The following is a 57,671-nucleotide window of genomic DNA, read 5'->3' as shown; positions in this document are numbered from 1 at the left end:
CTTGAGGGCCGACTCGATCGCCTGGTGGCCGGGGTTGTCGATCGGGCCGGGGGGCAGTCCGGCGATGCGGTAGGTGTTGTACGGGTGGTCGAGCTTGGTGTCGGTGACGCTGACGTCCAGAGTGGAGCGGCCGAGCGCGTAGTTGATGGTGGAGTCGAAGTCCAGGCGGCCGTTGGTGGCGCTGTTGCCCGGCTTGATCCGGTTGTAGACCACCCGGGAGACCTTGCCGAACTCGTCGTCGGACTGGGCCTCGGCCTGGATGAGCGAGGCGATCGTGAGCACCTCGTAGGGGGTGTGCCCGACCTTCTTGGCGTTCCCCTCCAGGTCCACCTTCGTGAACTCGGCGTTGGCGCGCTTGACCATCTCCTTGAGCACGGCCACCGGTTCGGTCTTCTTGGAGACGCTGTACTTGGACGGGAAGAGGAAACCCTCCAGCGGATCCCCGCCCCCCTCCGCCCAGGAGGGCAGGTCGAACTCGGTGCTCTTGGCGAGCTTCTCGGTGGTGCCCTCGGGGGATTCCGTGCGCTCGTCGATGAGTTCGTAGATCTTGCTGGCTCGCAGGCCCTCGGGCACGATCAACCCGCTCTGGCTGGCGGGGTCGAGCATCAGCTTGATCGCGGCCTCGGCGGACATCCCCTTGCGCAGCAGATAGGTGCCCGCGTGGATCTTGGCGGCGTCGCCGTTCTTGCCGCTCGCCTCCACGAAGGCGTCGTGGCTCTTGACGACGCCTTCCTTCTTGAGGATGTTCCCCATCTGGGAGAGCGAGGACGCGGCCGGGATCTCGACCTGCACCTCGCCGCTGCCCGCGCCCGAGTAGTCGGGGGCGGAACCGAACCGGCCCTGGAAGAAGTCGTACGCCAGGTAGCCCGCACCGCCGACACCGCCGACCAGGACGACCGCGGCCGTCAGACAGGCCATGCCGTTCTTCTTGCGACCGCCGTCCTTGCGACCGCCGTCCTTGCGACCGCGTCCGCGCCTGCGGCCCGGCTCGCGATCGCCCGGGTCGTCGTCGAGGTCGTCGTCCTCGGCTGCTCCGCCGCGGGCCGACCGCCCCGAACCCTCGCCGCCCTCGCCGCGTCCCGCCGCCCGCTCAGCCCGCGCCTGCGCGCGACCGCCGGAAGCCGCGGGGGCGTGGTCGTCCGAGAAGAAGGCGTGGTTCTCCAGGCGGGAGTCGCTGTCCCACTCCTCGGGTGCCGCCGGCTCGGGCTGCCGCGCCTGCGCAGCCGCATGCCCCTGGGCGCCGGCCGCCCCCGCGTACGGAGCCTCCTGCCCCGGGGAGCCGTCCCGGCCGTAGGAGGCGTCGTGCCCGTACGAAGTGTCCGGCGCGTACGAAGTGTCCGACGCGTGGGAGGCGGCGTGCCCGTACGAGGTGTCCGGCGCGTACGAGGCGTCCCGGCCGTGGGGATCTCCGTGCCCGGCGGTCCCGCCGTACGGGTCCGCCGCACCGTAGCCCTGCTGCTGCGCGTACGGATCGCCTGCCGGATAGCCGTCCTGCTGCTGCCCGGGTGCGACGCCGCGGCCGTAGGACTCGTGCTGCTGCGCGTACGGGTCCTGGCCGTAGGCGGATCCGGCTCCGTAGGCGTCCGGGGAGGTGTAGGGCTGCTGCCCGCCGCCGGTGTCGCCGTAGCCGTAGCCGCCCTGCTGGGCGTGCGGGTCGTAATGCTGCTGGTGTTGCTGTTGCTGCTGGTACTGCTGGGGCGGGTCCTGGTACGGGCCCTGCTGCTGGCGCGTGCCCAACGGGTCGTCCCCGTACGGTGACTGGGGCGCGCCCGGCTGCTGCTGCCAGTCGGCGTAGCCGTAGGGGTCCTGGTCGGGCCGGCCCTGCTGGGGGTGGCCCTGGCCCGGGGGCTGATGCGCCTGCTGAGTACCGTCCCAGCCCTGGTCCCCGTACAACGGGTCCTCGGGGTGCCACGGTTGGGAGCCTTGGCCCCGGCCATACTCAGTCATCGATCCCCTATGCCGCGCTTCGGCTTCCGCCATCGAGAGCTCGACGCTCGGTCGGCCGCCGTGTCGCCCGGAACGCTACCGTATTGCGATCACACAACCACCTGAGCCGGACCCTTGCGGGGCGTGCCTCTCCCCCGGTCGGGCCCGCGGCGACGAGCGGTCGACCGGGCGTCCGCGAACTCGGCACCCGCCCATGCCAACGAGCCCCGGGACGACGACGTTCCCGCGGGGCGAACTCCCCGCAGTCGGAGTACCGGGACGGATTCCGCGCGGGCGCACATCCCGCGGGGCGGCGCTCCGCGGACGAGCACGGCGGGCCCGCTCAGACGCTGTGGCCCGGCGGCTGCCCGGATCCGCGCTCCGCCTCCAGCGCACTCTGCAGGATCACCACCGCCGCGGCCTGGTCGATGCGGGACCGGCCCTTCTTCGCGCTCACCCCGGACGCACGCATCGACTGGGCCGCGGTCACCGTGCTCATGCGCTCGTCGACCAGCCGTACCGGCACCGGGCCGACCAGCGCGGCCAGCCGCTCCGCGAAAGTCCGCACCTTCGCCGCCGCCGGGCCCTCGCCGCCGCTCAGCGAGCGGGGCAGCCCGATCAGCACCTCCAGCGGCTCGTACTCCTCGACGATCTGCGCCAGGCGGCGCTGGGCGGCCGGTACGTCCTTGCCGGGCACGGTCTCGACCGGAGTGGCGAGCACCCCGTCGGGGTCGCAGCTCGCGACCCCGATCCGGGCGTCCCCCACATCCACGGCCAACCGCCGTCCCCTGCGCATCAGTTGACTCCGAGCGGGCTCACGCGACCTCGGCCACCTGACGCTCGACGGCGGCCAGCGCCTCGTCGACCGCGGCCGGGTCCTGCCCGCCGCCCTGGGCGACGTCGGGCTTGCCGCCGCCTCCGCCGCCGAGGGTCTTCGCCGCGATGCGCACCAGGTCGCCGGCCTTCAGCCCACGCTCGCGAGCCGCCTCGTTGGTCGCGACGACCGTCAGCGGGCGGTCCTTGACCACAGTGAAGAGCGCCACCACCGCGGCCCGGTCGCCGGCGATACGGCCGCGCACGTCCAGTACGAGCTTGCGCAGGTCGTCGGCGCTGGTGCCGTCGGGCACCCGCCCGGAGGCCAGCGCGACGCCCTTGAAGTCCTTGGCCTGCTCCACGAACGAACCGGCGGCCTGAAGCACCTTCTCGGCACGCAGCCGGTCGATCTCCTTCTCCGCCTCGCGCAGCCGCGTGATCATCCCCGATACGCGCTCGGGAAGCTCGTCGCTGCGACCCTTGACCAGCTCGGTGAGCTGGGAGACGACGGTGTGCTCCTTGGCGAGGAACTTGTAGGCGTCGGCGCCCACCAGCGCCTCCACCCGGCGCACGCCGGAGCCGATGGAGGATTCGCCCAGCAGCTTGACCAGACCGAGCTGCGAGGTGTTCGAGACATGGGTGCCGGCGCACAGCTCCTTGGAGAAGTCGCCGATGGTCACGACCCGGACCTGCTCGCCGTACTTCTCCCCGAACTCCGCGATGGCGCCCTGCTTCTTGGCCTCGTCCAGCGTCATGACCTCGGCCTGGACGTCCAGATCGCCGCCGAGCACCTCGTTGATCCGCTGCTCGACGTCGAGCAGCACGGAGCCGGGCACGGCGGTCGGCGAACCGAAGTCGAACCGGAAGCGGCCCGGGGAGTTCTCCGAGCCGGCCTGGGCGGCGGTCGGGCCGAGCGCGTCGCGCAGCGCCTGGTGGGTGAGGTGGGTGGCGCTGTGCGCGCGGGCCACCGCCCGGCGGCGGCCGACGTCGATGGCGCAGTGCACCTGCGCACCGACCGTCACCTCGCCGACCTGGACCACGCCCTTGTGCACGCTGACGCCGGGCACCGGACGCTGCACGTCCCGCACCTCCACGACGGCCCCGCCCGCCAGCCTGATCCGCCCGGTGTCGGCGAGCTGGCCGCCGCCCTCGGCGTAGAACGGGGTGCGGTCCAGGACGACTTCGACCTCGTCGCCCTCGTACGCGGCCGGGGAGGACGCCCCGCCGACGAGCAGGCCGACGATGCTGGCCTCGCCCTCGGTGTGGGTGTAGCCGGTGAAGTCGGTGGCGCCGGCCGTGTCGGCGACCTCTCGGTAGGCGGAGAGGTCGGCGTGGCCGGTCTTCTTGGAACGCGCGTCGGCCTTGGCCCGCTCGCGCTGCTCCTTCATCAGCCGACGGAAGCCCTCCTCGTCGACGCTGAGCCCCTGCTCCGCAGCCATCTCCAGGGTGAGGTCGATCGGGAAGCCCCAGGTGTCGTGCAGCAGGAACGCCTGGTCGCCGGCGAGCACCCGTCCGCCGGACGCCTTGGTCTCGGTGACGGCGGTGTCCAGGATGGTGGTGCCGGCCCGCAGCGTCTTCAGGAACGCGACCTCCTCGGCCTGCGCCACCGTGGAGATCCGCTCCCGGTCGGTGGCCAGCTCGGGGTACTGCTCCCCCATCGTGTCGATCACGGTGTCGACCAGGGTGCGCACGACCGGCTCCTGGGAGCCGAGGATGCGCATGTTGCGGATGGCGCGGCGCATGATGCGGCGGAGCACGTAGCCGCGGCCCTCGTTGCCCGGGGTGACGCCGTCCCCGATGAGCATGACCGAGGTGCGCAGGTGGTCGGCGACCACTCGCAGCGAGACGTCGCCGTCGTCGGTGGCGCCGTAGCGGACACCCGTGAGCTCGGTGGCGCGGTCGATGACCACGCGCAGGGTGTCGGTCTCGTACATGTTCCGAACGCCCTGGAGGATCATCGCCAGTCGCTCCAGGCCGAGCCCGGTGTCGATGTTCTGGGCGGGCAGGTCGCCGAGGATCGGGTAGTCCTTGCCGGAGCCGGCGCCGCGCTCGTACTGCATGAAGACCAGGTTCCAGATCTCCACGTAGCGCTCGTCGTTGACGGCGGGGCCGCCCTCCTCGCCGAACTCCGGACCGCGGTCGTAGTTGATCTCCGAGCACGGTCCGCAGGGGCCGGGCACGCCCATGTCCCAGTAGTTGGGGCCCATCCCCAGGCGCTGGATGCGCTCGGAGGGGACGCCGACCACCTCGCGCCAGATGCGCTCGGCCTCGTCGTCCTTCTCGTAGACGGTGATCCAGAGCTTCTCCGGGTCGAGGCCGTAACCACCCTGCGCCACCGGGGAGGTGAGCAGCTCCCAGGCCAGGGTGATGGCTCCTTCCTTGAAGTAGTCGCCGAAGGAGAAGTTGCCGCACATCTGGAAGAACGTGCCGTGCCGGGTGGTCCTGCCGACCTCTTCGATGTCCGGTGTGCGCACGCACTTCTGCACGCTGGTCGCCCGGGCGAACGGCGGCTTCACGTCGCCGAGGAAGTAGGGCTTGAACGGCACCATGCCGGCCGGGATCAGCAGCAGCGTCGGGTCGTCGGCGATCAGCGACGCGGAGGGCACAGCCGTGTGTCCGCGCTCCTCGAAGAAGCTCAGCCAGCGGCGACGGATTTCAGCCGACTCCATCAGAGGTCCTCTTTCCCTGTCCTGCGGTGTCCGTTGGTGCGGTTCGTGTGGGTGCCGGGTGCCGACCCGAGCTGGGCGCGCTTCCCGCCGCCCGGAAGTTGACGGATTGTCACCGGCTCGTTCGGGTCGGCGGTGAGTCCCAGCGCATCGTTGAGCTCTTCCTCGCGGCGCGCCATCTGGTGGCGCACGTCGACGGCGAACTCCCGGACCCGGTGGCCGGTTTCGACTGCCTTGTCCGCGGCACGCGCGGCAAGCGACTCGGGGGTGAGGCTGCGCAGCTTGCGGTTGACCTTGGTGGTGGCGTACACGCCCGCGGCGGCGCCTGCGCTGAACCAGAAAGCTCGGCGGAACATCGCTGTCAGTCCTTTCCACCGCGCCGCCGCCGACCGCCTCTGGCGAACGGCACGGCGGCGCCCGGCACTACGGTCACTCGGCGCCGCTTCTGCGGCTCGGTCCTGCGCGCGCCCAGGGCCCGGCGCACGCCGTAGCCGAAGGCGGCGACCTTCACCAGCGGGCCGCCGAAGGTCGTGGAGACGGTGGAGGAGAGCGCGGAGGCGTTGGAGGTGACCTCTTGGACGTCGGTGGCGATGGCGTCCACCTTCTCCAACTGCGTCTGGGCGCTGCGCACCGTCTGCGACGCCTCTCCCAGCAGCGGAACGGCCTTCTCGGTGACGTCCGCCACCAGCTTGGTCGCCGCTCTGAGCGTCTGCGCGAGCCTCACCAGTGCGACGGCGAGGAACGACACGAGGATCGCCCAGAAGACAGCCACGAGGATGCCGGCCACCTCTCCACCGGACACGCTGCACCGCTTCCTTGGTCGGTATGGGTTCGACCGCCTCCCCGGGCCGGGTACGCGCGGCAGGGCACGACCCTATCGCGCGGCGGGGACAGCGACGGACCGGATGAGCCGCGGCCCGGAAGTCGGGCCGCGCCCGGGGAGTTGGGACCCGACCCGGGCCCCGACCGGGCCCGACCCGGGGAACGCGAACGCCCTCCGCCGCGGCCGGAGCCGACGGGCGGAGGGCGTCACCGATCACGGGGCGGGCGGAACCCGTCCCGGATGATCAGCGGGCGTAGTACTCGACGACGAGCTGCTCGTCGCAGATGACCGGGATCTCCTTGCGGTTGGGGTCCCGGTCCATGCGGAACGCCAGCGCCTGGAGGTTGACCTCCAGGTAGCGCGGGGTCTCGCCCTCGCCCGCGTAGCCACCCTCACGGGCGACCAGGAACGGGTGCTTGGCGCGGCTGCGCTCGCGCACCGACACGACGTCGTCCGGACGGACGCGGAAGGACGGCTTGTCGACCTTGCGGGTGTTCACCGCGATGTGGCCGTGGACCACCATCTGGCGGGCCTGGTAGATCGTGCGGGCCAGGCCGGACCGCAGGACGAGCGCGTCCAGACGGCGCTCAAGCTCGATGATCAGGGCCTCGCCCGTCTTGCCATCGACCTTCCGAGCGCGGTCGTAGGCACGCACCATCTGGCGCTCGCTGATGTCGTACTGCGCGCGCAGACGCTGCTTCTCCAGCAGACGGACCTTGTAGTCACTGTTCTGCTTGCGGCCACGACCGTGCTCGCCCGGCGGGTACGGGCGCTGCTCGAAGTACTTGACGGCCTTCGGGGTCAGCGCGATGCCGAGTGCACGCGACTTCTTGACCTTGGGACGCGACTGGTTCACGTTGAACAGTCCTCCGTGTAAGTTAGGTGAGGCTTACCTTAGTAGAGGAGAACGCATGTTTCGTCCTGGGAACCCCCTGCCCGGAACCGTTCACGATGACCAGGCGTCCCCCCACCTCAAGCAGGGGGAGGGGCAGCCGCGTCCCATGGAAGACCTCCGGCAGCCGTCGGCCGCCGAGCGGGTGCGCACCCTCGTTGAGTCCAGGGTATCCGCAGCACTGAGCATTCCGGGAATCGAGCCCGACGAACTGGGCTCGGGAGTACCGGAATCGCGCGCCGTGAACACCGATGGAGACGTCATCCTACTGGTCCCCGCGGACTCCCCCGCAGCCAGGGCCGTCGCACACGCCCAGGACGACGAGGCCACCGCGGTGATGGAGATCACCGATGTGGCACCCGTCTCCGTACCCCACCGGATCCGCGGTCGGGCCCGGGTCGCCGGCTGGCTCACCGCTGTGCGCGGTCCCGCCCTGGACGAGGCCGCGAAACTGCTCGCCGCACACGATCCCACCGGCCCCTCGGCGCACAGCCGACGCTGGACGGTGCTCAGGCTGGAGGTCGGCGAGGCGTACGTGGACGACCTGTGGGGCGAGAAGCACATCGAGCCCGAGGACTTCCTCGCCGCCGAGGCCGATCCGCTCTGCCGCCACGAGGCCGAGCTGCTCCAGCACCTGGCCACGGCCCACCCGGACCAGGTCGAGCGGCTCCAGCACCTGCTCGGTGAGGACGCCCTGCGCCTGGTCGACCGCAGACGAGCGGTGCCGCTCGCACTCGACCGCTACGGGATGCGGGTGCGCTTCTGCGGGCCGTACGACGGCTTCGACGTGCGTTTCGAGTTCCCCGAGCCGGTGCGCGACGTGAGCGGGCTGCGGCGGGAGATGCACCGGCTCTTCGAAGCCGCGCACTGACCGGGCCGGGGAGGAACGGACGCCCCGGTCGCCACGGAGCCGCGCGGAGTCAGCCGGCGCTCTCGCCGCCCTCGCCCCGCAGTCTGGCTCTGACCCGCTCGGCGACCTCGGCGTAACGCGCCTCGGCGCCGTACCGCGTGGGCTCGTAGTAGCGGCGGCCGTGCACCTCGGTCGGGGCGTACCGCTGGGCGGCGATCCCGCCCGGTACGTCGTGCGGGTACTGATAGCCCTCGCCGTGACCGAGCTTCTGGGCGCCCTTGTAGTGGGAGTCCCGCAGATGGGACGGGACCGCGCCGGCCAGCCCCGCGCGCACATCCGTGAGCGCGGCGTCGATCGCCTTGATCGCGGCGTTGGACTTCGGTGCGAGCGCCAGCGCCAGGGTGGCCTGCGCCAGGATGATGCGTGCCTCCGGGAAGCCGACCATGGCCACCGCCTGGGCCGCGGAGACAGCCGTCTGGAGAGCGGTGGGATCGGCCAGGCCGATGTCCTCGCTGGCGGAGATCATCAGCCGTCTGGCGATGAAGCGCGGATCCTCGCCCGCCTCGACCATGCGGGCCAGATAGTGCATCGCCGCGTCCGCGTCCGAGCCACGGATCGACTTGATCAGGGCGCTGGTGACGTCGTAGTGCTGGTCGCCGTCCCGGTCGTACTTGACCGCCGCCCGGTCGACGGCCTCCTCGAGGGTCGCCAGCGAGATCTCGCTCTCGCCCTTGGCCAGCGCCGATCCGGCCCCGGCCTCCAGCGCGGTCAGCGCGCGGCGGGCGTCGCCCCCGGCGATGCGCAGCAGGTGGTCCTCCGTGTCCTTCGGCAGGCCGACGGCCGCGCCGAGCCCGCGCTCCTCGGACACTGCGCGGCGCAGCAGCGCCCGCAGGTCCTCGTCGGTCAGCGGCTCCAGGGTCAGCAGCAACGAGCGCGAGAGCAGCGGGGAGATGATCGAGAAGTAGGGGTTCTCCGTGGTCGCCGCGATCAGCGTGACCCAGCGGTTCTCCACGGCGGGCAGCAGCGAGTCCTGCTGGGCCTTGCTGAAACGGTGGATCTCGTCGAGGAAGAGGACGGTGTCCTTGCTGTACGCACCCGAGGAGCGGCGGGCGCCCTCGATGACCGCACGGACCTCCTTGACGCCCGCGGTGATCGCCGACAGCTCGACGAAGCGCTTGTCGGTCGCCTTGCTCACGACGTGCGCAAGCGTCGTCTTCCCGGTGCCCGGAGGCCCCCAGAGCAGCACCGACGACGAGCCGGCCGGACCCGCCCCGCCCTCCCCCACCAGGCGGCGCAGCGGTGACCCGGGACGCAGCAGATGCCGCTGACCCACCACCTCGTCCAGCACTCGCGGGCGCATACGGACGGCGAGCGGGCTCGAGGAGGGGTCGCGCTCCTGGCGCTCCTCGGCGGCGGCGGTGAACAGGTCGGGCTCCACGTCCACGACCCTAAGTCACCCCACTGACAGTGCGGGACGCCCCTTGCCCCGCACCGTCCGCGACCGGGACCGCGACCGCGACCGGGGGCTGGGGGCTGGGGTCGGGGTCGGGTCCGGTCAGCTGGTCCAGAAGTCCCACCAGTTGGTGAGGATCAGCAGGCCGATGATCCCGGTGTGCAGTACGGGCAGCATCCACGGGAACTCCAGCACGATGCTGCGCACGCTCTCCGGGGCCGGGATGAACCGGTGCCTGAGGTTGTGGGCGAGGGTGAACCAGAACATGAAGAGGGTCGCGACCCAGGTCAGCGTGCACCACAGGCAGAGCAGGCCGATCTCGTACAGCGACTGGTACATCAGCCAGGTGCAGAAGACGACACCGAAGAGGGTGCCGGCCTGCAGGCCGAGCCAGAACCATCGCCGATACCGGGCACCCGCCAGCACACCGACCCCGATGGCGACGACGACCGCGAACGTCACCATGCCGAGCATCGGGTTGGGGAACCCGAAGGCCTCCGCCTGGTCGCTCTCCATCACGCCCTTGCAGGCGACGATGGGGTTGAGGCTGCAACCGGGGGTGTGGACCTCGCCCACCAACTCGGCCTGCATCAGCCGGAACTTGTCCAGCGTGATCATCCAGGCGGAGAGGAGCCCTGCCGCGGCCGTGATGATCAGGAGCCAGGCGAAGGGCCTGGTCGCCGGAACGGCACCCCCCGAACCGTCGTCCAGGCTGCTGCCCGCAGAGCTCTCGGAGGGTGCCGTGGTGGTCATGGCGTCGTCATCCCGTCAGGTGGTCGTGTGTGGCGCTCATTGTGCCTCAACGACCACGACATCAACGGAGTTTCGTCAGCACCTGACCGACTGCGGAATCGAGGGCGACGGCAGTCTGCTCGCCGCTCTCCAGGTCCTTGAGCTGTACGACGTTCTCGGCGAGGTCGCGCTCACCGAGAACGAGCGCGTAGCGGGCGCCGGAGCGGTTCGCCGACTTCATGGCGTTCTTCATGCCCTTGCCGCCGTACGCGAAGTCGGCCGCCACGCCGGCGCGGCGCAGCTCGGTGACCACCGAGAACAGCGACCGCCTGGCCTCCTCGCCGAGCGGCACCGCGTACACCTCGGTGGTCTCGCCGGCCGGCAGCTCCACGCCCTCGGCACGCAGCGCGAGCACCGTCCGGTCGACCCCCAGCGCCCAGCCGACCGAGGGCAGGGCGGGACCGCCGATCATCTCGGCCAGGCCGTCGTACCGGCCGCCGCCGCCGATGGCGGACTGCGAGCCCAGCCCGCCGTGGACGAACTCGAAGGTCGTACGGGTGTAGTAGTCCAGACCGCGCACCAGCCGCGGGTCGTCCCGGTACTCCACACCGGCCGCCGTCAGCAGCTCGCGCACCTGCTCGTGGTAGCTCTTGCAGCCCTCGCAGAGGTGGTCGCGGATCAACGGCGCGTCGGCCAACTGGAGTTGGACGCTCTCGCGCTTGTCGTCCAGCACCCGCAGCGGGTTGATCTCGATCCGGGCTCGGGTCTCCTCGTCCAGGTCGAGGTTGCGCAGGAAGTCCTGGAGGGCCGCACGGTAGACCGGACGGCACTCGCGGTCGCCCAGGGAGTTCAGCAGCAGCGTGAACTCGCGCAGGCCGAGCGTGCGGTACGCGTCGGCGGCCAGAACGATCAACTCGGCGTCCAGCGCCGGGTCCTCGGCTCCCAGCGCCTCCGCTCCGACCTGTGAGAAGTGCCGGTACCGCCCGGCCTGCGGGCGCTCGTAGCGGTAGTAGGAGCCGGAGTACCACAGCTTCACCGGCAGGGCTCCGCGGTGCAGGCTCCCCTGGAGCGCGGCGCGCAGCACGGAGGCGGTCCCCTCGGGCCGCAGCGCGAGCTCGTCGCCGCCCCTGGTGGTGAGGGTGTACATCTCCTTGGTCACGATGTCGGTGGACTCGCCCACGCCTCGGGCGAACAGCTCCACCTGCTCGAAACCGGGTGTCTCGACGTAGCCGTAACCGGCCCGGCGCAGCGGTGCGGAGATCGCCTCCCGCACCGCGAGGAAATCGGCGGACTGCGGCGGCAGCAGATCGTAGGTGCCCTTGGGGGCGGAGAAGGTGTTCACGGAAGGTCTCGTCACATTCCTCGTCGAGGCGCGGACGGCAGGTCCTCGCCTCCGGCGGCCAACTCCCGAAGGAAGGGGTTGGTGGCGCGCTCACGGCCGATGGTGGTCTGGGGACCGTGCCCGGACAGGACGACCGTCTCGTCGTCCAGGGGGAGACAGACGCGGGAGAGGGACGCCAGCATCTCCTCGTGGTCGCCGCCGGGCAGGTCGGTGCGTCCGATGGAGCCGGCGAACAGGAAGTCGCCCGCGAACATGATCGGCGGGATGTCCGCCTGCTCGGGGAGACCGTAGGTCACCGACCCCTTGGTATGGCCGGGTGCGTGGGTGACGGTCAGCTCCATCCCTGCCAGCTCCAGCACGGCGCCGTCGGTCAACTCGTTGACCTCGTCCGGCTCTCCGACGGTGAGTTCGCCGAGCAGCCGATCGCCGAAGCTGCGGCCCAGCGCCTTCTCGGGCTCGCTCATCATGTAGCGGTCGGCGGGGTGGATCCAGGCCGGGGTGTCGTGGCTTCCGCAGACGGGCACGACGGAGGCGACATGGTCGATGTGGCCGTGGGTGAGGATCACCGCCACCGGCTTCAGCCGGTGCTTGGCGACAGCCTCCTCGACGCCCGCGGCTGCCTGGTGGCCCGGATCGACGATGACGCACTCCTCACCGGCCGCCGGGGCGAGAAGATAACAATTGGTCCCCCAGGAGCCTGCTGGGAACCCGGCAATGAGCACGTTCGTCCTTCAGTCGTCCGGCAGAGATTCGCGGTGACCGCGAGCTTACCGGCGGCGGCGGTGCCGGTGCGAACCAGTTCACTCCCGGCCCGTCCAGGCTGTTCCCGATTTTGCGTGGACGCCCCGCGGGGCGTTCGGAGTTCGAAGGAGTCATCTCGTGGTCAGCGGTGAGCAACGGCGGAAGCAGCTGGCGCGGGAGAAGCGGCAGCGGAGACTGGAGAAGGAGCGGACCGCCCAGCGCCGACGGAAGGTCCGCAACGCCTCGGTCGCGGCGGTCCTGGCGATGGTGCTGGCCGGTTCGGTCGTCTGGGCCGGGGTCTCCGCGTTCACCGGCACCTCCGACCCGGCGGACCCGGCAGCCACCGGGGACGGCGGCGAGGAGCGCGAGGCGAAGGACCCCTGTGAGAAGCCCGCGGGCGGCGAGCCGAACGGCAAGCAGTGGGACAAGGAGCCCAAGGCCACGGTCGACGAGGACGCCTCGTACCGGATGAAGCTGGCGACGACCTGCGGCGACATCGAGCTGACCCTGGACGCCGAGAAAGCGCCCCGCACGGTCAACTCCTTCAACTTCCTCGCCGGCGAAGGGTACTTCGACCACACCCGCTGCCACCGGCTGGTCGACCAGGGCATCCATGTGCTCCAGTGCGGCGATCCGACCGGCACCGGCCAGGGCGGCCCCGGCTACACCATCCCGGACGAGAACCTCGACGCCCCCGAAGTGCAGGACGACGTGTACCCGGCGGGCACCGTCGCGATGGCCAACACCTACAACGCCCAGCAGGACGAGGGGCGCGACACCGGCGGAAGCCAGTTCTTCCTGGTGTACGAGGACAGCCCGCTGCCGCCCGACTACACGCCGTTCGGCACCATCGGCAAGGGCGGGAAGGGGATGGACGTACTGCGGAAGATCGCAGAGGCTGGTTCCTACGACAACGAGGAGATCAGCGCGACCTCGCCGAACGCCACCGTGGTGATCAACAAGGCGACGGTCAGCGCGGACTGACCGTCCGCACGGCGGCCGAGCCGGGCCGGGCACCGGCAGTCGGCTCGCGCGCTGTGCGGACAGCCCTTCGCGCTTCGCCTATGTTGGGCGTTGCGCAGGGTGCGGCCGGCCCGTCTCGGCGGGCGCGCCGCTCTGCCGGACGACAACTGTGGACGATGCCGGGGGTCTTGGGGCCCGCCGGCGTCATGTGGAGGAGGCGCTGTGAGCAGCGACCCGTGGGGCCGCGTCGACGAGACGGGGACCGTATACGTGAGGACGGCCGACGGCGAGAAGGTGGTCGGGTCGTGGCAAGCCGGCTCTCCGGACGAGGCCCTCGCCTACTTCACGCGCAAGTACGAGGGTTTGGTCGTGGAGATCGACCTCCTGGAACGGCGTGTGAAGACGACCGACCTGTCCGCCAAGGACGCGGAGACGGCCGTCTCGCACGTCCGCGAGCAGGTGGACGCCCATCACGCCGTCGGCGACCTCCAGGCGCTGCGTCAGCGCCTGGACAAGCTGACGGAGACGATCGAGTCGCGCCGGGCGGAGCGCAGGGTCGCGAAGGCCAAGCAGTCCGAGGAGGCCAAGCAGCGCAAGGAGGAACTCGTCGCGGAGGCGGAGCAGTTGGCCGTCAGCGAGCAGTGGCGGGTGGCCGGTGAGCGGCTGCGGGCGCTGGTCGACATCTGGAAGGGTCTGCCCCGGCTGGACCGCAAGAGCGACGACGAGCTGTGGCAGCGCTTCTCGCACGCGAGGTCGGCCTTCTCCAAGCGGCGCAAGGGGCACTTCGCAGCGCTGGACAGCGAGCGCGAGCAGGTCAGGAAGCGCAAGGAGAAGCTGGTCGCCGACGCCGAGGCGCTCACCGGCTCGCGCGACTGGGGCCCGACCTCGGCCAAGTACCGCGAGCTGATGCAGGAGTGGAAGGCGGCCGGACGGGCTCAGCGCGAGCACGAAGAGGACCTGTGGCAGCGCTTCCGCGGCGCCCAGGACGTCTTCTTCCAGGCGCGGAGCGAGGTGTTCGCCGAGCGGGACGCCGAGCAGCGGGAGAACCTGACCCGCAAGGAGGAGCTGGCGGCCGAGGCCGAGAAGCTGCTTCCGGTCACCGACCTCAAGGCTGCCCGCAACGCGTTCCGTCTGGTCAACGAGCGCTGGGACGCCATCGGGCACGTGCCCCGGGACGCCAAGGCCGGCGTCGAGGGACGGATGCACACCGTCGAGCGCGCCATCACCGAGGCCGAGGAAGCCGAGTGGCGGCGCACGAACCCGGAGGCGCGGGCGCGCGCCGCGGGTCTGACCGGTCAACTCCAGGACGCGGTCGACAAGTTGCGCGGCCAGATCGAGAAGGCGCGCGCCGCCGGCAACACCGCCAAGGCGGAGAAGCTGGAGCGCGAGCTGGCGGGCCGCCAGGCACTGCTGGACCAGGCGCTGAAGGGCCTGGAGGAGTTCGGCGGCTGAACTCCCCGTACTCCGGGCGTGTGTGGGGCCCCGATCGCGGATCGGGGCCCCCGCGTTTCGCGCTCACGCTGTCGGGCCGGATCGGCGGCTCCTCGCACGCGGGGGCGGCCAGGTCGGGAGCCGGCGCGCACCGGAGCGGGCCGCGCCGGCAGCGGCTGCCCGGTGAGAGGTTGCTCCCGGTACGAAGCCGCGGCCGGTGAGGAGTTGCGCCTCGGTCAGGGTCGGCGGGCGGAGGTGACGCGGTAGACGTCGTAGACGCCCTCCACCCGGCGCACCGCCTTCAACACGTGGCCCAGGTGCTTGGGGTCACCCATCTCGAAGGTGAAGCGCGAGGTCGCCACCCGGTCCCGGGAGGTCTGGACCGCCGCCGAGAGGATGTTGACGTGCTGGTCGGACAGCACCCTGGTGACGTCCGACAGCAACCTGGAGCGGTCCAGCGCCTCGACCTGGATGGCGACCAGGAAGACCGAGGACTGCGTCGGCGCCCACTCCACGTCCAGCATCCGCTCGGGCTCCCGGGCGAGCGAGTCGACGTTCAGGCAGTCCGCACGGTGCACGGACACCCCGCTCCCCCGCGTCACGAAGCCGATGATCGGGTCACCGGGCACCGGGGTGCAGCAACGGGCCAGCTTGACCCACACATCGTCGACGCCCTTGACGATGACGCCCGGGTCGGCCTTCGAGCGGCGCTTCTCGCCCCTGCCCCCGCGCATCGGGGGCGAGGTCTCTGCGATGTCCTCGCTGGCCTCGTCCTCTCCGCCGAGAGCCTGGACGAGCTTCTGCACCACGCTCTGCGCGGTCACATGCCCCTCGCCGATCGCGGCGTAGAGGGAGGAGATGTCCGGGTAGCGCATCTCGTGCGCCAGCGTCACCAGCGAGTCGCCGGTCAGGATGCGCTGGATCGGGAGGTTCTGCTTGCGCATGGCACGGACGATGGAGTCCTTGCCGTGCTCGATCGCCTCGTCCCGGCGCTCCTTGGAGAACCACGCCCTGATCTTGTTGCGCGCCCGCGGGGACTTCACGAAGCCCAGCCAGTCCCTGGACGGGCCGGCCCCCGAGGCCTTGGAGGTGAAGACCTCCACGGTGTCGCCGTTGTCGAGGGTGGACTCCAGCGGTACCAGGCGACCGCCGACCTTGGCGCCGATCGTGCGGTGCCCGACCTCGGTGTGCACCGCGTACGCGAAGTCGACGGGGGTGGCGCCGGCGGGCAGCGCGATCACGTCGCCCTTCGGCGTGAAGACGAAGACCTCGTTGCGGGAGAGGTCGAAGCGCAGCGACTCCAGGAACTCGCCCGGGTCCTCGGTCTCCTTCTGCCAGTCCAGCAACTGCCGCAGCCACGCCATGTCGTTGAGCGTGTCGCCGCCCTTGCCTGCCTTCTTCGGCACGTCGGTGCGGACCTTGGAGGCGCCCGCGACGGCCTCCTGCTTGTACTTCCAGTGGGCGGCGATGCCGTACTCGGCGCGGCGGTGCATGTCGAAGGTGCGGATCTGCAGCTCGACGGGCTTGCCGCCCGGGCCGATCACCGTCGTGTGCAGCGACTGGTACATGTTGAACTTCGGCATCGCGATGTAGTCCTTGAACCGGCCGGGGACCGGGTTCCATCGCGCGTGCACCGTGCCGAGCGCCGCATAGCAGTCGCGGACCGTGTCCACCAGGACGCGGATGCCGACCAGATCGTAGATCTCCGCGAAGTCCCGGCCGCGGACGATCATCTTCTGGTAGACGCTGTAGTAGTGCTTCGGCCGGCCCGTGACCGTCGCCCTGATGCGGGCCCCGCGCAGATCGGCCTGCACCTCGTCGATCACCGTGGCCAGGTACTCGTCCCGCTTGGGCGCACGTTCGGCCACCAGCCGGACGATCTCGTCGTACATCTTCGGGTAGAGGATCGCGAAGGCCAGATCCTCCAGCTCCCACTTGATGGTGTTCATGCCCAGGCGATGGGCGAGCGGGGCGTAGATCTCCAGGGTCTCGCGAGCCTTCTGCTCCTGCTTCTCACGCCGCAGAAAGCGCATCGTGCGCATGTTGTGGAGCCGGTCGGCGAGCTTGATGACCAGTACGCGCGGGTCCTTGGCCATCGCCACGACCATCTTGCGGACCGTCTCGGCCTGCGCCGCCTCGCCGAACTTGACCTTGTCCAGCTTGGTGACACCGTCGACCAGCAGTGCGACCTGGTCGCCGAAGTCGCGGCGCAGGGTGTCCAGCCCGTACTCCGTGTCCTCCACCGTGTCGTGCAGCAGGCCGGCCATCAGAGTCGCCGGGTCCATGCCGAGCTCGGCGAGGATGGTGGTGACCGCGAGCGGGTGGGTGATGTACGGATCGCCGCTCTTGCGCTTCTGGCCGCGGTGCCAGCGCTCGGCGACCTGGTAGGCACGCTCGAGCTGGCGCAGTGTGGCGGTGTCGGCCTTGGGGTCGTTGCCCCGCACTATCCGCAGCAGCGGCTCCAGCACCGGGTTGTACGGGCTGGAGCGGTGCACGCCGAGCCTGGCCAGCCGGGCACGCACCCGGTTCGAGGAGCCGTAGCGTCCGGAGACGCCCGAGACGGCGCGTCCCTGCTCCGCGGCGGGCGCCGTGTCGGCGGGGTGCTCCGCGGGCTCCGGCGGCGGAGCCTGCGCGCCCTGCGCCCTGCGCTTGGCGCCGCGCGCGGCGGACTGGTCCCCCCGGGTGCTCGCCCCGGAGGCCGGGCGCGGGCCCGCGCCCGTCGACTCCCCGTCGGAGTTCGCGTCCGGTGCGTGCGCGCCACTGCCCGTGGGCGCACCGGAATCCGGTCGCTGGGTCGCGGTGGGCGGCTGGGCCTCGTCCGGCAAGAGCACTCCTCTAGCTGTCCCGGCCAGGGATCGGTCGGACAGCCATGGTAGCGAGCCGTGCCCCACACCACCCTGGCCGGTGCCCAGGGCACCCTCCGCCGCTGGTCGGCGATGGTGCGCAACAGCGGGCAGAACGACGTGAGGGGGAAGCGGGGCGCAGTGCCCCGCCTCCCCCTCCTCAGCGGGATCCGACGCTCAGACGCGCACCAGCGCATCCAACGGAACGGCGCCGAGTACAGGAGCGAGTCGCTCGCGGCCGCCCAGGAAACCGAGCTCCAGCAGTACGCAGACACCGGCCACCTGCGCGCCGGCGCGCCGAACGAGCTCCACGGACGCCTCCGCCGTGCCGCCCGTGGCCAGTACGTCGTCGACGACCAGCACACGGTCCCCGGCGGACAGCGCGTCGGCATGGATCTCGATCTCGGCGGCGCCGTACTCCAGGGCGTAGTTCTGCCCCAGCGTGGGGCCCGGCAGCTTGCCGGCCTTGCGCGCCGGGACGAAGCCGACACCGGCCCGTACCGCTACGGGCGCACCGAGGATGAAGCCACGGGCCTCCAGGCCCACGATCTTGGTGGCCCCGTACTCGGCACAGCGGTTCGCCAGGGCGTCGGTCAGCGCGGTGAAGGCCAGAGGATCCGCCAGCAGCGGCGTGATGTCCTTGAAGGTCACGCCGGGCTTGGGGTAGTCGGCCACGTCCCGGATGCGGCTGATCAGCAGACTCCTCAGCTGCTCGGGCGACATCCCGGAGCTCTCGGCCATCGGGGCGACTCCCATCACCTGCGCCCTGACCGACCGCGGCTGGCTGAGCCGCCTGCACGACGTGCGGGGGTGGCCGGCGCCGGTACCGATTCCGCTGCTGCGTCACCCGCCTCGGCATGTTCGTCGTCAGCGCCCTCCCCGGCGGGAGGGGTGTCCTCGTCCGGCCGGGCACCCCGCTCCGCGGCGAGAGCCGCGGACTTCGCGCGCTTCGCGAGCACCTTGCGGTCGTGGACCCTGGCCTTGGCATCGGTGCGCTTGAAGTCCACCACCAGCGGGGTGGCGATGACGATCGAGGAGTACGTACCCGCGGCAAGACCGACGAAGAGGGAGAGGGCGATGTCCTTGAGCATCCCGCCGCCCAGCAGGCCGGCGCCGATGAACAGGAGCGCGCCGACCGGAAGGAGCGCGACGATCGAGGTGTTGACCGAGCGCACCAGCGTCGCGTTGAGACCCAGGTTGGCGAGCTCGCTGTAGGTGAGCCGACTGTCCTTGCCCAGCCGGGAGGTGTTCTCACTGACCTTGTCGAACACCACCACGGTGTCGTACAGGGAATAGCCGAGGATCGTCAGCACACCCACGACCGTCCCCGGCGTCACCTCGAAACCGACGAGTGCGTACACACCGATGGTGATCACAAGGTCGTGCAGCAGCGCGAGCAGGGCGGCCAGGGCCATGCGCCACTCGAAGGTGACGGCGAGGTAGACCGTGACCAGCACGAGAAAGATCCCCATGCCGGTCAGGGCCTTGTCGGTCATCTGCTCGCCCCAGCTGGGCCCGACCAGCTCGGCGTCGAGGTTGGAGACCTCGATGCCCAGGCCCTCGGCGAGGGCCTCACGAGTGGCGTTGGACGTGTCGGTGTCCAGACCGGTGAGCGTGATGCGGAGCGAGTCGTTGCCCAGCCGCTGCACGCGGGCTTCCTTGCCCGACGCATCCTCCGCTTCGCTTCTGACCTCCTCCACGGTGGCCTGCGTGGGAGGTGTCGTGTAGACCGCGCCGCCCTCGAACTCGACGCCCATGTTGAGGCCCTTGCCGAAGACGCCGCCGAGCGAGATGGCCAGAAGCACGATCGAGATCAGGTACCAGATCTTGCGCCGGTTGACGAAGTCGTAGGCCACTTCGCCCCTGTGGAGCTTGCCACCGAGTTCACCGAGTCGCGACATCTCAAGCCTCCTTCGGCTCTGCGGTGACCGAGCCGCGACGGCGGCCTCGGACTGGCGGCCTGGCGCCGAGCCGTTTGGCGTCCAGACCCGACCAGGGGTGGCCTTCGCCGAAGAACGGCTTGCTCACCAGCAGGCTGGTCAGCGGCTTGGTGATCAGGAAGACGACCAGGACGTCCAGCAAGGTGGTCAGGCCGAGCACGAAGGCAAAGCCCTGTACCGAACCGACCGCTGCGAAGAACAGGACGACGGCGGCCAGAAACGACACCACGTCGGAGATGATGATCGTGTGCCGAGCCCTGGGCCACGCCCGCTCGATCGCCGAGCGCACGCTGCGTCCTTCGCGCACCTCGTCCCGGATCCGTTCGAAATACACGATGAACGAGTCCGCGGTGATACCGATGGCAACAATGGCGCCGCACACGGCGGGAAGGCTCAGCGCGAACCCCACGGCGGGGCCGAGCAGCGTCATGACGACGTAGGTGAAGGCGCCCATGGCGAGCAGGCTCAGGACGGCGACCATGCCCAGAGCGCGGTAGTAGAACAGCAGGTAGGCGATCACCAGAGCCATGCCGATGGCCCCCGCGATCAAACCTGCCTTGAGCTGCTCACCACCCAGGGTCGGCGAGATGCTCAGGACGTTGGACTCCTCAAAGCTCAGCGGCAGGGCACCGAACTTCAGCACGTTGGCCAGGTCCTGGGCCTCTTCCTGCTGGAAGCTTCCGGAGATCTCGGCGCTGCCGGAGATGCGCTGGCTCACGCTGGGCGCGGAAACGACCTCCCCGTCGAGTGAGATCGCGAACTGGTTCTGCGGCTGGGGCAGCGAGCTGATGCGCGAAGTGGTGTCGGCGAACTTCTTGGAGCCGGCCGAGGTGAACTCAACGTTGACGACCCACTGGCCGCGCTGCTGGTTGAAGACGGCACTGGCCCCGTCCACGTTTGTCCCCGGCACGGCGAGCGGGCCGAGGATGAACTTGGAGGCGCCGTCCTGGTCACAGGCGACGACGGTGTCCTTGGCATCGGCCTGAGCCGCGTCCTGGCCCGCTTGGGACCTGCTCTTCTGGCTGGTGCAGCTCAGACTCTCGAACTCCTTGCCCACTGCTTCGGAAACACCGCCGTCGCCCTGGGCCGGCGGGTCCTCTTGCTCATCAGGCTTCTCCTTGTCGCCGGGGGACGGAGAGGGAGAGGGAGAATCGTCCGCGGTCAGGGCTTCACGCGCCGTGCCGCCCTGCGGGCTGGGTCCGGGTGAGGCCGACGCGTCGGCATCGCCCTTGTCGGCATCGCCCTTGTCGCCCTTGTCGGCGTCGTCACCCGTACCCGGGGACTCCTCGCCGGCGCCCGGCTTCTCCGCAGGAGGGGTGGCTGGCGCTGCGGCAAGCACCGGCCGAAAGCCGAGCTCAGCGGTGGTGCCCACCTGCTCGCGTGCCTGCTTCTCGTCGGTACCCCGCGGGATGTTGACGATGATGTTGCGCTCGCCCTGCGTGGTCACCTCGGCCTCGGACACGCCGAGGCCGTTGACCCGCCGGTCGATGATGGACGCGGCGGTGTTCATGTTGGCCTCGTTGACGGCGTCCTTCTTGCCGTCTTCTTCCTTGGCCGTCAGCGTGATGCTCGTACCGCCTGCCAGGTCGATCCCGAGCCGTGGCGTGTTGGCACCGGTGAGCAGCATCCCGCCGGTCAGTACCACGATCAGGCCCAGCACCAGCAGCAGCGGTACCAGCGGCCTTCTCTGCGCCCCCGAGGACCTGCGGCGCTTCTTCGGTGTTGCCACCTTCTCTTGTCTCCCTGTCCAGTCACCCTGGCACGGTGATCGGTGATCACCGTGCCCGCGGGGTGATGAGTCGGCACGAGTAGACTGCCGGGCTGCTTCAGACCCCGGCGACGCTCTCGCTACTTGGGTCCGTCCTCGCCGTCCTTCTTGTCCTTGGCGTCCCCCGACTCCGGCTCCTGGGACCGCTCCTCGTCCTCGGCAGGAGCTGCGTCCTTCTTCAGGCTGGGCTTCTCGTCCGCGGTGGTGGAGGTCTCCTCGTCGGCGGTGCCGGTCAGCGAGGAGGCGTCGTCGGGCACGACGGTGCCGTCGCTGTCGAGCTCGGCGGCCCGGGGGTTGATGATCTCGTTGTACTCGTCGTCCTCCAGCACGGCGCCGATGGCGTTCTTGGCGAAGTGCGCGTGCACACCGGGGGCGAGCTCGAGGAGGACCGTGTCGTCGCCGATCTCCTTCACCCGGGCGTACAGGCCCCCGATCGTCCGGACTCCGGTGCCGGGCTGCACCTGGTCGCGCATCTCCATGGCCTGCTGCTGCTTTTTCTTCGCAGACCTCGTCATCATGAACATGGCGCCGATGAGCAGGAGGAGGGGGAAGAGAACTACGATATCCACGGCGGAAGAGGTCCTTAGTGTGACCGCCAGGGAGCGGTCTGGGGGTTTGGGTGGTCGTCGCCGCCCGAGGGAGGCGGCATCGGCGGAGTCTAAGCGAGCCCACGCCTGTGGAACAACGTCCAGCAGACGGCCGGGGTTCCGTGAAGGTCGATCTCCTCGACGCGCGGTCCGTTCACATTCCGAAGAGTCCGGTCTGTCCCGAGCCGTTCGCCCGGCTCGACGCCGGCGGGGTCAGGTTCAGGTGGGCCCAGGCGGCCGGAGTCGCGACGCGGCCTCTGGGCGTACGGGCGAGCAGCCCCTCGCGCACCAGGAAGGGCTCGGCCACTTCCTCGACGGTCTCGCGCTCCTCCCCCACCGCGACCGCGAGCGTTGACAGGCCCACCGGCCCTCCGTTGAAGAGCTTGAGCAGCGACTCCAGGACCGCCCGGTCGAGTCTGTCGAGCCCGCGTTCGTCAACCTCGTACACCGCCAGCGCCTGCCGGGCGATCTCGCTGGTGATGACGCCGTCGCTCTTGACCTGGGCGTAGTCCCTGACCCGGCGGAGCAGCCGGTTGGCGATCCGCGGCGTGCCCCGCGAACGGCCCGCGATCTCCCGCGCGCCGGCCTCGTCGGTGCTGACGTCCAGCAGCCGGGCGGAGCGGTGCAGCACCCGCTCCAGCTCCTCCGCCTCGTAGAACTCCATGTGCGCGGTGAAACCGAACCGGTCCCGCAGCGGCGGCGGCAGCAGGCCGGCCCGGGTGGTGGCGCCGACCAGGGTGAACGGCGGCAGCTCCAGCGGGATCGCGGTCGCCCCGGGGCCCTTGCCGACGATCACGTCGACGCGGAAGTCCTCCATCGCCATGTAGAGCATTTCCTCGGCCGGCCTGGACATCCGGTGTATTTCGTCCAGGAAGAGCACTTCCCCCTCCTGGAGCGAGGAGAGGATCGCGGCCAGGTCTCCCGCGTGCTGGATGGCAGGGCCCGAGGTGATCCGGATCGGGGCGCCCATCTCGGCAGCGATGATCATCGACAGCGTCGTCTTGCCCAGGCCCGGAGCGCCGGAGAGCAGTACGTGGTCGGCGGTGGCGCCGCGCTGGCGGGCGGCTCGGAGCACCAGGTCGAGCTGCTCGCGCACCTTGGGCTGACCGACGAACTCGCCGAGGTCCTTTGGCCGCAGGGCCGCTTCCACTGCGGTGTCCTCACCGTCGGCGACGCTGCCCACGAGCCGCTCCGCGCTCGCGTCCGGACCTCCGGGGGTGGCGGTCGCGCTGTCGTCGGGGCCGGTGTCGTCCCAGTTCATCGGTGGTCTTTCGTCGAGGCGGGCGGTACGGGCTGCGGCGCCGGCGGGTGCGCCGCGCGCAAGCAGGCTGCGGACAGGCGGTGTGGTACGGCGGACAGGCGGTGCGGTACGGGGCGGCGGCCCGCCGGCGGCGGGCCCGACGGGCGCCTCACCGGGCGCGGTTGAGGCTCTGCAGCGCGGCGCGCAGCAACTGCGGCACCGGCGGGACGCCTCCCTCGGCGATCGCCGCCTCGGCCCTGGGTGCCACCGTCGCGACCGCCTCCTCGGCCTCCCTGCCTGCGTAGCCGAGACCGAGAAGCGCGTCCTGGAGCTGGTCGCGCCAGCCCGCGGCGGGGGTCTGCGCGGAGAGGGCGCCCCGCGCGGAGGAACCGACAGGTGGGCCGAGCCGGTCCTTCAGCTCCAGCAGCAGCTTCTGGGCGCCCTTCTTCCCGATGCCGGAGACGGCAGTGAGGGCCTTCTCGTCGCCGACGGCGACCGCGGTGCGGAGCGCGTCGGGGCTGTGGGTGGCGAGCATCGCCTGGGCGAGACGCGGTCCGACACCGCTGGCGGTCTGGAGCAGCTCGAAGACCTGCCGCTCGTCGTCGTCGGCGAAGCCGTACAGCGTCAGGGAGTCCTCGCGCACGACCAGCGAGGTGGCGAGCCGGGCGGGCTCGCCCTGGCGCAGCCCGGCCAGCGTCGAGGGTGCGCACTGGACCGCGAGGCCGACGCCTGCGACCTCGACGACGGCGCTGTCGGGCGCGAGCGCCGCGATCTGCCCCTGCACGAAGGCGATCATGTGGTGGTGCCTTTCCGGGTACGTGCCCGCTGGGGCCGGGAGGGCGAACCCGCCCCGGAACCGCGGGAGTCGGGAGCTGCCGCACGGCGGGCGAGTTGGTGTGCCTGCTGGAGGCGGTTGAGGGCGGGGGCCCGCCAGATGTGGCAGATGGCGAGCGCGAGGGCGTCCGCGGCGTCCGCAGGTCTGGGCGGCGCGTCCAGCCGCAGCAGCCGCGTGACCATGGCGCCGATCTGCGCCTTGTCCGCCCTGCCCGAACCGGTGACGGCGGCCTTGACCTCGCTGGGGGTGTGCAGGGCAACGGGCAGGCCCCGCCTGCCGGCGCAGAGCATCGCGACCGCGCTCGCCTGGGCGGTGCCCATCACGGTGCTGACGTTGTGCTGGCTGAACACCCGCTCCACCGCGACGGCTTCGGGGCGGTACTCCTCCAGCCACTCCTCCAGCCCGCGCTCGATGCCCACCAGCCGCTCGGCGATGTCGGAGCCGGGATCGGTCCGCAGGACCCCCACCGCGACCATCCGCAGCGGGCGCCCCGCCGTGCCCTCCACGACGCCCACCCCGCAGCGGGTCAGCCCCGGGTCCACGCCGAGCACACGCACGATGCCCTCCCCTGTCGTCCACGGCCGCCCGTCCGGCCGCCGGCTGTTCGGCAGGCTACCGGCCGACACTGACAACACCGACGGGCCGGTGCGGGTGTGTCATCCCGCCCGGCCCGACCGGGAGTTGGCGCGCTCGGCCGGAGAGCCGGCCGCGCCCGTGCCTCAGGCGTCGACCTGGGCCATGACCTCGTCGGAGACGTCGAAGTTGGCGAAGACGTTCTGCACGTCGTCGCTGTCCTCGAGGGCGTCGATCAGCTTGAAGATCCTCCTGGCGCCCTCCTCCTCCAGCTCCACCTGCACGGAGGGGACGAAGCTGGAGTCGGCCGAGTCGTAGTCGATCCCGGCCTCCTGGAGCGCGGTGCGGACCTGCACCAGATCGGTGGCCTCGCTCAGCACCTCGAAGGACTCGCCGAGGTCGTTGACCTCCTCGACCCCTGCCTCCAGCACCGCGCCGAGGACGTCGTCCTCGCTCAGCTCCCCCTTGGGCACGATGATGACGCCCTTGCGGGTGAACATGTACGAGACCGAGCCCGGGTCGGCCATGGAACCCCCGTTGCGGGTCATGGCGACGCGCACGTCGGAGGCGGCACGGTTGCGGTTGTCGGTGAGGCACTCGATGAGCACCGCGACACCGTTGGGGCCGTAGCCCTCGTACATGATCGTCTCGTAGTCGGCTCCGCCCGCCTCAAGACCGGCACCGCGCTTGACCGCACTGTCGATGTTCTTGTTCGGAACCGACTGCTTCTTGGCCTTCTGGATCGCGTCGTAGAGCGTCGGGTTGCCCTCGATGTCGGCGCCGCCCATCCGGGCCGCGACCTCGACGTTCTTGATCAGTTTGGCGAAGAGCTTGCCGCGCTTGGCATCGATCACGGCCTTCTTGTGCTTGGTGGTTGCCCACTTGGAGTGGCCGGACACGCCTGGCTCCTTCGATGTCACCTACAGAAACAGTGCGCTCGATCCTACCGTCACGCCGCGGCCGTCCCCGCGGCCCGCCGAGGACCGGAATCACCGGATACGAGCTGTCTTGTCACCTCTGCGGACGCGCGGAGAGCACCATCTCGGTGAACAGCCGGTGCACGCGGTGGTCGCCGGTCAGCTCGGGGTGGAAGGAGGTGGCCAGCAGCGACCCCTGCCGCACGGCGACCGGGTGCCCCTCGACGGAGGCGAGCACCTCTACCCCCGCACCGGTCGACTCCACCCACGGTGCGCGGATGAAGACGCCCTCCACCGGCCCGCCGTCCACACCGGCCATGTCGACGGCCGCCTCGAACGACTCGTTCTGCCGGCCGAAGGCGTTGCGCCGCACGATCATGTCGATGCCGCCGACCGTCTCCTGACCGGAGCGGGGGTCGAGGATCTTGTCCGCGAGCATGATCATGCCCGCGCAGGATCCGTACGCCGGCATCCCCGACCGCACTCGCTCGCGCAGCGGTTCGAGCAGGTCGAAGATGCGTGCCAGCTTGAAGATGGTGGTGGACTCGCCGCCGGGGACGACCAGCCCCTCGACCACCGCCAGCTCCTCGGGACGGCGGACGGAACGTGCCTCGGCGCCCGCGCCGGTCAGCGCAGCGAGGTGCTCACGCACGTCACCCTGGAGGGCGAGCACGCCGATCACCGGCGCGGCAGGGGGAGTTGGGGTGTTCACAGGGTCGCCTCATCGTTCGGGGACACATCATCGTTCGGAGACACGTCGGGCTTGCGGTTGTCGTCGGCCGGGCGGGCACCTCGGCGGACCGCGCCGTCCGGTGCGCACGCAGGTGCCGGGCGCATCGGACACGCGCCGGGCGGCCCGCGCTCCGCCAGGAGTTCGGACCGCCCGGGCGCCGCTCGGGTCGTACGCCGCTCAGGCCGTACGGACGCGGGTCACCAGCCGCGGGAGGCGTAGCGCTCGTTCTCCGGGAGGGTGTCGCAGTTGATGCCGACCATCGCCTCGCCCAGGTCGCGGGAGGCGTCGGCGATCACCTTCGGGTCGTCGTAGAAGGTGGTGGCCTTGACGATGGCGGCGGCACGCTTGGCCGGGTCGCCGGACTTGAAGATGCCCGAGCCCACGAAGACGCCCTCGGCGCCCAGCTGACGCATCAGCGCGGCGTCGGCGGGGGTGGCCACACCGCCCGCGGAGAACAGCACGACCGGCAGCTTGCCCAGCTCGGCGACCTCGCGCACCAGCTCGTAGGGGGCGCGCAGGTCCTTGGCGGCGGCGTACAGCTCGTTGTTGTCGTAGCCCTTGAGGCGGGCGATCTCACCGCGGATCTGCCGCATGTGCCGTACGGCCTCGACGACGTTGCCGGTACCGGCCTCGCCCTTGGAGCGGATCATGGCCGCGCCCTCGGCGATCCGTCGGAGCGCCTCTCCGAGGTTGGTGGCGCCGCAGACGAAGGGGGTGGTGAAGGCGAACTTGTCGCTGTGGTTGACCTCGTCGGCCGGGGTGAGGACCTCCGACTCGTCGATGTAGTCGACACCGAGCGCCTGCAGCACCTGGGCCTCGACGAAGTGGCCGATGCGCGACTTGGCCATCACCGGGATGGAGACGGCACCGATGATGCCCTCGATCATGTCCGGGTCGGACATCCGGGCCACGCCGCCGTCCTTGCGGATGTCGGCGGGTACGCGCTCCAGCGCCATGACGGCGACCGCGCCCGCGTCCTCGGCGATCTTGGCCTGCTCCGGAGTGACCACATCCATGATCACGCCACCCTTGAGCTGTTCGGCCATGCCGCGCTTCACGCGGGCGGTGCCGGTCTCGGGAGCGGCTGCGGACGTGCTGTTGGGCGTGCTCGACACGGTGTGACCTCACTCGACGAAGAAACCTGCGGGCCGGACCCATCGTAGGTCCGCTCGGTGCAGCGGCCGACGGACCGGACGGACCGCCTGCACTGCTACCTCAGAGGGAAGCCGACCGGGGCGTCCGCGGGAAAGGGCCAATTGCGCACCGGTGGACCGCAGCCGGTTCGAAGTGGCCGCACCGCACGGCGGCGGCGGAGCGGCGGCTCGTGGGCCCCCGGGGGGCCCGCCCGCCGAGGGGTACGCGGAGCCGGGTCCCGCGAGGCACGTAACCGGCACACCGGCAGGGGCGCGGCCGTACGGGCCCGGGGTGCGGACGGACGCGCCGGCTCCGCGGACGCGCGGGGCCCGCAGCCGTGCGCCGACGGCTCGACCGGCGGCGACCGCGCTCAGCCGTGCTCGGCGAGCACGGCCGGCGGTTCGTCGTCCATCTCGAACGCCAGCGGGAACGGCGCGTGGCCGGCCAGCCGGAACCAGCGCACCTTGCGGTGGCGGCGCAGCGCCCGTACGGCGCGTACCGCGTCGTTGTGGAAGCGGCGGGCCATGGGCACGCGCCGCACGGCGGCGAGGAGTTCGCGGGCGCTCTCCTGGCCGCCGGGCGCCTCCCGCACCGCGACCAGTTGCTCGCGATCGTCGAAGACCGCACGCAGCGCCTGGCTCAACTCGCTCTCGGCGACCTCGCGTCCGTCCTCCTCGGCCTGTCTGGCGTGGTGCGCCGCGTCGTAGAGCACCATCGAGGCGGCGGGGTCGAAGACCCCGGAGGTCGCCAACTCCTGGGCCACCGAGGCCCGTCGCAGCAATTGCGCGTCAAGTGCCGCGCGGGCGGCGTCGATTCGGGTGTGCAGCCGGTCCAGACGGCCGGCCGTCCAGCTGAGGTAGACACCGATGAACGCGAGCGCCGCGACAGCCCAGAAGATCCAGTAGAACGTGGTCACGGCGGGCCACAGTACCCGGCGCCGTCGGCGCCCGGGTTACCGGAGCCCGCCGCCCTTCAGAGCCTCGGGCGCAGGCGGCCCAGCGCGCGTGGCCGCTCGTCGGCCGCCACCGTCGAGGCGCCCTCCGTCACGGTCTCGTACACGGCCAGGATGTCGGCTGCCACCGTCGACCAGTCGAAGCGCCGCACGTGGCGGGAGGCCTTCCCGCGGAGCTCCTCGCGCCGTTCGGGGTGGGCCAGCAGCTCGACGGCCGCGCGCGCCAGGTCGCCGGCGTCCTCGTTGCGGAAGAGCTGACCCGCGCTGCCGCCGTCCAGCACCTGGGCGAAGGCGTCCAGATCGCTCGCCAGCACCGGTGCACCCGCCGACATGGCCTCCACCAGGATGATGCCGAAGCTCTCCCCGCCGAGGTTGGGCGCGACGTACACGTCCACGCTGCGCAGCAGTCGGGCCTTGTCCTCGTCGCTGACCATCCCGAGGAACTCGACGCGGTCGCGGAACTCCTCCGGCAGCTCCGCCAGTGCCTCCTGCTCGTCGCCCCGGCCCGCCACCAGGAGCCGGGTGCCCGGCCGTTCGCGCAGAATCCGCGGCAGCGCGCGCATCAGCACCTGGAGGCCCTTGCGGGACTCGTCGATGCGGCCGACGAAGCCGATCGTGCCGCCCTGCCACTCCGCCTTGGGCTCGGCGTCGGCGAAGAAGTCGACGTCGACACCGTTGGGGATCACCACCGCGTCCCCGCCCAGATGCTCCACCAGGGTGCGCCGGGCGTACTCGCTGACGGCGATACGGGCGCTGATCTTCTCCAACGCGGCCTGGAGCATCGGATAGGCGGCCATCATCGCCCGCGACCGCGGGTTGGAGGTGTGGAAGGTGGCGACGATCGGGCCGCGCGCCGCCCAGCAGGCGAGCAGCGCCAACGAGGGTGCGGCCGGCTCGTGCAGATGCAGCACCTCGAAGTCGCCCTCGTTGACCCAGCGGCGGGTGCGGGCGGCCGACAGGACACCGAAGTTCAGCCGCGCCACCGACCCGTTGTACGGCACCGGCACCGCCCGGCCGGCGGAGACCACGTACGGCGGCAGTACGGAGCCGTCGTCGGCGGGGGCGAGCACGGAGACCTCGTGGCCGAGCGCAATCAGATGCTCCGCGAGGTCGCGGATGTGGAACTGCACCCCGCCCGGCACGTCCCAGGAGTAGGGGCAGACGATGCCGATCCTCACGGCAGCTCCCTCTCGGCCCCGGAAGGCCGCGCCTCACGGTCGGGCATCTCGCGGTCGGGCGTCTCGCGGTCCGACGTCTCGCGGTCCGACGTCTCGCGGTCCGACGCAACAGGGTCCGCCGGCTCGGGGCCGGCCGCAGCGGGCCCGCCCTCGGAGGTACGGCGGCGCCCCAGGTCGGCCGCCCACAGCCGCTGAAGCATGTGCCAGTCCTCGGGGTGCTCGGCGATACCGACGGCGAACCCGTCAGCCATCGACTGCGTCATCGCCGCCGCCTTCTCCGCACGGGTGCCGGTCTCGGGCACCTCCACCGGCGGGTGCACCCGGCCCTTCATCACCTCGGTGCCGTCGAACCAGAGGTTGACCGGCAGCAGCACCGCGCCGGTCTGGAGCGCCAGCAGCGCGGGGCCTGCGGGCATCCGCGCGGTCTCGCCGAAGAACCGGACCTCGATGCCCGAGGAGGACAGGTCGCGGTCGGCCACCAGCGCCGCCACCCCGCCCGCACGCATCCGCCGTGCCAGGACGCCGAAGGCGGCGCCGCCCTGGTGCGGCAGCACCTCCATGCCCAGGCCCTCGCGGTAGGCGACGAAGCGGTCGTAGAGGGTCTCGGGCTTCAGCCGCTCGGCGACCGTGACGAACGGGATGTTCTTGTGGGTGGCGAGCCAGGCGCCCGCGAGGTCCCAGTTGGCCATGTGCGGCAGTGCCAGTACGGCGCCGCGGCCCTCGGCGTGGGCGTCGGTGAGGTGGTGCAGTTCGTGGATGTGGACACTGCGGGCGATGCGCTCCTGGCTCCAGGCCGGCAGCCGGAAGGACTCCATCCAGTACCGCAGATACGAGCGCATCCCGGTCCTGGAGAGCTCGCGCAGCTCCTGCTCCCCCGTTTCGGGGCGCACCCGCGCCAGGTTGCGCTCCAGCTGGGTGACGCCCTTGCCGCGCTTCTTCCAGGTACGGTCGGCGACGCGCTCCCCCAGCCGGACAGCGGTGCGTTCGGGGAGGCGTTTGACGACGCTCCAGCCGAGTCCGTACAGGCTGTCGGTCAGACGTTCCTTCACGCGGTGCCACTCCCCCGGTCTGCGTCGGGCTTCGCGGCCCGGCGCCGCGCCCCGTTTGTCCCCGTCCCCGTGCGGTGCTGCGTCTCGCGGTGCTGCGTCTCGTGCTGCGGTGCCTCGCGCTCCTGCGCCGCTGCGTCCCCGCTCTCCGCCCGCGCCTGGGCCGCGTCCGCGGACTCGGCCTCGCGGCGTACGGTGACCACTCGCTGGGCGAGGGTGACGCAGCTGCCTGCGGCGACCACCCACAGCGCGGCGGGCAGCAGCACCTCGATGTAGGGCACGCCGAACGTCTCGAAGCCGGCAAGTCCCGTGCACACCAGGGTGATCACCAGGCGTTCGGAACGCTCCACGAGTCCGTTGACGTTGACGGGCAGCCCGATGCTCTCGCCGCGCGCCTTGGTGTACGAGACGACCTGGCCGCCGGCGAGGCAGAAGATCGCCACCGCGCACATCGTCACACTGTCGCCGCGGCCCGCGTACCAGAGCGCGAGGCCGCCGAAGATCGCCGAGTCGGCGACCCGGTCGAGCGTGGAGTCCAGGAAGGCGCCCCAGCGGGTCGACTTGCCCGACTGCCTGGCCATGTTGCCGTCGAGCATGTCCGAGAACACGAAGACGGTGATCGCCACGGTGCCCCAGAAGAAGGCGCCCTGCGGATAGAAGACGAGCGCTCCGGCGACCACCCCGCCGGTCCCGATCAGGGTGACCGCGTCAGGGCTGACTCCCAGCCGCAGCAGCAGCGCGGCGAGTGGCGTGAAGACACGCGTGAAGAACGCACGCGCGTACTTGTTCAGCATCGTTGTCCCGGAGTGTTGGTTCTGCCCGGTGGCAGTGGGCCGCCGGGTGGCCCATCGTAGCCAGCGCCCGCCCGCGCGCTGCTGGCGGATCGCCTCCGGCCGCCCGCGGGCGCGGGGTGTGTGCCCCGTACCGGCGCCCACCAGGACGTCCCCGGGCGTCCGGTTCGTCACCGGGGTGCAGCGGCGCTGCCTGAGCCGGACCACTCACCGCACCGACCGGCTCCCCGCGGCCCGCCGCACACCCGCCTTCCACTGCCGGGTTTCGCGAAGCCCGGCAGCACAAGCGGATGCGTCGATACCCTGACGGTCCGGCAGGATGTGTGCGACACCCCCGGGTTGGGAACTGGCTGGGTGCGGACGCGCGGACAATGTTGGGGGCTCCAGGTGGCAGGATTCGACGACGGCAAGCAGCAGGGCGTGGAGGTGGACTTCAGCCCTGGCGCCCAGATTCCCCTGTCCGGTTCCTCCGGGCAGACCGCCGTGACGCAGGCGCTCGCCTCCGCGGCGTATCAGGACTTCCCGGTGCAGAAGCTGGTCGACGCCAACGACGCCGCCGCGGTCAAGCCGCCCAAGCTCTCACTGTTCGAGCCCAATCTGGGTGAGGCGTACGCCCGCGCGGTGCAGGTCCGTATGCTCGGCGGCGCCAGGGCGCCGCTCATCCAGTCCTTCGGCACCGATCCACAGGTCATCGTCGACCACTGTCTGGCCGCCAGCCGTATCCGCAAGGCCAGGGACGCCCGGCTGACCGCGGTGATGATGCTTCTCGGCGTTCTCTTCCTGCCCGGTGTGCTGATCTGGCTGCTCGGCTTCCAGCTGCGCCGCTGGCTGGCCGGTGCGCAGGACAAGCGCGCCGGAGCGATCGGCTTCGCGGCGCTCGCGCTGCTGGCCGGTGTGGTGATCCTCGCCGCCATCCAGCTTCCGGTGAACGGCGTGCTGGCCATCTATCTGCGGGTCATGTTCGTGGCCCCGATACTCGGCTGGTTCCTGGCCAAACGGATCAGCGAGCGGTACGCCCGCGATCTGCGGGAGTTCTGGAGCGGGTTGCTCTCGGGCGGCGGCCCGGGCGCGCGCATCCCCGAGGCCGTTCCGCAGGACCCCAACGACGAGGAGGCCGAGCGGCTGCGCAAGGCGCTGGTCAAGCTCGCCGCCGAGCAGAACAGCAACATCGTCTTCTACGCGGGCCCCAAGGGGATACTCGGGATGGGCACCCGCTGGGGCAGCTGGCAGCTCGCCGAGGAGCTGACCCCGGCCGCGGGTGTCGACGAGATCAACCCGTTCCGCAGCTGGGACGTCATCCAGTCCATCCACGACCAGTTGCGGATGCTGGAGCGCGGACCGCTGCACACCGGCGGGTTCCCGACCCCGTCGATACGCCACTGGGTCGTCTCGCCGGTGCCCGAGGGTGCGAAGGGGGTGTCCAGGCCGGAGGGCCAGGAGGTCTCGTCCTTCCAGGTGCGCGACCACGAGATCCAGCGCATCTGCAACGAGCAGCAGTTCGGCAGCGGCAACCGCCACTACCTGGGCGTCCAGTTCGTCCTGTGGGACGGGCAGTTGGTGCTGACGCTGCTCATCACTGTCACCGTCCTGCACCACACGCTGCGCATCGAGGTCACCGGTCACGCGCTGGGTCCGGTGCACCCGCTCTTCACCACGAAGCCGTCACCCAAGTCCAAGCAGGTGTCGAAGACGGTCAAGTTCTGGGAGACCAAGAGCGTGCCGCTGCCGCTGGTGGACGCCAAGGAGGTCGTACGGCTGGCGGCACGGGCCCCGTTGACCTGGTTCCCGCCCGTACTGGACTATCTGGGCGGCAAGTTGGCGCTGCCGGAGCCGTTCGGGCTGCGCCATTCCTGGGCGGACAAGCCGTGGCGCCACCGCTTCATGGCGGACGACGCGCTGCGCGCGGCGACGCCGGTGCTGCGGGTGGTGCATTCGGCCGCGATGAAGGTGCTCGCCGAGAACGGCGTCGCCACGGAGAAGTTCGGCGCGCGTTCCCAGTTCCTCAGCGGACAGGTGCAGGGCGCCACGCCGGGCAAGCCCGACGAGTACGGGCTCTGATCTTCCCGCCGCACCGCTGGAGCGGGTTCTTCGTGCCGTCCGCGCCGGGCGCGGACGGCACGAAACGTCGGAAGCCGCTGCCGGGAGAAGTGAACTTCCCTCCCGACAGCGGCTTCCGACGTTTCGCAGGCTCAGTCGGCCGGCCTCAGTCGGTCGGCCAGGCCCCGGCGATGAGCCGACGGGTGTCGGCGAGCAGCTGCGGCAGGATCTTCGTGTGCCCGACGACCGGCATGAAGTTGGTGTCCCCGCCCCAGCGCGGCACCAGGTGCTGGTGGAGGTGGGCGGCGATTCCGGCGCCGGCGACCGTGCCCTGGTTCATCCCGATGTTGAAGCCGTGCGCGCCCGAGGCGGCCCGCAGCGCGGTCATGGCCCGCTTGGTGAAGTCGGCGAGCTCCGCGGTCTCTCCCGCGTCCAGCTCGGTGTAGTCGGCGACGTGCCGGAAGGGCACCACCATCAGATGGCCGCCGTTGTACGGGTAGAGGTTCAGCACCGCGTAGACGTGCCGCCCGCGGGCGATGACCAGCCCGTCCTCGTCGTCGCGTTCGGGAATGGCGCAGAAGGGGCAGCCGTCTCCCGGCGCGGAGCCGGTGGGTTTGTTCTCGCCCTGGATGTACGCCATGCGGTGGGGAGTCCACAGGCGCTGGAACGCGTCCGGTGTCCCCACTCCGATCTGCTGCTCCGGCTCGCTGGTCATGTCGGCCAGCATATGGCGTCGGTTGCGCCGGCAGGCCCGGGGGTCGTTGCCCCCGGGCCTGCCGGTGAACCTGCTTGTGTCCGCGTCCTCGTGGCGCGGTCGGGTCAGATCTGCACGCGGTCCCGGACCGCGGTACGGATCTCCGCCAGCGCCTCCTCGCGCGGGATCCCGTTCTTCTGGGAGCCGTCGCGGTAGCGGAAGCTGACGGCCCCTGCGGCGACGTCGTCGTCACCGGCGATGACCATGAAGGGCACCTTGGCCTTCTGGGCGTTGCGGATCTTCTTCTGCATCCGGTCCGAGGAGGCGTCCACCTCGACGCGCAGCCCTTCGGTCCGCGCCTGTGCGGCGAACTCGCGCAGGTAGGGGACGTGGTCGTCGCCGATCGGGATGCCGGTCGCCTGGACCGGGGCGAGCCACGGCGGGAAGACGCCCGCGTAGTGCTCCAGCAGCACGGCGAAAAACCGCTCGATCGAGCCGAAGAGCGCACGGTGGATCACCACGGGCCGCTGGCGGGAGCCGTCGGCGGCGGTGTACTCCAGGTCGAAGCGCTCGGGCATGTTGAAGTCCACCTGGATCGTGGACATCTGCCAGGTGCGGCCGATGGCGTCCTTGGCCTGGACGGAGATCTTCGGACCGTAGAAGGCGGCACCGGCCGGGTCCAGCACCAGCTCCAGACCCTGCTTCTGGGCAGCCTGGCGAAGCGCCTCGGTGGACTCTTCCCAGACCTCGTCGGAGCCGACGAACTTCTCCGGGTCCTTGGTGGACAGCTCGAGGTAGAAGTCGTCGAGCCCGTAGTCGCGCAGCAGGTTGAGCACGAAGGTGAGCAGCGAATCCAGCTCGTCGGCCATCTGCTCGCGCGAGCAGTAGATGTGCGCGTCGTCCTGCGTGAAGCCGCGGGCACGGGTCAGCCCGTGCACCACACCCGACTTCTCGTAACGGTAGACCGTGCCGAACTCGAAGAGCCGCAGCGGCAGTTCGCGGTAGGAGCGGCCTCGAGCGTCGAAGATCAGGTGGTGCATCGGGCAGTTCATGGGCTTGAGGTAGTAGTCCTGGCCCTCGTCCAGCTGCATGGGCGGGTACATGCCGTCGGCGTACCAGTCCAGGTGCCCGGACTTCTCGAAGAGGGTGCCCTTGGTGGCGTGCGGCGTGTAGACGAACTCGTAGTCCGACTCCTCGTGCCGCCGCCGCGAGTAGTCCTCCATCACCCGGCGGATCACACCGCCGCGGGGGTGGAAGACGGCCAGCCCGGAACCGATCTCCTCGGGGATGGAGAAGAGGTCGAGCTCGGTGCCGAGCCTGCGGTGGTCGCGCTTTTCGGCCTCGGCCAGGAACTCCAGGTGCGCCTTGAGCTCGTCCTTGGTGGGCCAGGCGGTGCCGTAGATCCGCTGGAGCTGCTTGTTCTTCTCGCTGCCGCGCCAGTACGCGGCTGCCGAGCGCATCAGCTTGACGGCCGGGATGAGCCGGGTGGTCGGCAGGTGCGGGCCTCGGCAGAGGTCCTTCCAGCACAGCTCGCCGCTCTTGGCGTCGATGTTGTCGTAGATGGTCAGCTCGCCGGCACCCACCTCGGCGGAGGCGCCGTCCGCAGCCTCGGCGGCAGAGCCCTTGAGCCCGATCAGCTCGAGCTTGTACGGCTCGTCGGCCAGCTCCGCGCGCGCGTCCTCGTCGGTGGTGACCCGGCGGGAGAAGCGCTGGCCCCGCTTGATGATCTCCTGCATCTTCTTCTCGATGCGCTTGAGGTCGTCGGGGTGGAACGCCTCCGCCACGTCGAAGTCGTAGTAGAAACCGTCCTTGATGGGCGGGCCGATGCCGAGCTTGGCCTCCGGGTAGAGCTCCTGCACGGCCTGCGCCATCACGTGCGCCGCGGAGTGGCGCAGGATGTCCAGCCCGTCGGGGCTGGACATCTCGACCGGCTCGACCTCGTCGCCGTCGGCGAGCTCGTAGGCGAGGTCCTTCAGCTCTCCGGCGACTCGGGCGGCCACGACGCTCCGCTCCCCCTCGAAGAGTGCGGCGGCGCTCGTGCCCGTGGTGACCACGCGCTCTTCCCGCTCGGAATCGCGTTGAACGGCCACACGCACGTCTGACACCGGATCTCTCCTGTTTCGCCGGGGAAGCGGCGGCGAGTGCCGACCGCCGCAGGAATCGTACCGAGCCGCGAGCGGTGGACGCGAAGCAGTTCCCCGGGCGACCGGGAGCCACGGCGCACACGACGAAGGCCGGTCAGTCCTCCGACTGACCGGCCTTCCGGGGGTGGGCGATACTGGGTTCGAACCAGTGACCTCTTCGGTGTGAACGAAGCGCTCTTCCGCTGAGCCAATCGCCCTCTGCTCGGCATGAGGCTACCCCACCACGACACCCCCGGGTGACCAGGTGCTCACCGGTGGCCCGGAGTCAGAATCTTGACGCGTTCACACCACGGCGCAAAAGCGACTTTCATCACCTCTAGGTACGCACGTCATAAACACCCAATCGGCTTGCCCTTCGTCTGAAACAGCCCGATATCCGGCGGAGGGGTTTACAACCGTCTGGTAAGTGGCATGTCGATTTCGCCGACGTGCGAATCCCCGAGCGCACACTGAGCGAAAGGCCCTGGCGCTTATGAACACCACGGTCAGCTGCGAGCTGCACCTGCGCCTCGTTGTATCGAGCGAGTCCTCCCTTCCCGTCCCTGCGGGTCTGCGGTATGACACGGCCGACCCCTACGCGGTGCATGCCACCTTCCACACCGGTGCCGAAGAGACAGTCGAGTGGGTCTTCGCCCGCGACCTGCTCGCCGAGGGGCTGCACAGGCCCACTGGCACCGGCGACGTACGTGTCTGGCCCTCCCGGAGCCACGGGCAGGGTGTCGTCTGCATCGCCCTCAGCTCACCCGAGGGCGAAGCACTGCTCGAGGCTCCCGCCCGCGCGCTGGAGTCCTTCCTCAAGCGGACCGACGCAGCGGTGCCCCCGGGCACCGAGCACCGCCACTTCGATCTCGATACGGAGCTCTCCCACATCCTCGCGGAGAGCTGAGGCAACCGGGACAACCCAAGACCCCACCGCTCGTGCCGTCCGACTCGGGGCGATGGCACGGGTCCGGTGGGAACCACCCCGAAGCGACGACAGACGTCGCCCGACCGGGCAGGCCGTCGCCACATCACCGTGGCGGCGGCCTTGCTCTGTGCAGCCGATAGAGTCCTCGGTCAGCGAGCACCCACTGGAACCGAGCATTCCCACCGGCCTGGAGCGACACCGTGCTGATCAACCACGACACCAGGTTCGCCCTCGACGGTGTCGTCGACCTGCTGAACACCGCGCCCGACCAGGATGTACCGGAGGGGCTGCCCGACCTGAGCGCGCTGCGCGAGTTCGTGCGGCGCAACAGCATCAGCGGCGTCGACCGGCTCTGCGAAGCCGACCTCCTCGCGGTCCGCGAGGTCCGCGAGGACTTCCTGCGGATCATCGCCGCGCCGGACGACCGCACCGCCGCCGGGCTCGTCAACGCACTCGTCGCCCGGGCCGGTACGACTCCGCAGCTCACGGACCACGACGGCTACGACTGGCACGTGCACTACTTCGCGCCGGACTCGGGCGTCGCGGACCACCTCGCCGCCGACGGAGGGATGGCGCTCGGTTTCCTGCTGGTGGGCGGCGAGCGCGAGCGGCTGCGCCGCTGCGGCGCGCCCGACTGCCGCCGCGCGTTCATCGACCTCTCCCGCAACCGCTCGCGCCGCTACTGCTCGAGTCGCACCTGCGGCAACCGACTGCACGTGGCCGCGTACCGTGCGCGCCGCCGCGAGTCCGCGGAGAACGCCGGGACGGGCGAAGGCGCGAAGCCCTGACAGCGCTCGGCCGGTGTCAGGGCCGCCGCCGGCCGTACCGCCGCGCCCGCTCCCGGCTCGAGCCCCTCCATCGCGGGAAGGCGCCTCACAAGCCTCACAAGCCTCACAAGAGGAAGAGGTCGTGCATCGCGGCAAGGAGGAACAGCAGGCCGATGAATGCCAGGAAGAGCATCAGCGGCGGCTGGGAGAGTGCGTAGAGACAACCTCTGGGCTCCGGTGCCCCGGGCTGCGAGGAGGTGTCCGACTCGTCTTGTGCTGGCGGAAGCTGGTCCGCGGGGTAGTGCTGCATCTCGCCGCGATGATCGCGCAGGCCGACCGTGCCGCGCGCTCAACACGCCCGGCACACAACGGAGTTCGTCAGATTCCGTGCTTCTTGAGGATCGCCTCGATATCGCTGAAGTCCTCGGTGCCCGACTGCTGCGCAGGAGCCTTGCCCCGGCCCGAACGCACAGCCGGCGGTGCGGCGGTCGGTGCGGGCGCGGACTGACGGCCGGCGGGCGCGGACGCGCCGGGCTCCGCCGCCGGCGCGGGAGCGCCGGCGGACCGTGCCTGGGCGAAGCGCGCGATGAGATAGAGCACCACGGCCAGCGCGAGCACGGCGAAGCCGGCCCACACCGTCGGCTTGAACACCAGATCGGCCGCCCAGGAGGAGAACGCCCGGACGATCTTTCCGCCGAGCCCGATCAGGCCGGCCATCGCCAGGCCGATGGGCACCAGGGACAGGGCCGCCAGCCGGGTGGCGGCGACGAAGCGGCGGCGGTAGGCCGTCAGGAACGAGACGGCCAGCCCCGCCGCGGAGAGTGCGGCACACACGGTCACGGTCAGCATGTCTCCATCCTGCCTTCCCACCGGGGGCGGATGCCAAGCCGCGGGGGAAAACTTCAGGGTCATCCCCGGGGTTCCTCCTCCGCGGGGCCGAGCACGGCCGGCCGAACGGGCACAGGTCCCGCTGCCGGGCACAGCGCGCAGACACGTCCGAGTACGGAAGTCCGCGGTACGCGGGGACGGGGTCGGGCGAGGTCGGACACGGGGACCGGACGGGCGCGAAGGGCTGGGAGACTGGGCGCATGGACAACGACAGCGGGCCGCGCGCCGTACTCGAGACCTGGTTCGATCTTCAGTGTTCGGACTGCCACACGGCTCAGGGCGATGTCGACGCCCTGCGGGAGCGGTACGGCGACAGCCTGGAGATTCGGCTGCGGCACTTCCCGCTGCCGAAGCACAAGTACGCCTACGCCGCCGCCCAGGCCGCGGAGGAGGCGTACGCGCAGGGCGGCGGTGAGGGCTACGTCCGGGAACTGCTGGCACGCACGGCGGAGTTGGGCGAGCGCGGCGAGACGCTCCTGGTGGAGCTGGCACGGGAGTCGGGACTCGACGCGGACGAGGTGGAGAGCGCGTTGTTCGACGGACGCCATCTGCTGGCGGTCGACGCCGACCAGGCCGAGGGCAAGGCGCTGGGGATCACCGGTACGCCGACCTATGTGATCGGCGGGCAGCGGCTGGACGGTGGGAAGAGCCAGGAAGGGCTGCGCGAGCGCATCGGCGAGTTGGTGGACGCCGCCGACGGCTCCTGACCGGCAGCCGCGGCTGCCGGAGCTGCTGCCGCTGATCTCGCGCTCGACGTGCGGAGCCGGGTGAGCGGGTACCGCGGGCGGAGCGCGTCGAGCGTGTGGTGCGCGGCGCCCCCGTGGGGCCGTGCCGCGCGGATCTCAGAGCAGTGCTTTGGCGTAGTGCGAGAGCATCGGCTCGTACCCGAGCCCGTCGTACAGGGCGCGGGCCGTGGTGTTGTGGGCGAAGACGTTGAGCGCCAGTCGGCTGCCACCGGCGGCCAGGACCTCGCGCTCGGCGATGTGCATGAGCGCGCGTCCGTGCCCTCGGCCGCGGTGCTCCTCGGCGACCGCGACCGCGTAGACGAAGCCGCCCCGGTCCACCGGCTCGTGCAGGGCCAGCCAGAGAGTGCCGACGTCCTGGCCCCGGTGACGGGCGACGAGCAGCAGCACGTCCGACGAGGCCGGGCCGTCGGGCAGCAGCTCGGCGAAGTCGGACCGCGATCTCGCCTCGGCGTGGTCGCGGTCCAGGCCCTGAGCGACGCAGCTCTCGACGAACTGCGCGTGCGAGGCGGCGCTCCAGGCCGGGAACTCCTCCTCCGTCAACGGACGGACGGTGGTTCCGGGCGGCAGTTCGGGCGGGGCCCAAAGCGCCTTGGTCAGATGGCAGTTGGTCTCGCGGTAGCCCAGCGCCTGCGCCAACCGCCGTGCCGCGACGGCCGTCGCGGGCACCGAGACCCACATCCGGCGGCAGCCCCAGCCGCGCAGCACCTCCTCCCCCGCAAGCGCCGCGACCGTGGCACGTCCGCGGCGGCGGTCCGGCTCCTCCACCGCGAGCCGGTCTATCCGCCCCACCGAGCCCGGACCGGCCAACTCCGGTTCGGCGCGCAGCCGTACGCCTCCGACCACCCTGCTGTTGACGCAGATGTCGTAGGAGCGCGAGCGGGTGCCGTCCCGCAGCAGGTGCTCGGGCTCGACGGGTCGGAGTGTGGTGGTCATCGACAGTGTTCTACCAGTGGCAGGCGGTGCTGCCCAGTGCGCCTGTGACCGGGAACGGACGCGGTGACCGGTGGCGACGGGCCCGGGAGCACGCTGCCGCCGGAAGCACTCTCCCGGGGGCGGGCCGCACGGGTCGGCGTTCCCGGCGGTGGGCTCAGGGGTCGATGTCGGCTGCCGAACGCTCGGCGAAGACGCGCTGCGCCTTCGCTGTCAATGGCCCGGGGGCGTCCGGCAGATCGCGGCCGTCCAGACGGTGCACGGCCTGGACGTCCCGCAGCGAGGAGGTCAGGAAGATCTCGTCGGCACGTTCGAGCACGTCGAAGGGGAGGTCCGTCTCGTGGGCGCCGACCCACTCCAGCACCAGCGCCCGGGTGATGCCGGCCAACGGGCCTGCCGCGAGCGGCGGGGTGTGCAGCTCGCCGTCGACTGCGACGAAGACATTGGTGCCGGTGCCCTCGCACAGCTGCCCCGCGGTGTTGGCGAACACCGCCTCGGACGCCTCGCTCCGGTGCGCCCTGGCGAGCGCGACGACGTTCTCCGCGTACGAGGTGGTCTTCAGCCCGGTGAGTGCACCGCGTTCGTTGCGCACCCAGGGCACGGTGATCGCCGCCGTGCTCGGCGCCGCCGGCCCGCAGGGGTCGACGGCGACGACCAACGAGAGCTCCTCACCGCCGCGTTCGGAGCTGAGCGGCGAGCGTCCGGCCGTACAGGTCAGCCGCAACCGGCCGTGTGCGACGGGGTTGGCCTCCAGCACCGCCTCGCAGGCGTGGCGCACCAGCCCGAGATCGGGTGCCTCCAGGCCGAGGCCGCGCGCGGAGACGGCGAGCCGGTCGAGATGACGGGTGAGAGCGAAGGCTCTGCCGTCCTGCACCTTGAGGGTCTCGAACACCCCGTCGCCGACGGTCAGTCCGTGGTCGAGCACCGACAGACGTGCGCTGTCGCGGTCGTGCAGCGCACCGTTCACCCAGATCAGAGCCACGGTTCCACCTTTCGCTCGGGTACGGGACGCATGGCGCCCGCCGCACCTGTTGTGCCTGCTTTGCCTGTCATGCCTGCTGTTGGGCCTGCGGCCCGGGCGCAATCCCGTCCGGTTGCGGGTGGGCCTCCCCCGCTGCCACCCGCAGCAGCCGGGCGGCCTTCAGCTCCGTCTCGGCCCACTCGCGGTGCGGGTCCGACCCCCAGGTGATGCCGGCTCCGGTGCCGAACCGCAGCGCGGGGCCGCCCGGGGCGTCCCGCTCGATCCAGAACGTCCTGATGCCCACCGCGAGTTCACCGGTGCCGCGGTCCGCGTCGACCCAGCCGATTCCTCCGCAGTACGGGCCGCGCGGCGAGGTCTCCAGCTGCTCGATGATCCGCAGGGCGCTGCTCTTGGGCGCCCCGGTGACCGAGCCGGGCGGGAAGGTGTCGCGCAGCAGATCCGGCCAGCCGGCACCGGGGGCGAGTTCGCCGCGCACGGTGGAGACCAGGTGCACGAGCCCCGGGTGGGACTCGACCCGGCAGAGCGCGGGCACGGTGACGCTGCCCGCGGCGCAGACGCGGCCCAGGTCGTTGCGCACGAGGTCGACGATCATGACGTTCTCGGTGAAGTCCTTCTCCGCCAGATCCGCCTCGGTGCGGCCGGTGCCCTTGATCGGACCCGACCACACGGTGCCCGACCGCCTCCGCAGATAGAGCTCGGGCGAGGCCGTGGCCACCTCGACACCGTGTGCGGGCAGCCGCACGGAGCCCGCGTACGGGGCCGGGTTGCCGGCGGCGAGAGCGTCGGCGAGCGCGGTGATGTCGGCGCTCGCGGGGTCGGGCAGTGGCGCGCTCAGCACCCGGCAGAGGTTGGCCTGGTAGACGTCTCCCGCGGCAATGTGCTCCCGGATGCGCCGCACGCCGTCGAGGTAGGCGCTCTGCTCCAGCGAGGAGGTCCAGCTCGCGGGGTGCGGGCCGCGCCAGCGGTGCGGGCGGGTCGCCGGAGCCGGTCGTACGTCGCCGAAGCGCGCACACCGCAACCCGCCTTCGAAATCGGCGACCACTGCCCACCAGCCGCGCGATTCCAGCGCGGCGGGGTCGCTGGTGACGTCCCGGAGGTCCGAGGCGACAACTCCGTCGAAGGAGGCGAGAGGCGGTTGGTCGAGCACGGCTGCGAGTCTAGGCATGTCCGATAACGGGAACGGAATTTGAGCTGGCCGAGGAATCCGCTAGAGTTCACCACGTCGCCGGGTCACACAGTGGCCGGGATCACGGCAAACTGCGGACGTAGCTCAGTTGGTAGAGCATCACCTTGCCAAGGTGAGGGTCGCGAGTTCGAATCTCGTCGTCCGCTCGTGGGTACGGGGTTGCACCCCGCGCTCCTGGTGGAGTGGCCGAGAGGCGAGGCAACGGCCTGCAAAGCCGTCTACACGGGTTCAAATCCCGTCTCCACCTCCAAGGACGATTAGCTCAGCGGGAGAGCGCTTCCCTGACACGGAAGAGGTCACTGGTTCAATCCCAGTATCGTCCACCGCACATGAAGGCCCCGGTCTCCGCGACCGGGGCCTTCGCGGTGTCCGGGAGCCGAGGGCCGGGCCACCCCTGCCGGGAGCGAGGGCCCGTGTGGGCGTCTGGGAGCAGGGCGCCGGTGGGCGCTCGCCAACAGAGATTTGAGGGCCAGGCGGCTCCCCAGCCGCCTGGCCCTCCGTGCCGTCCGCCGCACCCCCGTCCCCACGGGGCTGTCAGCCGGAAGTGCCTGGCGCGGGCCGCTCTCCCGCCCAGGTGCGCCAATCAGCGCTGCAACATTCCCGCTACGGACGACGCCTGGGTGGCCACCGCGTCGAAACCGCCGAAGAGGGCGGCCAACAGCAGTGCCACAGGGAGGACCATGGCGGTCGCGACGAGTGGGTGCCGCTGCCCGGAGGGCTGGGTGCCGAAAGTCGCCACCGCGGTGGTGATCCCTGCTGCCCGCGCCTGCAACCGGCTCGGTGTCCTTGCCTCTGTTGCTCGCGCCATGGTTTCCCCTTCTGGTCGGAGCGGTGAGCGACAAACCTCGGGGGACGAGCGTGTCCCTCACCGCTTGGGATCAACAGTAGGAGCGCGGTCGTCGGACGGCGTCATGCCGGCGTACCGACCGTGGGCATCCTCCAGAAGGAGCGATCTCCACCCCGGGTAGTACCAGGGGTGGAGGGAGACCCTGGCCGAACGGCAGAGTTCGGGGCCGCCTCGCGGGGGTCGGACGGGCCCGGCGGCGGGTCGCGCAGAGTGTCGCCGGGGCCGCTATCACGCCTCCCACGTGCACAAACCACGCCCGGGACACGTGACTTCACTCACCTCGGGGCACCCCGACAGCTGCCCCGAAAGGCTGATGTGCCCGACGCGACGGGGCGACGGGAGGGGGTGGACCGCTGGTCCCTCCGACGGCGCCAGAACGCGTGGTCGACAGGTGGCGTCGCGTCATATCCCTTTGCAGCGAGGGGTGTTGGGGGTGAGAGTGGCCGCAGCCGCGACGGGAGGGCGGCCGGGGGCGCACAACTCCCGTTCTTCACCGCGCACTCGCAATCGGTCCGCGCGGACGTGCGCGGCATCTGCGCAGACGCACCTGGCACTCCGTAAGCTGTGGACATCCGCACACAAGCAGCAGCGCGAACCAGTATCGAAGAAGTGGGGCCTCCCCACCGGAGGTAGGGGAAGGACAATGGCGATCATGCGGCTCCGACGCGAAGACCCGCGCGTCGTCGGCTCGTTCAAGCTCCACCGGCGGCTGGGAGCGGGCGGGATGGGCGTCGTCTATCTGGGCTCCGACCGGCGCGGCCAGCGAGTCGCACTGAAGGTGATCCGGCCCGATCTGGCCGAGGACGAGGAGTTCCGCATCCGGTTCGCCCGGGAGGTCTCCGCCGCCCGGCGCATCAGAGGCGGCTGCACGGCACGGCTGGTGGCCGCGGACCTGGACGCGGCACGGCCGTGGTTCGCCACCCAGTACGTGCCCGGGCCCTCGCTGCACGACAAGGTGCACGACGGCGGCCCGCTGCCCGCCTCGCAGGTGGCCGCGGTCGGCGCGGCGCTTTCCGAGGGCCTGGTGGCGGTGCACGAGGCCGGTGTGGTCCACCGCGACCTCAAGCCGTCGAACATCCTGCTCTCCCCCAAGGGCCCGCGGATCATCGACTTCGGCATCGCCTGGGCGACCGGTTCCAGCACGCTGACGCACGTGGGCACAGCCGTCGGCTCACCGGGCTTCCTGGCGCCGGAGCAGGTGCGGGGAGTCGCCGTCACTCCGGCGACCGACGTGTTCGCGCTCGGCGCCACGCTCGCGTACGCGGCGACCGGTGACTCGCCGTTCGGTCAGGGCAGTTCTGAGATCATGCTCTACCGGGTCGTCCACGAGGAGGCACAGCTCCAGGGGGTGCCGGCAGCGCTGGCCCCGATCGTGCACGCCTGCCTGGCGAAGGACCCGGAGGAGCGGCCCACCACTCTTCAGCTCTCGCTGCGGCTCAAGGAGATCGCCGCCCGCGAGGCACGTGCGGTGCCCGAGAGCCGGCTGCCTCCGGCGCCGGCCCGCAGCGCCGCGGAGCCCACCGTACGGGCCCGGCAGTCCACCGCGGGCCGCAGCTCGCAGCGTACGGGCAGCGGGCAGGAGGTCCGGCGCACGGGCGCCGCCTCGGCCACCCGCCGTCCCCGCCCGCAGTCCGGCGCCGGAGGTGCGCGCAGGTCGGGCAGCCGGCCGAGGACCGGGCCCGGGCGCACCGGTTCCGGTTCGAGCAGGCGCACCGTGCCGCCGGACCGGAGACTGCTGCGTCAGCGACTCTTCGTCTTCGTGACGGTGACGCTGCTGATGGCGCTGGGCATTGCGCTCGCGCAGGGTTGTGAGAGCGAGGTGCGCGGGGCGGCGCCTGCGGAGCGGGTGTCCTCGGAGCATGTCTCCTCGGGCGGGAGTTCGGGGACGGACGCCTCCTCGGCGTCGCGCTGAGAGACGGCGGCGGGCCGGACGGGCCCGCGTGTCGTCGGCGGCTCGTCTGCGCGCAGAGCCGGAAGTTCGCCGCGGCGTGGCTCTTCCGTAACCCCGTCCCACCCGCCGAACGTGCACCCCGCGCGCATTCTTCACGACCCGGCCGCGACTCCGTCATGGGTTGGGCCCCGAGCCGCACGAACTCGTGCCTGACCGCCGTCACTTCGGAGCCGGTCCCGTTGAGCGTGCGGCACGCAACCAATCAATGAGGGTCGGCCCGCAGGAGAGGGTTCCGGGCGAACGAGGGGCTGAACGCGAGCTGAGGACGAGGGGCCGGGTTGTGAACTCCCGGGCATCGCCAGGCCCTTTTCGTCCTCGGCGGACAGCTCACCGGTGCGAAGTCCGCAGATGAGACTCCTGCCGGGCAACCGCCCTCCGGGCAGCCCGCCGACGACACGTCGGCCCGTCCGGCCCGCCGCCGTCTCTCAGCGACGGGCGCGGTGCGGCGGCAGAACCTCAGAGCCTCGTCGCGTAGAAGGCCACGGCAGAGGCTGCGGCGACGTTGAGGGAGTCCACTCCCGCGGCCATCGGGATGCGGACCCATTCGTCGGCCGCCCGCTGGGCGTCGACCGACAGGCCGTCGCCTTCGGTGCCGAGCATGAGCGCGAGGTTCTCGTAGCGGCGGGCGGCGAGTTCGTCCACGGTGATCGACTTCTCGTCGAGGCAGAGGGCAGCCGTCACGAAGCCGTTGCGGCGGAAGAGGTCGAGGTCCTTCGGCCAGGAGGTCAGCCGCGTCCAGGGGACACGGAAGACGGTACCCATCGACACCTTCACGGCCCGCCGGTACAGGGGGTCGGCGCAGCGCGGAGTGAGGAAGACGGCGTCCACGCCCAGCGCAGCCGCGTTGCGGAAGGCAGCGCCCAGATTCGCGTGATCGACGATGTCCTCGAAGACGGCGACGCGACGGCCGGCGCTCGTTTGCGGGGCCTCCGGAGAGCTCGTGTCGTTGTCTGCGCGCTCCACGACCGGCTCCGGGGCCACCGCGCTCGGTGCGACATGCAGCAGCTCCTCCGGTTCGGGAAGGGGTTTGCGCTGCATCGAGGCGAGCGCGCCCCGATGGACGTGGTAACCGGTGACACGTTCGGCGAGGTCCGGGGAGACGAGGTAGACCGGCGCACTCGCCTCCTCGATCACGTCGCTCATCTGCTCGGTCCACTTCTCGGAGAGCAGCATCGAACGCATCGTGTAACCGGCGTGCAGGGCCCGCCGGATGACCTTCTCGCCCTCGGCGATGAACAGCCCCTCGGCCGGCTCTCTGCGACGGCGCAGCTCGACGTCGGTCAGGTCGGCGTAGTCACCGAGCCTGGGGTCGTGAGGGTCGTCGACGGTGATGGGATCTGCCTTGCGGTGGGCCACGGGACGATAGTGCCCTGCCCGGCGGGCGACCGAGTACGCGGGGGTACGCGGGTACGCGGGGGTACGCGGGGGTACGCGGGTACGCGGGGGTAAGCCGCCGAAGTCGACGGCGGCCGGGGATGAGCCGCGTGCCGCGAGCCCGGCCGCGCAAGCTGTACGGCGTGGCGCAGAGGGCCGGGAGGTGCCGGTGGCCGACCGGGTCGCCCGGTCGTGGAAGGCTCCCGGGGATCCGGGGTCTACGACATGGGGTTCGTGGGCGGCGGCTGGGCCCGGGGGGCGTTCGCCGGGGCCCCCGACCGTTCGTCGAAGGCCATCCCGTTCCCGTGGAGGAGCCCTCCCGAGCGGCCGACATCGACGACCGGGCCGATCACGATCACCGCCGGAGGACGTACGCCCTCCTCCCGCGCCCGGTCGGCGATGTCGGCCAGGGTGGCGTCGACCCGGCGCTCGTTGGCCGTGGTGCCCTCCTGGATGACTGCGACCGGGGTGTCCGCCGCACGTCCGTGGGCGAGCAGGGCCGCCGCGATGGCGGCGAGCCGTTCCACTCCCATCAGGACGACCAGGGTGCCGTGCAGTCGGGCGAGCGCCGACCAGTCCACCAGGGACCGCTCGTCCTCGGGCGCCACATGGCCGCTGACCACGGTGAACTCGTGGGCCACACCGCGGTGGGTGACCGGCACACCGGCCAGCGCGGGCACGCTGATCGCGCTGGAGATGCCGGGCACGACGGTGACCGGCACACCGGCCTCGGCGAGCGCCTGCGCCTCCTCCATGCCTCGACCGAAGACGTACGGGTCACCGCCCTTGAGGCGTACGACGGCGCGGCCGGCCCGGGCGTGCTCGATGAGCGCGTCGTTGATCGCCTGCTGGGCCATCGCCCTGCCGTACGGGATCTTGGCGGCGTCGATCACCCGTACGTGCGGCGGGAGTTCGTCCAGCAGGTCGCGCGGACCAAGGCGGTCGGCGATCACCACGTCGGCGGCGGCGAGCAGCCGACGGCCGCGGACGGTGATCAGATCGGGGTCGCCCGGACCTCCACCGACCAGCGCCACCCCGGCGGTGCGGGAGCGGTGGGAAGGGGCGACGAGGCTGCCGTCCTGGAGCCCTTCGACGACCGCGTCGCGCACCGCGGCCGAGCGGCGCGGATCGCGCCCGGTGAGCACGGCGACGGTCACGCCGTCACTGCGGCCGGTGGCCGGGGTCCAGGCAGTGGCGGCCTCGGCGTCGTCGCTGCGCACCGCCCACACCCTGGCCGTCTCCGCCTCGGCCGAGGCGGCGAGATTCGCCTCGTGGTCGCTGGTGGCGATCAGCGCGTACCAGGCTCCCTCCAGATCGCCCGCACGATAGCGGCGGCGCTCCCAGCGGATCTCGCCGCCGTCGGCCATCGCCTCGACGGTGGGCGTGACCTGCGGGGAGATCAGCTCCACGACCGCGCCGGCGGCGATCAGCGCCGGCAGCCGACGTCCGGCGACGGTGCCGCCGCCCAGCACGACGACCCGGCGGCCTTCCAGACGCAGTCCGACGGGGTAGGCGGGTAGCTCGGACATCGTGGTGCTGCTCCTTGCACATGGTGCGGGGCCGCTGCGGCGCCGGAGCGGCGGGTACGGGCACTCTGGAGGGCCAGTTGCGGGTTCAGTTCTTCTCCGTGACGCCGGCGGCGTCGAAGGTCGCCACATCGTGCATGGCGCGGGCCGCACTCTGTACGACCGGCAGGGCGAGCAGCGCGCCCGTCCCCTCGCCGAGGCGCAGCTCCAGATCGACGAGCGGGCGCAGGCCGAGCGTCGTCAGCGCGGCGTGGTGGCCGGGCTCGGGGCTGCGGTGGCCGGCGATGCAGGCGGCGAGCGCCTCGGGTGCCATCGCCCGGGCCACCAGGGCCGCGGCTCCGGCGCTGACGCCGTCCAGCAGCACCGGTGTGCGCAACGAGGCTCCGCCCAGGATCAGTCCGACGAGCGCGGCGTGCTCCAGTCCGCCGACGGCTGCCAGCACCCCGATCGGGTCGGTCGGGTCGACCTGGTGCAACTCCAGTGCGCGGCGCACGACTTCGGCCTTGTGGGCGTGCATCTCGTCGCTGATTCCGGTTCCGCGACCGGTGACCTCCAGCGGGTCGACCCCGGTGAAGACGGAGATCAGCGCGGCCGAGACGGTCGTGTTGGCGATCCCCATCTCGCCTGTGAGCAGCGCCTTGTTGCCGGCCGCGACCAGGTCGCGCGCGGTTTCGATGCCGACCTCGACGGCCCGCTGGGCCTCCTCGCGCGTCATCGCGGTGGTGGTGGTGAAGTCGGCAGTGCCCGCGCGCACCTTGCGCGGCAGCAGTCCGGGGGTGCTGGGGAGCGGCTGTGCGACACCGACGTCCACCACGCACACCTCGGCGCCCACCTGCTTGGCGAACGCGTTGCAGACCGCGCCGCCGGAGAGGAAGTTGTCGACCATCTGGGCCGTCACCTCCTGCGGCCAGGACGTGACGTGCTGGTCGTGCACCCCGTGGTCACCCGCGAACACCGCGACCGCGGCGGGCTCGGGCACCGGCGGCGGGCACTGCCGGGCGAGGCCGCTCAGCTGCGCCGAGATGATCTCCAGCATGCCCAGTGCGCCGGCCGGCTTGGTCATCCGCTTCTGCCGCTCCCACGCCTCGCCGAGCGCCTTGGCGTCCAGCGGGCGGATGGCGGCGAGCGTCTCACCGAGCAGGTCGTGCGGTTCGGCGCCGGGCAGTACTCGGCGGCCGTAGGACTCCTCGTGGACCACCCAGGACAGCGGGCGCCGCCGAGACCAACCGGACTGCACCAGCTCCGGTTCCTCGGGGAAGGCGTCCACATAGCCGACGCAGAGGTAGGCGACGACCTCCAGGTGCTCGGGCAGGCCGAGCTCGCGGACCGTCTCCCGCTCGTCGAAGAAGCTGACCCAGCCGACCCCGAGCCCCTCGGCGCGCGCGGCGAGCCAGAGGTTCTCCACCGCGAGGGCGGAGGAGTAGGGGGCGGTCTGCGGCTGGCTGTGCCGGCCCAGGGTGTGGCGACCGCCGCGGGTGGGGTCCGCGGTGACGACGATGTTGACCGGGGTGTCGAGGATCGCCTCGACCTTCAGCTCCTTGAACTGCTTCGCCCGCGCCTTGGGCAGCGACTTGGCGTAGGCGTCGCGCTGCCGCAGGGCGAGCTCGTGCATCGCCTGCCGCGTCTCGGGCGAGCGGATGATGACGAAGTCCCAGGGCTGGGAGTGGCCGACGCTCGGCGCGGTGTGGGCGGCCTCCAGGACCCGGAGCAGCACCTCGTGCGGAATGGGGTCGTCACGGAACCCGTTGCGTACGTCGCGGCGCTCACGGATGGCACGGTGCACGGCCTCGCGCTCGGCGTCCGGGTAGCCCGGCGCGGGCGGTCCGGAAGCCTCGACGGGGGCGGGCTCGGGGGCGCCGGGCTCGGAGGCGCCGGACTCGGCGCTTTCGGCGGACGGTTGTACGGCGTCCCCGGGCAGAGCGGCGCCGTCGGAAGCCGCGTCGTCGGGGGTCGCGTCGTCGGGGGTCGCGTCGTCGGGGGTCGGGGCGTCGGGGGTCGGGGCCTGTGGTGCGGCGGGGGCGTCGAGCGCGGGCTCCGGTGCGGCGGCTGCCGGCGCGGCGGGCTCCTCCTGCGCCACGGGCTCGGCGGACGGCGCGGGTTCCGGGGCGGGCTCGGCAGCGAGGTGCTGGGCCTCCTCCGGCCGCGACGCTGCGGCGGCGGCCGAATCGCCCTCGGGCTCCGGGAGTTGCAGGTCGGTCGGCTCGGCGGCGGACACCTCGTCCGGGCCGGGGGCGACGGAGCCGTCCTCGGTGTTCACGGCGGAGGCCTCGGCCTCGCGCGGGGCGGGCACCGCCTGTGCCGTCGCGGAGAGCGGATCGGGATCCCCGACCTGGGCGGGGATCGCGGCCCCCGGATCCTGCACCGGAGCACCGTCCACCGCGGCCTGCTCCTGGGCGCCCTGCGGCGCGGGCTGCTCGACGGGCTCGGCCACCGCTTCTGCGGCGGCGCCGGCCTCGGCGGCGACCGGCTCCACCTGGCCCGGCTCCGCGGCCACCGGCTCGGCCGGCTCCACGCCTGCCGACCCGTCGGCGGCGACGGGCTGCGGGGCGTCGTACACCGGCACGGCCTCGGCGGGCGGGGACGGGTCGACCGCGCCCGGAGCCGCCACGGGCTCGGCCACCGGGTCCGGCCCGGCCAACGGGTGTTCGACGGGGTGGACGGCCGCGTCCGCGTGCACGGGCTGCGCGGACCAGGCGTCCGGCTCCTGCGGCGGCAGCGCACCGAGCTGCGGCCCGGGCAGCTGCGAGGGGTCCTCGAAGTGCTCGGGCTGCTGCGGGAGTTGATCGGCGGGGGGCACGTCGAGGTACTCAGGCTCGGCCGGGAGGCCCTGCTCCCCGCTGGGAGCCGGCGGCGCGGTCTGGTTCAGCGAGGCGTCGTGCGCCCCGGGCGCGGAGTGCGGTGCGGCAGCGGGTTCCGCAGCCGGCCGGACACCGCTCTCGACCGGGGCGGGGAAGGCCGTGCCCGGCTGAGTGCTCGGCCCCCGCTCGGCCAACGACCGTACGGCGCCGGACTGTTCGGGAACAGGCGGTCCCAGGTGCAGCGGGCGGCGCGGCGCGGTCGCACTCGGCTGACGGCTCGGTTGCGTCTGCCGCCCGCCCCAGCTCTGCGCGGGCACGGGCTGCTGCGGCTCGTCGCCCGGAGCTCCGCCACCGGTGGCCGGCGGCTCGCCCGGCAGCGGGTCGGACAACGGATCGCCCGCCGGAGCACCGCCGGACCGGGCATCGCCCGGCAGCGGGTCGGACAGCGGGTCGACGGCCGCCGGCTCGACGGGTACGGCGCCGGCCGGGGCTTCGCCGAACGAGGGCTCGCCGGGAGCCGGTTCACCGGGGACGGCGGTCATGCCCTCGTGGGCGGCGGAGAGGTCCGCACCGGGCACGGGCGAGCCGGCGGGCGGCGTGCGCACGGCGCTGTAGTCGTGCGCCCCCGAGTCCCTGCCGTCGGCCTCGTGGCCCTCCGGGACGTGCGGGCCCTGCTCCGGGTGGTGCGGCACGGCTGCGGCTGCCCCGTCGTAACCGGCGTCGGCCGGCACGGGCTGCGGGGTGAACGGCTGGGCCCCCGGGTCGCCCCAGGCGCCCTGCGAACTCGGCATCAGCAGCAGGTCGTCCTGCGCGTGGCGACCCGAACCCGCGGAACCGGGCCTGCCGTTCCGCGGCGGAGCGTAGGTGTGCCCGACAGGCGCCGGCGCGCCGGGCTCCTCCTGCGGTGCGCCTGCGTTCTCCGGCTGCCCCTCGCCGGGCATTCGGCCGGTGTCAGTCATGCGTACCCCTCGCCCATTGCTCGTCTTCCTTCCAGCCCGACGGGATCGACGCCCCCACGGAGAAGAACGAGCGCGTCAAGCGCACGGCACGTCTCCGCCCGTGTGTCATCCGTGGGTTGACGGGTGCGCCACCGCGCTCCGGCCGGTTCGGCGGACGCCGTCGAAACCGAAGCAAGAGGGTGCGAAACCGCCCGGCGGGCCGGACACACAACGGTGCATAACCCTACCCGCAGCCGCTGGTCGGACCCTCCACGGGGAGGTGACTGGACCCGGTTGGTCACGGTTCATTCCGGACAGATCACATACGACTTCCGGACAGCAGAAAAACGACCGTCCGATCCCGTTCGGTCCAGTCCTCGGTGTCCATCTCGACCGACTGCAGCAGTGCGCACTCGACGCGGTAACCACGGTCGGCGAGCGCCCGTCCAGTGGCTTCTGCCTCATCCCGGGTAGTCGCGTGCGTCACGATGCGCTCGGGCCGCCGGTCCGCGCACGCCTCGACCGTACGCAGCCCGCCGCCGCCGATCCGTACGACATCGGGCTCGGGCAGCCGCTCCAGCACCTGGGGAGCGCCTCCGTGAACGGCCTCCAGCATCACCCCGGTCTCGGCCGCACGGGCGGTGGTGCGGGCCAGCGCCTCGGCGTTGCGGTCGACGGCGATCACGGCCGCGCCGAAGCGGGCGGCGTCGGCGGCGATCAGCCCGGGGCCGCAGCCGATGTCCCAGACCAGATCGCCCGGTCGGGGGCCCAGACGGGCGAGTTGGGCGGCCCGCAGCTCCTGGGACCGACCGTCGGTACGTGCCCCGCGGTCCGGTACCGGCCCGTGTCCCGCCCAGCCGCGCGGCCCGTCCGGGTAGCCGGGCGTGCGGCCGGCCAGCCAGCCGTCGCCGCTCCTGACGGGCCGGGCGGCTGCCGCGGGGTCGACGTCGACGGGCGCCTGGGGCCGGGTGTGGCCGCCGACGGCGATGACCACGTTGGGGTCGCGCCAGAGGTAGTCGACGGCCTTCTCCGAGGTGAGGACGGTGACCCGCTCCTCGCGGGTGCCGAGCGCCTCGCAGATGACGAAGGTGCGGTGCACCTCCCCCAGCAGCAGCGCCAGTTCGGCCGGACCCGCACCCGGCGAGGTGAGGACGGCGACCTTGGGATGGGCCCGGCAGATGTTGACCGCGCGCCGCAGGTTGCGGCTGTGCGCGACGACGACCTGGGCGTCGTCCCAGGGCATCCCGGCCCGGGCGAAGGCCGCGGCCACCGCGGAGACGGCGGGCTGGACCTCGACCTCGAGCCCATGCTCGGGAGCGCGCAGGGTGCGCACCACGCCGAAGAACCCGGGGTCGCCGTCGGCCAGCACCACGGCGGTGCCGCGGTGACGGGCGATCCGGCGCGCCGCCAGGGCGACGCTGCCCAGACGGATGCGTTCGGCCCGCTCGGGCACGTCGTCCAGCGCGAGATGGTGTGCGGCTCCGGCGACCAGGCTCGCGGCCTGAAGTGCGGCGCGCGCGGCGTCGGTCAGCGGCGAGCCGTCCCACCCGATCACGGTGACACGGTCGGCCATGGGTGGGGTCTCCTGGGTCAGCGCAGGTGGGGGCAGGGCGACACTACCCGAGCCTTCGGGTGCGCGCCGAGCCGTCTTTCGGCCGACCCCCGCGCGCGGCACGGCACGGGCGCCGGGCGGGAGCCTGTGGCGTCAACCTCCGTGCACGCCCGGCCAGTTGGGGTAGTGGGAGTAGGTGCCTCCCTGGTCGAGCTCCTCGGCTATGCCGTCTGTGTCCTCGGGCAGCAGGCCCCACACGATCAGATCGCCGCGCAGCTCGACCCAGCCGCCGGCCTCCGTTCGACTGCGGGCTATCCAGGCGTTGCGCAGTACGCCCTCGCTGATGCCGCCGACCTTCTGCGCGACCTGCTGGGCCGCGGTGTTGTCGGCGGCCGTGCGCAGCTCCAGGCGTTCGAACTTCTGGTCCTGGAACAGCCAGCCCGCGATGACCAGCAGCGCCTCGCTGGCGTACCCCTCTCCCCTGGCCCACGGGGCGATCACATAGGTGGCCTCGGTGGAGAGCAGTCGCCAGTCGGTGTTGCTCAGCCGCAGGGAGCCGACGAGTCGGCCGGTGAGGAACTCCGTGACGGCGAAGGCGATTCCGGTGCCCGCGGTGCGCTGTGCGGGCGCGGTGAAGGTCACCCAGCGGCGCGCGTCGCTCTCGCTGAAGGGCACGGGGACATCCGTCCACGCCGCCACCAGCTCGTCGTTCATCATCTCGGTGTGGGCAGGGATGTCCGCTTCCTCGAACGGTCGCAGTACGAGACGTTCCGTACTGATGGATACGTCCGGGAAAGTCGAAGTCATACGCCGCTCCAGCCTGCGAGGGGTCAAGTGCACCAGCATGCCGCATGCGCGGGTGCACACGAAGCGGTGGGCCCCTCAAGTGGGGCCCACCGCTTCGCCGTTGGTGCGGACGGACCGCGGCCCGCGTGGGGTTCCGCGCGCCGCGGTCCGTCCGCGGCCGGGTCAGCCCCGGACCGCGCCGAAGACCGGGAGCACCGAGTCGTCGTACTCCTTCTCGATGTACTTCTTCACCTCGTCGGAGTTGAGGAGCTTCGCCAGCTTCTCGACCCGCTCGTCGTCCTCGTTGCCCTTCTTGACCGCGAGGAAGTTGGTGTACGGGTTGCCCTCGGCCTTCTCCAGCACCAGCGCGTCGTCGGCCGGCTTGAGGTCGGCCTCCAACGCGTAGTTGCCGTTGATGACCGCGGCGTCGACCTCGCCGAGGGAGCGCGGCAGGGTGGCGGCCTTGAGCTCCTTGAACTTCAGGCCCTTGGCATCGGCGACGTCCCGCAGGGTGCCGGTGGTGCCGGCGCCCTTCTTGAGCTCGATCAGGCCGTTGTCGGCGAGCAGCTTGAGCGCACGGCCCTCGTTGGTGGCGTCGTTGGGCACCGCGACGGTCTGGCCCGGCTTGATGTCCTTCACGTCCTTCGCGGACTCGGAGTAGAGGCCGAGCGGCTCCAGGTGCACGTTGACCACGGGGACGAGGCTGCCGTCGCGCTGCTCGTTGAAGTCGTCCAGGTGCGGCTTGTGCTGGAAGAAGTTGGCGCCGATCTCGCCCTCCTGCGTCGCCGTGTTGGGCAGCACGTAGTCGTCGAAGACCTTGATCTTGAGGTCCAGGTCCTCGTCGGCCGCCAGGTTGTCCCGGACGTACTCCAGGATCTGGGCGTGCGGGGTGGCGGAGGCGCCGACGGTCAGCGGCTTGCTGCTGTCGGAGCCGGCGCCGCTGTCCGGGTCCGATGCGGTGCCGCAGGCGGTCAGGCCGAGAGTGAGGGCGGTGGTGGCCGCCGCGGCGAGGGTGAGGTGACGGGTGTGGCGGGTGGTGATACGCACGAAGAGTGCCTCGTTCCTGTGTGGGTGGTGCGTGCCCGACGAAGGGTTCGGGACAGGGGTCGCCCGACGCGGTGGGCGGTGCGGTGCAGGTCAGCCCGCCTTCCGCTCCTGCCGCGTCAGCAGTCGTACAGCGAGGTCGCCGATGAGCTGGACGAGTGTGACCAGGACGATCAGCACGCCGACGGTGGCGAGCATCAGTCCGGTCTCGAAGCGCTGGTAGCCGTAGGTCAGTGCCAGGTCGCCCAGCCCGCCTCCACCGACCGCGCCGGCCATCGCCGAGTAGCCGAGCAGCACGATGACGGTGGTGGTCAGGCCCGCGACCAGCGAGGGCAGCGCCTGCGGCAGCAGGACCTTGAAGACGGTGGTGCGCGTACCGCCGCCCATCGACTGGACGGCCTCCACCAGCCCGTGGTCGACCTCGCGGATCGCGGTCTCCACCAGCCGGGCGAAGAACGGAATGGCCCCGATGGCCAGCGGCACGATGGCCGCGGTGGGCCCGATGAACGTGCCGACCAGCAGCTTGGTGAACGGGATCAGGGCCACCAGCAGGATGATGAACGGCAGTGAGCGGCCGACGTTCACGATCGCGCCGACCACCTTGTTGACCACCGTGTTGCGCAGCATCCCGCCGCGGTCGGTCAGCACCAGCAGTACGCCGAGCGGCAGACCGCCGAGCGCCGCGATCAGGGTCGACCAGCCGACCATGTACACGGTGTCCACCAGGCCCTGGTTGAGCAGGGGCTGCATCTCCGACCAGGTCACTTGGCCGCCTCCTTCGTCAGGTCGCCGCCGCGCCCGGGGAGCTCCACTGTCAGTCCCTGCTCCCGCAGATGGGCCAGCGGCAGGGCGTTCTCCTCGCGTCCGCCGGGAAGTTCGATGCGCATCCGGCCGATCTGGCGGTCGCCGACGGTGTCCATGGCGGCTCCCAGGATGGAGACGTCGATGTCGTAGGCCCGGGCGAGGTGGGAGACGACCGGCCTTCCCGCGGCCTCGCCGTGGAAGGTGATGTCGACCACCGTCGTACCGGCTTCGGTGGGGGTGCCACCGACGGGGAAGAGCTCGGCGGCGAGCTCCGAGCCCGGGGTGGCGAGCAGCCGCTGTACCGTGCCGGACTCCACGACGCGGCCCTCGCGCATCAGCGCCGCGCTGTCGCAGACGGTCTTGACCACGTCCATCTCGTGGGTGATCAGCAGCACGGTCAGACCGAGCTGCCTGTTGAGATCGCGCAGCAGCTGGAGCACCGAACGGGTCGTCTCGGGGTCGAGTGCGGAGGTCGCCTCGTCGGAGAGGAGCACCTTCGGATCGCCCGCCAGGGCCCTGGCGATGCCGACGCGCTGCTTCTGGCCGCCGGACAGCTGGGCGGGGTGTGCGCGGGCCTTGTCCGCGAGGCCGACGAGGTCGAGCAGTTCGAGCGCCTTGCGCTCCCGCTCGCGGCCGGAGTGGCCGAGGATCTCCAGCGGCAGTTCGACGTTCTTCTGGACATCGCGCGAGGAGAGCAGGTTGAAGTGCTGGAAGATCATGCCGATGCCGGCGCGGGCCCTGCGCAGTGCGGCGGGCGGGCGGGCGCCGGTACCCGTCACCAGCGCGGTGAGGTCCTGTCCGGCGACGCTCACGGTGCCCGAGGTCGGGCGCTCGAGGAGGTTCACACAGCGGATGAGTGAGGATTTGCCGGCTCCGCTGCGGCCGATGACGCCGTACACCTCACCCTGCTCGACGTGCAGGTTCACGCCGTCCAGGGCGGTGACCTCGCGGTCGCGGCTGCGGTAGACCTTGGTCAGGTCCGTGGTGGTGATCACTGGCTGTCCGTCGCTGTCGAGTGCACGGCACCGGGTCGCGGAGACGCACACGGGTTGCTCCCCGCGGGGAGCGGGCGGCACAGGGCCGGCCGGGCACGCGGGAGGTGAGGGGCGGGAGGAAGGGTGAACGCCCATGGCCCTGGTCCCGCTGTCAGCGGCGGGCCGCACGGGACGAGCCGTACGCACGCGGGGTGCGGGTTCGGCTCTCGCTTCGGGGCGCGAAGTAGTTCGGTGGGGCCCTCAGCAGTCACACATTCGGCACCGACAGCAGCGAGCGCTCGGGGTGGGGACCACCTCGGCTGCGGCTGGACTGCGGTGCGTCGTGCTCATGCTGTTCAGTAAAACAGACCTGGTCCGCACCTTCCCGCGACGTGGGACGCCGGTCCGCATGCTGGACTCGTGGAGTTTGGAAGAGGCAGGGACCCCACCTGCCGACGACCGGGGCGACCCGGGCGCTTCCACTCCGGTGCCACCGCTCTGATCTGCGAGAACCTCCGTCGGGCGGCAGCGCGTACGGGCAGCGGAGAGGGGTCGGCCGCGGATGGCTGCTGTGGCCAAGCACACGCTCCGGGCGCACGTCGTCTCACCCGGCGTCCCGGCAGACGG

At 71.5% G+C, this 57,671-nt stretch carries 49 protein-coding genes and 4 tRNA genes (1 of these 53 only partly in view); 11 read left to right on the top strand and 42 right to left on the bottom strand.

The genetic code is table 11. The features are described 5' to 3' along the window. From mltG to rpsD, 6 genes are all read right to left on the bottom strand, one after another. Positions 1–1,947: the 5' portion of an endolytic transglycosylase MltG gene (gene mltG, locus JGS22_RS20675; protein WP_211041805.1), read on the bottom strand. It extends 126 nt beyond the left edge of the window; 1,947 of the gene's 2,073 nt are visible here — the first part of the coding sequence; it begins with the start codon at positions 1,945–1,947; its stop codon lies off the left edge, out of view. Between the two features lie 322 nt (positions 1,948–2,269). Next, positions 2,270–2,722 (bottom strand): Holliday junction resolvase RuvX, encoded by a 453-nt coding sequence (ruvX, locus tag JGS22_RS20670; RefSeq protein WP_211041806.1) that lies wholly within the window; start codon positions 2,720–2,722, stop codon positions 2,270–2,272. Between the two features lie 19 nt (positions 2,723–2,741). Next, the gene (alaS, locus tag JGS22_RS20665; RefSeq protein WP_211041807.1) at positions 2,742–5,408 is read right to left on the bottom strand and encodes an alanine--tRNA ligase; all 2,667 of its coding nucleotides are present in this window, start codon (positions 5,406–5,408) and stop codon (positions 2,742–2,744) included. Next, positions 5,408–5,761 carry a DUF6167 family protein gene (locus tag JGS22_RS20660; protein ID WP_211041808.1) on the bottom strand — a complete coding sequence of 118 codons (354 nt, stop codon included), beginning with the start codon at positions 5,759–5,761 and terminating at the stop codon, positions 5,408–5,410. Before JGS22_RS20660 ends, alaS begins: the two co-directional genes overlap by 1 nt. Before the next feature lie 5 nt (positions 5,762–5,766). Then, positions 5,767–6,207 (bottom strand): DUF948 domain-containing protein, encoded by a 441-nt coding sequence (locus tag JGS22_RS20655; protein ID WP_211041809.1) that lies wholly within the window; start codon positions 6,205–6,207, stop codon positions 5,767–5,769. Between the two features lie 265 nt (positions 6,208–6,472). Beyond that, on the bottom strand, positions 6,473–7,084 hold the full coding sequence (rpsD, locus tag JGS22_RS20650) for a 30S ribosomal protein S4 (protein WP_211041810.1): 612 nt from the start codon (positions 7,082–7,084) through the stop codon (positions 6,473–6,475). A 145-nt stretch (positions 7,085–7,229) separates the two neighbouring features. Here rpsD and JGS22_RS20645 point away from each other — a divergent pair, with 145 nt between their 5' ends. Then, the gene (locus JGS22_RS20645) at positions 7,230–7,991 is read left to right on the top strand and encodes a DUF2470 domain-containing protein (RefSeq protein WP_211041811.1); all 762 of its coding nucleotides are present in this window, start codon (positions 7,230–7,232) and stop codon (positions 7,989–7,991) included. A 49-nt stretch (positions 7,992–8,040) separates the two neighbouring features. Here the strand turns inward: JGS22_RS20645 and JGS22_RS20640 are convergent, their stop codons facing one another. The 4 genes from JGS22_RS20640 to JGS22_RS20625 all read right to left on the bottom strand — a co-directional run bounded on the left by JGS22_RS20640 (position 8,041) and on the right by JGS22_RS20625 (position 12,219). Further along, positions 8,041–9,408: a replication-associated recombination protein A gene (locus JGS22_RS20640; RefSeq protein WP_216815051.1), complete on the bottom strand. Its 1,368-nt coding sequence runs from the start codon at positions 9,406–9,408 to the stop codon at positions 8,041–8,043. A gap of 117 nt (positions 9,409–9,525) precedes the next feature. After that, positions 9,526–10,176: a vitamin K epoxide reductase family protein gene (locus JGS22_RS20635; RefSeq protein WP_211040198.1), complete on the bottom strand. Its 651-nt coding sequence runs from the start codon at positions 10,174–10,176 to the stop codon at positions 9,526–9,528. A gap of 61 nt (positions 10,177–10,237) precedes the next feature. Continuing rightward, positions 10,238–11,497: a histidine--tRNA ligase gene (hisS, locus tag JGS22_RS20630; RefSeq protein ID WP_211040197.1), complete on the bottom strand. Its 1,260-nt coding sequence runs from the start codon at positions 11,495–11,497 to the stop codon at positions 10,238–10,240. A gap of 11 nt (positions 11,498–11,508) precedes the next feature. After that, complete coding sequence (locus JGS22_RS20625; RefSeq protein WP_211040196.1) at positions 11,509–12,219, bottom strand: MBL fold metallo-hydrolase; 711 nt, start codon at positions 12,217–12,219, stop codon at positions 11,509–11,511. Positions 12,220–12,376: 157 nt separating this feature from the next. Between JGS22_RS20625 and JGS22_RS20620 the strand changes: the two genes are divergently transcribed. Further along, positions 12,377–13,222, top strand: coding sequence for a peptidylprolyl isomerase (locus JGS22_RS20620; RefSeq protein WP_211040195.1), 846 nt, complete (start codon positions 12,377–12,379; stop codon positions 13,220–13,222). A 201-nt stretch (positions 13,223–13,423) separates the two neighbouring features. Continuing rightward, positions 13,424–14,653 (top strand): DUF349 domain-containing protein, encoded by a 1,230-nt coding sequence (locus JGS22_RS20615; protein WP_211040194.1) that lies wholly within the window; start codon positions 13,424–13,426, stop codon positions 14,651–14,653. Positions 14,654–14,868: 215 nt separating this feature from the next. Here JGS22_RS20615 and JGS22_RS20610 read toward each other — a convergent pair whose 3' ends face one another. The 15 genes from JGS22_RS20610 to pgsA all read right to left on the bottom strand — a co-directional run bounded on the left by JGS22_RS20610 (position 14,869) and on the right by pgsA (position 31,172). Continuing rightward, positions 14,869–17,457 carry a RelA/SpoT family protein gene (locus tag JGS22_RS20610; RefSeq protein WP_211040193.1) on the bottom strand — a complete coding sequence of 863 codons (2,589 nt, stop codon included), beginning with the start codon at positions 17,455–17,457 and terminating at the stop codon, positions 14,869–14,871. Positions 17,458–17,652: 195 nt separating this feature from the next. Further along, entirely contained in the window at positions 17,653–18,216 is a 564-nt protein-coding gene (locus tag JGS22_RS20605) for an adenine phosphoribosyltransferase (RefSeq protein ID WP_236073224.1), read from the bottom strand. Between the two features lie 14 nt (positions 18,217–18,230). Continuing rightward, entirely contained in the window at positions 18,231–19,376 is a 1,146-nt protein-coding gene (gene secF, locus JGS22_RS20600) for a protein translocase subunit SecF (RefSeq protein ID WP_211040192.1), read from the bottom strand. Between the two features lies 1 nt (position 19,377). Then, positions 19,378–21,144 (bottom strand): protein translocase subunit SecD, encoded by a 1,767-nt coding sequence (gene secD / locus JGS22_RS20595; RefSeq protein ID WP_211040191.1) that lies wholly within the window; start codon positions 21,142–21,144, stop codon positions 19,378–19,380. 119 nt (positions 21,145–21,263) lie between these two features. Then, positions 21,264–21,752 carry a preprotein translocase subunit YajC gene (gene yajC / locus JGS22_RS20590; protein WP_211040190.1) on the bottom strand — a complete coding sequence of 163 codons (489 nt, stop codon included), beginning with the start codon at positions 21,750–21,752 and terminating at the stop codon, positions 21,264–21,266. Between the two features lie 172 nt (positions 21,753–21,924). Further along, on the bottom strand, positions 21,925–23,031 hold the full coding sequence (ruvB, locus tag JGS22_RS20585; RefSeq protein WP_211040189.1) for a Holliday junction branch migration DNA helicase RuvB: 1,107 nt from the start codon (positions 23,029–23,031) through the stop codon (positions 21,925–21,927). Between the two features lie 148 nt (positions 23,032–23,179). Continuing rightward, entirely contained in the window at positions 23,180–23,806 is a 627-nt protein-coding gene (gene ruvA, locus JGS22_RS20580) for a Holliday junction branch migration protein RuvA (protein ID WP_211040188.1), read from the bottom strand. After that, positions 23,803–24,402 carry a crossover junction endodeoxyribonuclease RuvC gene (gene ruvC / locus JGS22_RS20575; protein WP_211040187.1) on the bottom strand — a complete coding sequence of 200 codons (600 nt, stop codon included), beginning with the start codon at positions 24,400–24,402 and terminating at the stop codon, positions 23,803–23,805. The genes ruvA and ruvC overlap by 4 nt, the downstream gene beginning before the upstream one ends. Before the next feature lie 162 nt (positions 24,403–24,564). Beyond that, the gene (locus tag JGS22_RS20570) at positions 24,565–25,317 is read right to left on the bottom strand and encodes a YebC/PmpR family DNA-binding transcriptional regulator (protein WP_211040186.1); all 753 of its coding nucleotides are present in this window, start codon (positions 25,315–25,317) and stop codon (positions 24,565–24,567) included. Positions 25,318–25,429: 112 nt separating this feature from the next. Continuing rightward, positions 25,430–26,047, bottom strand: coding sequence for a pyridoxal 5'-phosphate synthase glutaminase subunit PdxT (pdxT, locus tag JGS22_RS20565; RefSeq protein ID WP_308405775.1), 618 nt, complete (start codon positions 26,045–26,047; stop codon positions 25,430–25,432). Between the two features lie 218 nt (positions 26,048–26,265). Beyond that, positions 26,266–27,183: a pyridoxal 5'-phosphate synthase lyase subunit PdxS gene (gene pdxS / locus JGS22_RS20560; RefSeq protein ID WP_211040185.1), complete on the bottom strand. Its 918-nt coding sequence runs from the start codon at positions 27,181–27,183 to the stop codon at positions 26,266–26,268. 389 nt (positions 27,184–27,572) lie between these two features. Continuing rightward, positions 27,573–28,118 (bottom strand): LemA family protein, encoded by a 546-nt coding sequence (locus JGS22_RS20555; protein WP_211040184.1) that lies wholly within the window; start codon positions 28,116–28,118, stop codon positions 27,573–27,575. Positions 28,119–28,174: 56 nt separating this feature from the next. Then, positions 28,175–29,332 (bottom strand): glycosyltransferase family 4 protein, encoded by a 1,158-nt coding sequence (locus JGS22_RS20550; RefSeq protein WP_211040183.1) that lies wholly within the window; start codon positions 29,330–29,332, stop codon positions 28,175–28,177. After that, the gene (locus JGS22_RS20545) at positions 29,329–30,381 is read right to left on the bottom strand and encodes a phosphatidylinositol mannoside acyltransferase (protein ID WP_211040182.1); all 1,053 of its coding nucleotides are present in this window, start codon (positions 30,379–30,381) and stop codon (positions 29,329–29,331) included. Before JGS22_RS20545 ends, JGS22_RS20550 begins: the two co-directional genes overlap by 4 nt. Next, complete coding sequence (gene pgsA / locus JGS22_RS20540; protein WP_211040181.1) at positions 30,378–31,172, bottom strand: phosphatidylinositol phosphate synthase; 795 nt, start codon at positions 31,170–31,172, stop codon at positions 30,378–30,380. The genes JGS22_RS20545 and pgsA overlap by 4 nt, the downstream gene beginning before the upstream one ends. Positions 31,173–31,556: 384 nt before the next feature. Between pgsA and JGS22_RS20535 the strand changes: the two genes are divergently transcribed. Continuing rightward, positions 31,557–33,227: an AbeC-like domain-containing protein gene (locus JGS22_RS20535; protein WP_211040180.1), complete on the top strand. Its 1,671-nt coding sequence runs from the start codon at positions 31,557–31,559 to the stop codon at positions 33,225–33,227. Positions 33,228–33,372: 145 nt separating this feature from the next. On the opposite strand, the gene JGS22_RS20530 is transcribed toward JGS22_RS20535, so the two are convergent. From JGS22_RS20530 to JGS22_RS20520, 3 genes are all read right to left on the bottom strand, one after another. Continuing rightward, positions 33,373–33,933, bottom strand: coding sequence for an HIT family protein (locus JGS22_RS20530; RefSeq protein ID WP_211040179.1), 561 nt, complete (start codon positions 33,931–33,933; stop codon positions 33,373–33,375). Between the two features lie 92 nt (positions 33,934–34,025). After that, entirely contained in the window at positions 34,026–36,005 is a 1,980-nt protein-coding gene (thrS, locus tag JGS22_RS20525; RefSeq protein WP_211040178.1) for a threonine--tRNA ligase, read from the bottom strand. A 164-nt stretch (positions 36,006–36,169) separates the two neighbouring features. After that, positions 36,170–36,241, bottom strand: a tRNA-Val gene (locus JGS22_RS20520). A 275-nt stretch (positions 36,242–36,516) separates the two neighbouring features. Between JGS22_RS20520 and JGS22_RS20515 the strand changes: the two genes are divergently transcribed. Both JGS22_RS20515 and JGS22_RS20510 read left to right on the top strand, forming a co-directional pair. Then, positions 36,517–36,930 carry an SsgA family sporulation/cell division regulator gene (locus tag JGS22_RS20515; RefSeq protein WP_003959770.1) on the top strand — a complete coding sequence of 138 codons (414 nt, stop codon included), beginning with the start codon at positions 36,517–36,519 and terminating at the stop codon, positions 36,928–36,930. A 221-nt stretch (positions 36,931–37,151) separates the two neighbouring features. Continuing rightward, positions 37,152–37,739 (top strand): CGNR zinc finger domain-containing protein, encoded by a 588-nt coding sequence (locus tag JGS22_RS20510; protein WP_211040177.1) that lies wholly within the window; start codon positions 37,152–37,154, stop codon positions 37,737–37,739. Between the two features lie 103 nt (positions 37,740–37,842). Here JGS22_RS20510 and JGS22_RS20505 read toward each other — a convergent pair whose 3' ends face one another. Together JGS22_RS20505 and JGS22_RS20500 are read right to left on the bottom strand one after the other, a co-directional pair. Beyond that, on the bottom strand, positions 37,843–38,028 hold the full coding sequence (locus JGS22_RS20505) for a hypothetical protein (RefSeq protein ID WP_211040176.1): 186 nt from the start codon (positions 38,026–38,028) through the stop codon (positions 37,843–37,845). A 68-nt stretch (positions 38,029–38,096) separates the two neighbouring features. Further along, on the bottom strand, positions 38,097–38,567 hold the full coding sequence (locus JGS22_RS20500; protein ID WP_211040175.1) for a hypothetical protein: 471 nt from the start codon (positions 38,565–38,567) through the stop codon (positions 38,097–38,099). A gap of 239 nt (positions 38,568–38,806) precedes the next feature. On the opposite strand from JGS22_RS20500, the gene JGS22_RS20495 reads away from it, so the two are divergent. Further along, entirely contained in the window at positions 38,807–39,313 is a 507-nt protein-coding gene (locus JGS22_RS20495; RefSeq protein WP_211040174.1) for a DsbA family protein, read from the top strand. Between the two features lie 135 nt (positions 39,314–39,448). Here JGS22_RS20495 and JGS22_RS20490 read toward each other — a convergent pair whose 3' ends face one another. The 3 genes from JGS22_RS20490 to JGS22_RS20480 form a co-directional block, all read right to left on the bottom strand. After that, on the bottom strand, positions 39,449–40,285 hold the full coding sequence (locus JGS22_RS20490) for a GNAT family N-acetyltransferase (RefSeq protein ID WP_216815050.1): 837 nt from the start codon (positions 40,283–40,285) through the stop codon (positions 39,449–39,451). Positions 40,286–40,439: 154 nt separating this feature from the next. Beyond that, positions 40,440–41,264, bottom strand: a complete 825-nt coding sequence (locus JGS22_RS20485) for an aminotransferase class IV (RefSeq protein WP_308405774.1) — start codon at positions 41,262–41,264, stop codon at positions 40,440–40,442. A gap of 67 nt (positions 41,265–41,331) precedes the next feature. Continuing rightward, positions 41,332–42,411, bottom strand: a complete 1,080-nt coding sequence (locus JGS22_RS20480; protein ID WP_211042090.1) for a chorismate-binding protein — start codon at positions 42,409–42,411, stop codon at positions 41,332–41,334. A 112-nt stretch (positions 42,412–42,523) separates the two neighbouring features. On the opposite strand from JGS22_RS20480, the gene JGS22_RS20475 reads away from it, so the two are divergent. The 3 genes from JGS22_RS20475 (at position 42,524) to JGS22_RS20465 (ending at position 42,773) form a co-directional block, all read left to right on the top strand. Next, positions 42,524–42,596: transfer RNA gene (locus JGS22_RS20475), tRNA-Gly, on the top strand. 30 nt (positions 42,597–42,626) lie between these two features. Continuing rightward, positions 42,627–42,700: transfer RNA gene (locus tag JGS22_RS20470), tRNA-Cys, on the top strand. Position 42,701: 1 nt separating this feature from the next. Next, positions 42,702–42,773: transfer RNA gene (locus JGS22_RS20465), tRNA-Val, on the top strand. Between the two features lie 260 nt (positions 42,774–43,033). On the opposite strand, the gene JGS22_RS20460 is transcribed toward JGS22_RS20465, so the two are convergent. Then, on the bottom strand, positions 43,034–43,258 hold the full coding sequence (locus tag JGS22_RS20460; protein WP_236073222.1) for a hypothetical protein: 225 nt from the start codon (positions 43,256–43,258) through the stop codon (positions 43,034–43,036). 682 nt (positions 43,259–43,940) lie between these two features. Between JGS22_RS20460 and JGS22_RS20455 the strand changes: the two genes are divergently transcribed. Further along, entirely contained in the window at positions 43,941–45,209 is a 1,269-nt protein-coding gene (locus JGS22_RS20455; RefSeq protein ID WP_211042089.1) for a serine/threonine-protein kinase, read from the top strand. Between the two features lie 495 nt (positions 45,210–45,704). Here JGS22_RS20455 and JGS22_RS20450 read toward each other — a convergent pair whose 3' ends face one another. The 8 genes from JGS22_RS20450 to JGS22_RS20415 all read right to left on the bottom strand — a co-directional run bounded on the left by JGS22_RS20450 (position 45,705) and on the right by JGS22_RS20415 (position 57,065). Next, positions 45,705–46,604 (bottom strand): TrmH family RNA methyltransferase, encoded by a 900-nt coding sequence (locus tag JGS22_RS20450; protein ID WP_211042088.1) that lies wholly within the window; start codon positions 46,602–46,604, stop codon positions 45,705–45,707. Between the two features lie 236 nt (positions 46,605–46,840). Further along, positions 46,841–48,151: a uroporphyrinogen-III C-methyltransferase gene (gene cobA / locus JGS22_RS20445; protein WP_211042087.1), complete on the bottom strand. Its 1,311-nt coding sequence runs from the start codon at positions 48,149–48,151 to the stop codon at positions 46,841–46,843. 85 nt (positions 48,152–48,236) lie between these two features. Further along, positions 48,237–51,905: a nicotinate-nucleotide--dimethylbenzimidazole phosphoribosyltransferase gene (gene cobT, locus JGS22_RS20440; protein WP_216815049.1), complete on the bottom strand. Its 3,669-nt coding sequence runs from the start codon at positions 51,903–51,905 to the stop codon at positions 48,237–48,239. A 298-nt stretch (positions 51,906–52,203) separates the two neighbouring features. Next, on the bottom strand, positions 52,204–53,457 hold the full coding sequence (gene cbiE / locus JGS22_RS20435; protein ID WP_211042085.1) for a precorrin-6y C5,15-methyltransferase (decarboxylating) subunit CbiE: 1,254 nt from the start codon (positions 53,455–53,457) through the stop codon (positions 52,204–52,206). 132 nt (positions 53,458–53,589) lie between these two features. Continuing rightward, positions 53,590–54,243 carry a GNAT family N-acetyltransferase gene (locus tag JGS22_RS20430; RefSeq protein WP_211042084.1) on the bottom strand — a complete coding sequence of 218 codons (654 nt, stop codon included), beginning with the start codon at positions 54,241–54,243 and terminating at the stop codon, positions 53,590–53,592. Positions 54,244–54,405: 162 nt separating this feature from the next. Continuing rightward, entirely contained in the window at positions 54,406–55,263 is an 858-nt protein-coding gene (locus JGS22_RS20425; RefSeq protein WP_372454326.1) for a MetQ/NlpA family ABC transporter substrate-binding protein, read from the bottom strand. A gap of 96 nt (positions 55,264–55,359) precedes the next feature. Continuing rightward, complete coding sequence (locus tag JGS22_RS20420) at positions 55,360–56,031, bottom strand: methionine ABC transporter permease (RefSeq protein WP_211042082.1); 672 nt, start codon at positions 56,029–56,031, stop codon at positions 55,360–55,362. After that, on the bottom strand, positions 56,028–57,065 hold the full coding sequence (locus tag JGS22_RS20415; protein ID WP_211042081.1) for a methionine ABC transporter ATP-binding protein: 1,038 nt from the start codon (positions 57,063–57,065) through the stop codon (positions 56,028–56,030). The genes JGS22_RS20420 and JGS22_RS20415 overlap by 4 nt, the downstream gene beginning before the upstream one ends. Between the last annotated feature and the right edge of the window lie 606 nt (positions 57,066–57,671).

Origin of the sequence: Streptomyces tardus, from assembly GCF_018101125.2 — a bacterium.
Lineage (GTDB): Bacteria > Actinomycetota > Actinomycetes > Streptomycetales > Streptomycetaceae > Streptomyces > Streptomyces tardus.
Note: the sequence above shows the minus strand (reverse complement) of the source record. Positions and strands in the feature narration are given on the sequence as shown.

What these genes read in the sequence shown, in the direction of transcription:
- ruvX (WP_211041806.1), bottom strand. Translation starts at nt 2,722, where the DNA reads ATGCGCAGGGGACGGCGGTTGGCCGTGGATGTGGGGGACGCCCGGATC.
- alaS (WP_211041807.1), bottom strand. Translation starts at nt 5,408, where the DNA reads ATGGAGTCGGCTGAAATCCGTCGCCGCTGGCTGAGCTTCTTCGAGGAG.
- JGS22_RS20660 (WP_211041808.1), bottom strand. Translation starts at nt 5,761, where the DNA reads ATGTTCCGCCGAGCTTTCTGGTTCAGCGCAGGCGCCGCCGCGGGCGTG.
- JGS22_RS20645 (WP_211041811.1), top strand. Translation starts at nt 7,230, where the DNA reads ATGGAAGACCTCCGGCAGCCGTCGGCCGCCGAGCGGGTGCGCACCCTC.
- JGS22_RS20635 (WP_211040198.1), bottom strand. Translation starts at nt 10,176, where the DNA reads ATGACCACCACGGCACCCTCCGAGAGCTCTGCGGGCAGCAGCCTGGAC.
- JGS22_RS20605 (WP_236073224.1), bottom strand. Translation starts at nt 18,216, where the DNA reads ATGGCCGAGAGCTCCGGGATGTCGCCCGAGCAGCTGAGGAGTCTGCTG.
- secF (WP_211040192.1), bottom strand. Translation starts at nt 19,376, where the DNA reads ATGTCGCGACTCGGTGAACTCGGTGGCAAGCTCCACAGGGGCGAAGTG.
- ruvB (WP_211040189.1), bottom strand. Translation starts at nt 23,031, where the DNA reads ATGAACTGGGACGACACCGGCCCCGACGACAGCGCGACCGCCACCCCC.
- ruvA (WP_211040188.1), bottom strand. Translation starts at nt 23,806, where the DNA reads ATGATCGCCTTCGTGCAGGGGCAGATCGCGGCGCTCGCGCCCGACAGC.
- pgsA (WP_211040181.1), bottom strand. Translation starts at nt 31,172, where the DNA reads ATGCTGAACAAGTACGCGCGTGCGTTCTTCACGCGTGTCTTCACGCCA.
- JGS22_RS20530 (WP_211040179.1), bottom strand. Translation starts at nt 33,933, where the DNA reads ATGCTGGCCGACATGACCAGCGAGCCGGAGCAGCAGATCGGAGTGGGG.
- JGS22_RS20515 (WP_003959770.1), top strand. Translation starts at nt 36,517, where the DNA reads ATGAACACCACGGTCAGCTGCGAGCTGCACCTGCGCCTCGTTGTATCG.
- JGS22_RS20505 (WP_211040176.1), bottom strand. Translation starts at nt 38,028, where the DNA reads ATGCAGCACTACCCCGCGGACCAGCTTCCGCCAGCACAAGACGAGTCG.
- JGS22_RS20500 (WP_211040175.1), bottom strand. Translation starts at nt 38,567, where the DNA reads ATGCTGACCGTGACCGTGTGTGCCGCACTCTCCGCGGCGGGGCTGGCC.
- JGS22_RS20495 (WP_211040174.1), top strand. Translation starts at nt 38,807, where the DNA reads ATGGACAACGACAGCGGGCCGCGCGCCGTACTCGAGACCTGGTTCGAT.
- JGS22_RS20490 (WP_216815050.1), bottom strand. Translation starts at nt 40,285, where the DNA reads ATGACCACCACACTCCGACCCGTCGAGCCCGAGCACCTGCTGCGGGAC.
- JGS22_RS20460 (WP_236073222.1), bottom strand. Translation starts at nt 43,258, where the DNA reads ATGGCGCGAGCAACAGAGGCAAGGACACCGAGCCGGTTGCAGGCGCGG.
- JGS22_RS20455 (WP_211042089.1), top strand. Translation starts at nt 43,941, where the DNA reads ATGGCGATCATGCGGCTCCGACGCGAAGACCCGCGCGTCGTCGGCTCG.
- cobA (WP_211042087.1), bottom strand. Translation starts at nt 48,151, where the DNA reads ATGTCCGAGCTACCCGCCTACCCCGTCGGACTGCGTCTGGAAGGCCGC.
- cobT (WP_216815049.1), bottom strand. Translation starts at nt 51,905, where the DNA reads ATGACTGACACCGGCCGAATGCCCGGCGAGGGGCAGCCGGAGAACGCA.
- cbiE (WP_211042085.1), bottom strand. Translation starts at nt 53,457, where the DNA reads ATGGCCGACCGTGTCACCGTGATCGGGTGGGACGGCTCGCCGCTGACC.
- JGS22_RS20430 (WP_211042084.1), bottom strand. Translation starts at nt 54,243, where the DNA reads ATGACTTCGACTTTCCCGGACGTATCCATCAGTACGGAACGTCTCGTA.